The organism is Bacillus sp. ISL-75 (assembly GCF_018613095.1).
Genome location: NZ_JAGGQX010000078.1, coordinates 1 through 48,468, shown reverse-complemented (window position 1 = coordinate 48,468; position 48,468 = coordinate 1). Strand labels below are relative to the sequence as shown.

The window sequence follows — 48,468 nt, the reverse complement described above, 5'->3', positions numbered from 1 at the left end:
GGCGACCTTTCTACCCGGAGGGTGGAGTACAATCTACCGCAAGGTAGAAAGGCTCGCTTCTACTCGACTAGTGGAAGAACAGGAGGAAAATATAATTTTTTAATGTCGTAATTTAAAACTATTGAGCACATTTTAGAGTGGTCTATTCGGCAATAATTAAAGAAAACTTTACGACTTTTTAATCTAAACTAAAAAAATAAAGGCTAGAATTATCGTAAGTAACCGGATGTTATACCTGAAAAAAATAAATTAAGGAAAGACAAATATTATTCATAATGGAAGGATGATATTTATGTATATTTCCTATAAAAACTTTCAAGGCGGAATTAATAATTTGGTGGTAGTAGAAAGCAATGGAGTGGTTACAACAAGTATAAAAGATACGGAAACAGCTATAAGAACCCATAAAAGAAAATTAAAACGATTAAAGGCTAAACAAAAGTGAACAAAACGAACATAATGTGCAATAGAAGAAATGGAGCTTGTTCAACTCGGGTGCATTAGTTTACTAAATAAGTAAGAAATTCATCTTAGCAAAGGTGGTTTTTTTACTTTGGGGAAATTTAGTTTAAGGATTAAAACAAAAAGGTAATTTAAGATTGGTATAAGGAGTCGGCCTTTTTTAGTTTTTATATTTCGACATTTTTCTGCATTATAAGAAGTGTAACAAAATACATAAGAGATTAGAATCATAAAAAGTTTGTTGATTTTATTGACTTTGCCAGTCATTACCGTTGCTAGTGAGTATATTAATTTTTGTTAAGTTGAGAATTTGTCAAATCTTGACCTTTTTTTTAGCTTTAATCACTTTCATTTTATTTGTAAAATAAAAAAAAGTTAAACAACATTTATAGGGATAACTAAATGAAATTGGATTTATTAGAGAAGTGGAATGAACAAAAAGTGAGAATTATTAGAATTATATAAAGGAGATAGAACAAAATGTACAAGTATACAATCTATGTAACACATAAAGGTAAAGTTTATCAAACCAACGTAATAGCTACCAAAAACCAAACAGAACATGAAGTTTATCGTATAGCAAAAGAACAAGTTCTGAAACAATGGGCAAATTAAATACGGATCCTGGGATTAAAAGGATTTCGAATGGAACTTCCACTTGAAGAATAGATTTTGGATAGCTTCCTTTACTTGAATATCCCGCTGCCAATAGCGGCTTTGGAGGATTTTATGAAGATATTAATTATATATAAATTATAATAAGAGGAGATGGTGGGTTTATGAAGAATACTAATAACCTTACTATAGAGGAGTTGGAAAGACGTATCGCTCATTTTGAGGATCGTCTTACGGATTTTATTATTACCGAGGAACAAAGAGAGTTAATCAAAGAAAGGTTAAGGGAACTAAAGAACGCTAAAGAGCGCAAGGCTTCCTAAACTTTTTAAATAAAATAATACATATAAATTAAAGAGCATTATCTTTTTAAGATAGATGCTCTTTTTTGTAACCGCATTTTATTAACCTAGTCTATACCTCTCTGAAAGGTGCAAAATAAATCCTAAAGTGACAACCTTGTCCAAAAGTAATTTCCAAAAGTGTCATAACTTAAGATTTATAGATAAATTTCAAGTTATCTGAAATTTCGCACCAGAACCTTAAATTTATAGTTTTCCTAACAATCGACATAATCCCTCGTAATGTGTTATACAATTCACGATTGACAAACAAAATGTGACATACTATTATAATATCAACAAATAAAAATCGCTTACATTTTAAGAGGTTAAAATTGTCTATCTTATAAAATTCAAACAAAGGGGTTTTTCTAATGGGAACTATCATTTGCCAAATTTGCAATAACACAATTGATCATTTTGAGAATGAGAAAGTATCAACTTTGTACGGACAATGCACTTGCTGTGATAAAAAACAAAAGAAGGCTTCTAAATAATTCAAGATAAATCAATACTATAAAAACCGTTCTCAAATGTTGAGAACGGTTTTTATAGTTAATAAATCATCAATATATGGTGTTTTTTCTCAGGATAATAACCAAATATGTAACTAAAAAAGAAACAAAACCCCTTTTTCTTCAGATAACTTTTTGAAAAAGGGGTCTGTCTACACTCTGAACCCATCAGATTTATCTGATGGGCTTTTAATTGCTGAGAATAAGTATTATGCAACTAGAAATATTCATTATCTTAAACAACTTCTTTTTTTCATTCCGATCATAGACCTTTTCTGGAGTAATAAATGTTTAAAATCGCCAATCGTGTTCCATTAAAGGGCCATATTCTTGAATAAGAGAAGGAATTATTAGAAAGTGAAACGAAGCTTTAAGTTGTTCAATTAACGGGCAGGATTGTGGAGGAGCAAATTTGCATAAATTCTTCATTTCAGGAGGGGTAGCAAGTGGAAGAAGTGTCTTGGGTAGGCTTTTTGGATATTATCGGTTTAACCAACGATTTCAACTTGTTTTGTATTTTTCCGTATGATTATGTAGTTCTTATTATAAATTAAACCTAAAGTATTATTAAAGGGAATGTGAAAGCGCTTAATATTTAAATTTCTGGTTTATAGTTAACCGGTGAAAAGTAAGTGAAGAAGATAAGGGTTCATACTACTTTTTTTACTATCCTGTTACTTTATTTTTTAGGAGTCTATGAAGGTGGCGAATTTCTAAAAGATGATTACTCTAGTATTACATGAAATTGGAAAATCGTAAAATGGCAGCGACTGCTCTCTTAACATTTGTTGCACTTGATGAACATAAACGCCCAACGCGTGTTCTATAAGTCATTCCATAAACAGAAGAAGAGAAAAAACTACATGAAACCGCACCAAAGCGAGCAAAAATACGTAAAGAAAGGAAAGGAAAACGATTCGGATGCATTTAAATTTTAACAGATTATGACACGTATAAAATCCCGATCGTCCATTAGGAGGGAGAATATTGAAAAAGAAAAGGATCGTTTCATTAGTATGTCTTACAGTTTTAATAAGCTTTATCGTTCATTTTTTGAAAGAAGATGAGAAGCTTAAAGTGGTAGTTGTTGCGAAAAGTTTAGACTTAGAGTATTGGAGAATTTTTGAATCAGGAGCTAAAAAAGCGTTTAATGATTTTGACATAGATGGTCAAGTGATAGCACCTGATTCCATCTATCCCATTAGAAATGAAGCTAATACATTGAAAAAAGTTTTAAGACAACATCCGGATGCACTGATCGTTACTCCCATGCACCCCTCCGTTACCATTCCAGTATTGATGGAATATAAGAAAAATAACATTCCCGTATTATTTGCTGGTAGAGACGCTGACTGGAAAGACAAAGTCACTTATATAGGAACGGATCACTTTAAATTGGGCATAATGGCAGGAGAGCTGCTAGGATCCATGCTGCAGTCAGGGGATCAAGTAGCAATTATTCATGGAACTTTAAAAGATCATGCTGAGGTGGAGCGGTTAAAGGGAGCGAAGGAGGTCTTAGGAAAAGCCGGAATCGAGATTGCCACAGAACAGTTAGGAGAAGATCGATTTGGAAAGACAATACCTGTAATAGAAAATATTTTGCAGAATCATCCAGATATCCAAGGGGTACTTGCTACTGACGATTTAATTGCCCTAAATGTATTAAAAACAGCAGAAAAAGAAGGCTTAATAATTCCTATAGTTGGAACGGATGGCATTACAGAAATGTTGGAAGCTGTAGATGCAGGAAAACTGAGCGCTACAGTGACGCAGAATCCTTATGATATGGGGTATTTAAGCGTAAAACAAGCAATAAAAGCAGTTAAGGGGGAACATGTCCCAAAAAGGATTGATAGCGGGGTTGATATTTTAACCCAAGATAACGCAAAAGACAGATTAGCGTTTATAAACAATAGATTATATAGCAGAGTTGAGAAATTCAAACATTTTTTATATGAACTATTATGATCGTAGCAAACTGTTTTTCTAAACAAAAAGCAGTTTATTTTTTTGCGTCAAGAATTACCACTATACAGAAAAAAACGAAGATATTCCACGTTATACAGATAAGCAATAACAAAAAAAGAAGTTGTAGTTAAAGATATCATTTTCCGTTCCTACACAAAAAGGGATTTATTATTATTCTTTGAGCCGAAAACCTTTAAGACCTTGGGCTCCTCGCCCAAACCAGCCAACGGGAGCCCGTTGGATCGCATTATACGCTCGGACCCTATTAATCTCCTTCTTTGTTCTCTTAATTGTAATCGTTTGCTCATAAGGGCAGTCAAGGGTGCTACGCAAACTTTGTGAAGTTTTTTAAGAAGTACGCTTAAAAAACTTCACAAACTTCAAGCCCGTTGACAGCCCTTTTTGCAAAGATTCGGAGAGGTCAAACAAAAAAGGAGTGATAGAGAATGAAAACAAGTTTTGATGGATTGAAGATTGCAAAATCAACCACAGGGTTTTATGTAGGTAGATTTTTTCAAGAAGACGAAGTCTTCACACAATTTGTCCGTTTAACCGATGATTTCAGCAGCAAACAAGAAGCCATCGAGTGGATCGAAATCAATAGCCTGATGGGGTATTAATCCCTTAATAAACTGAGGTAGAATTAATTGGTTCTTGTAATCCAAGATGCACATTAAAATGTTTGTATAATGATCTTCCTCTTGCCCCTGATATTGGAATAGATTCATTTCTTCCTTTCTCAACCTCCTAATCTAATATTCCTAGTTCTATAGTTTGATATTTATTTCCTATTTCCTTTAGAATATTTATTATAATTAATGAATAGTGGGTTGGATGGCATGCGTGGCCGTTATTGTATTCGGCGTAGGTTGGGCCATTACCAGGGACAGATGTAGAAATGTATTGATGATTGATCTTTTTAAGTATGGAATCAAAGGGATCGTTGAGAAGGTCAATGAAACTTAACAGTTTGTAGGCGTTAGCCTTACAGACCGTAGTTATCGGTCCTTTTTATGCCGAAGCGACACGTACGGAATGACAGAAAGAAGAAGACCTATGCCAATCCCTTTTATTATCGAGTCTGGGAGATAAATAAACAATGCATCGGATTAGAGAGCTAAAGAAGCAATGAAACGTTTGACCATAACCCTATTGAAAAAGCAGAGGAAATTTTTAAAGGATATATCCAAAGCAGCCAAGCGCTTTTTCAAAAAAGCCTTGGCTGTTTGTCATTCTACAACACCACGTGTCGTAACGGTTGATGAAAATCCAGCGTATCCTTTAGCCATTGAACAGTTAAAAGAGGAAAAGCTGATGCCTGAAGGCGTCAAAATGAAGTCAAATTCATACATAAGTTGTTTGGAATCGCATCATAAACTGTCATTGAACAGGTCATTTAGTTCTATGTCTCTATCAAATGATTTTTGCACCAGAACCATCTTTTTGACTATCTTCAATCTAAAACCTCACACCTAGTAAACTCAAAAATAATTATATAACAGTTGTTGACTTTTAAAATCTGTTATAATACAATCAATCTAACAAATATATCCACTATATCAGGAGGTCATGAAAATGTTAACTTTAGAATTCTACCGTAACTTACCGGAAAAAGAATGTCGTGAATGTGGAGACACCATTGAGGAGCAACACGAATCTTATTTAGATGAGTGTGAAAGATGCATCGGAAATCATGAAGCCTAAGGTAACGAATATGATTAATCGTGCTAGATGATTGCCCTGTTCCTTTTTCACAACTATAGGTCAGATAGCAGGGGGGCTATCACGGTATACAGCGTAGGTGGGGCTCATACCAAGAACAGGGCATGAAGATAGTGCAAAAACTAGCTTCCTATGAATAATCTTTCAAAAAGTCACAGGTACAGAACGAAAGGAGAACAAGTAAAATGGGAATGTATGAACAAGCCTATAGCAGGTATATGGAGAAATGTGAGGAATTTGGAATTAAGGCCATTGATTTTATTGAGTTTATTCGGAACTTAACGACAGAACAAATTCAAATTATAGTAAGTAACTAATCAGACTGGAACATAGAATCCTCTTATTAGTTTAGTCTATTAACTAACGCCTACATTCCGTAGGTTCCTGTTCCATTTACGGCAGGCTGCCGTACCAAACGAGTCGAAAATCTTAAAGTCCTTGGGCTTCTCGCCCAAACCTATCCAACGGTAGCCCGTTGGATCGCATTATACGGCCCCTATTAATCTCCTTCTTTGTTCTATTTATTGTAATCGTTTGCTCATAAGGGCGGTCAAGGGTGCTACGCTAGCGCTTCGCAAAGTTTGTGAACTTTTTTAAGAAGGTCGCTTAAAAAACTTCACAAACTTGAAGCCCGTTGCGCTAAGCCATTTCCTAACTATTAATTAAAGATAAAAAATTGTTGGATTATTGTAAATATTCGGTTAAATCGACAAACATTTTACAATCACTTATTTATAATGGGGGAAGGTGATTCTAGTTTGTCCAAAAAGGTTTTTCTACATTTTTTATAGGGGGAGATGTAAACATGGATTTTTATGAAAAGTTACCTACTGATTTTTTAATTGCTTTTTATGATGAAATAATAAAAAACATTGAAAAAGGATTATTAACGAAAAATATGTATTATGAATTAGGTTTACTGATTTCAGTTGCAAGTCATAGAGGTATTACATTAGAGCAACCATGCGACTTTGAACAGATAGTCGCTCAAAAGGCTCTGGATAATTTTATTCAATTTACGCAAAATGTAACGTAATAAGGGATGTTTTTAACCATCTTGTGAACTTTTACTATGTAACCATCAAAAGAAAATCAAAAAAAAATTCCCGTATTCATTTGTGAAAATACAGGACTTTAATCAAACCTCTGAATGTTGTTGATTTTTACTTTTTTGATACATCGTGATGAGCTCGTCTAATTTCCGACTGCAACAAAGGGTGTCATCGCTATTTAATCCAGTTTTTCCCGCAATTAGGATCAAAATCTTTCTCATCTGATTGATCCGGTCTTCTAGTTCCTCAATCTCGATAAACATCATACATTCCCCTGATTCTCTTTAACTGTTTTTAATTCGATAAATTGGTTTTCCTCGCCATTATTATTATGCGAAAAATTTTAATTAATTGGAATACATCTGACAAAACCCCCTAAAACATTACAAAAAATTTTGTAGATAAAAGAACTTAGGGCGAAAAGAAAGGAACAAGAGGCCTTTCTCTCAGTCGTACTTGTCGCTTTTTTCGGTTTCCTCCTTCATTCCGGAGTAAATCAACAGTTGAGGAATTTTGTGAACAGGAGAAGGAACGATTGAAAATGAATTAAGATAGGAGTTGTTAATGGCAATGTAGCTTAGGAGGTTGATCCAAGCTATTTTTTACTTAAGGGGATAAAAAATTTTTTGTCCTTAAAATTATTGAATAAAAATACATATTATTGTATATTTATAAATAATTATTGCAAAAGGAGATACAGAATGGATATTTACCATGCAGTGACAAGTGATGTTAAAGATATTTATGATTTAATCCAAATTTATGCTGAAAAAGGAATCGTATTGCCTCGTACGTATTTATCACTCTATCAACATTTACAATGTTTGTATGTTATGAAAGAGGATAATAATATACTAGGGGTTGCAGGATTACATGTTTTAGGACAGGACCTGGCAGAGATACGATCTTTGGTTGTTTCTCCCGATTATGCTGGAAAAGGTATTGGTCGCACATTAGTTAATCGTATTATAAGTGATGCACCGAAACTTGGAATTAGCCGTGTAATGTCTTTCACATACGAAACAGAGTTTTTCAAAAAATGTGGTTTTAAGATCGTAGCAAAGGAGACTCTGCCTGAAAAAGTGTGGGTGGATTGTATGAATTGTCCTAAGTTGGATTGCTGTGATGAAGTCGCAATGATTAAGTATGTTGGGTAAGGTCAGATAGGTTGCATACAGTGATATTAAACTTGGCAGTTTACAAGAGAAATAGGAATGGCGCCATTATGTGGTGCCATTTTCTTCGTTGTTTAGGAAATGATAAATTCTAGATTTGTAATTACAATACGACGTGCGAGAAAAGACCCAAGTAAATAATTGGTTTTGCCAGAGAAGATAAAGGGAGGATTTTGCCCATTTAAATTAACAGTAAATATATAACTATAAGAAAAATTTCTGAAAATTCAATTTAAACTTGAAAATGTAAGCGCTTTCTATTATAATAAATAGTGGGTTGGATGGCATGCGTGGCCGTCAGCGTATCTGGCGTAGGTGGGGCCGATACTAGGGACAGATTAGATTGTCCTTATAATAAAATACTTAATTGTTCGTTAAATATGTGGAAAATGGGTGAATGAGAATGATAAGTAAAACTTCATATCAATAATACGTACTGGATCGATTAAATCGATATCCAGTTTTTTATTGGGAATTAATACTTCGATATTTAGAAACGACTTTTACGACACTTTTCATTCTTCTAAAATTTTAAGATATGAAATGGGCAACGCTTGAAATGATTACCCTCTCATTGTGGATCATAATTGTTATGTTTGCACTCAACCATATAACAGCCCTTCTCAGCTTAAGTGTATGTACTCAACATTTTACTGGAAGGGCTAAATATTTTAACTAGCGGAAACACTGAAAACTGTTCACCGTTACATTCATTGTATTTCTTCCATTTTTTCGTTTTGTTCCATTTGATTTAATGTACTCCTTGTGTATCTATTGGAGAAAAATAACACTATGATGAAAAAAATCAAGCATCCACCCATCATAACCAACAAGAAATATTGCAACCATGAAACGAGAACTGAAAACTCCATTCAAATCCCCCTCGTATAATGACTTGTCTTCTATATATTTCTATGAATGTGAAAAAATCCCTTCTATTAAAGGGCAATAATATAAAGGTTTGACCTTTTTATGGTAAGTATTTATTTGCCCATTACATTGGTTAAGGAAAAGAAATCAAGATTGATGGTGGATCCCAGTTCAGCCTGAATTTGAATTTTTTTCTTTAGAGGATCAATTTTTGTTACAAATCCAACGCGTGAAGTAAAAAAGCCGTTTGTCCATATGGTAATTTCTAATAGTTTTTTGGTGGCCATGCATTCAAATAATAGCCGTTCCATCTCTTCAATTTTTGTTTCATCGAGATGTGGTCTAGGAGTTTTATGATCATCCTCCCAAAGATCCTTCAACATTTTTATGGTTTCAGGAACGAAAAAGCCATTCCATTTCTTCATACCACGATCTTTATGATCTTTATTCATTAAAAATTCCCCTCTCAAAATATTATAGGAACATTTGTTCTAGTTATTCAAGGAGTATGTTACAAAATTTTAGATATTCCTTAATCCTCCTACAGATTTTTGCCAGTCATGCAGCCTTAAGGATGCGATTTTTCTTCAGAAATAAGGACTTTATAATCTTAAGGTTTAAAGCATACAAAACGACTTTGGGCGGCAGCACTACCGACTGATCAGAAAGGAAAGAGCATGCAAATCCAACTGCACATTTGGTTTATAAGTTGAACAAGGAAACTTTATTCATTGCTGAATAATGCACCATTTCCTCATTATTATACAAAAAGGGAATAAAGGTATTATGAGGAACTTTCATATCCCTGTTTGGCCATGGAAGGTAGCTCTATCTGCTAAAACAGCGGAACTTAAAATAATATTTGGTGAAATTTGGAAAGGGATTTATTGTTATATAGCGAATATATTAAATTGGAAAAAAATGATAGTTTTTAAACTAAAACTATCATTTTTTTACTCATAGAGTTGGAGGAACAGGAATGGGTAAAAAAATAATGTACATGCTTTTATTATTGGTATGTATCATGGGGGTAACAAACGGTATTGCAAATGCAGCACCAACAAAGGGCCATATCCCTGCAGTTGTAAAGGGGTCGATTAAGGAGAGTGGCAAACCCTTAAAAAACACCCTGGTTACCATACGTGAAAAGGGTAAATTAAATTGGATTCAAACCATGACGGACGGTAAAGGATCATTTCAAACAAAGCTATCAGATGGTACATACACGGTAAAAGGTGTTAAAGGCAAAAACACTACTTGGTATAGTACAAATCAAAGCTTTGTCGTAAGTAAAGGTAAAATCAAAGGATTAAAAGAAGACGAAATTAATCTTTCAGACAAGAAAAAAGAGAAGAAGCCTTTAAATCAATCTAGTAATTTTAATGGTGTGTTAAAGGAAGGAAGCAATGGTTTAAAGGCCGATTTAATTATTTATGGGGAACACGATGAGGAAATTTATACAGTATCATCTATAGGTAATGGAAGCTTTTCTGCTTCATTACCAGATGGTCATTACTTTCTGTTTGGGATAGAAGTAGATAATGGTTTTTATCGGTATGAGCTGGGATTCACTGTCGAAGATGGTAAGGTGTTAGTGGATGGTAAACAACAAACAAACCTATCTATAGACATCCCTGTAGATACAATTATGGGGAAAGTTGGGGATACTTCAAAGCCATTATCAGAGGCGGGCGTAGTGTTAGAAAAATATCTTTCTGATAAGGAATACGACACGGAATTTATTCAATATGTCGTAACGAACAATCAAGGTAAATTTTCTTTAAGAGCATTAGCTGATGGTACCTATACCATTAGTGTTTACCACGAAACCTATTCTTCATGGAATAACGTAACATTTGAAGTGGTAGAGGGAACTGTTTATGTTGCTGGAAGAAAGGCTTCTTTACTTGAAATAACCGTTCCAGATATTAACGTAACAGGTGTCCTCTCTGAAGGAAGGAAGCCAATTACGGATGCATATGTAAATTTTGAAGGAGAAACATCAGACGGAGTGTATTATGGGTACGGGACACCAGTTGACTCAAAAGGTAGCTTCCAATATAGATTACATGACGGCAGTTATACAGTAACTTATATAAATGAACAAAACCGCGGCACGAGGGTGAACATTCCATTTGAGGTACGTGGTGGAAAACTTATTCAAAATGGAAAAGTAACGTCAAGTTTAGACATTGATTTGCCACCTGTTACCTTTAATGGGAAGCTTCTTGATTCAGGGGCTGCATTGCAGGGCGTAATTTACATTGAAACACTGTCAAAAGACGGAAGCTACGAGTGGTATGATGCGATAACGGATGAAAACGGAATCTTCTCGTTACGCTTAAAGGATGGGAGCTATCAAGTTAGGGGTGGTTACCTGTTTGAAGAAGGACAGGACGTTTCGTTGTCTACCAAATTTGACATCATAAATGGCAAACTGTTTATCGCTGGCCAAGAGCAATCTATTCTAGAGTTGCAGGTCCCTCCAGTTAGTGTCCATGGATTGGTTAAAGATGGAGAAATGGCTGTATCGAATGGCTTCATTTTGGTTAGTTCAGCTGATGAAAGTTTTTATGGCGGGAAGAGCCTTAACCAGGATGGTACCTTTACAATGCGTTTAGCAGATGGTGACTATACAGTAAGAGAAATTTATTTAGAGGATGGAACAAATGCCTTCATTGATCTTTCTTTTTCTATTATGGATGGAAAGACATATGTAAATGATCAATTAAAGGATGTGCTAGAGATTTCGGTCCCACCTATCACCTTGACGGGAACTCTAACAGAAAAAGGAAATCCGATAATGGGTGATCTTTACATCATGGAGATGAACGATGCTGATAACCCTGTGCAATCGTGGGGATGGGCCAATGAGGAAGGCAGATTCCAATTCCGCCTGCCAGATGGCGATTACAAGGTCTATGAGGTGTATCTTTATGATGGCACAGCTTTCAGGCCTGGAACTGAATTTAGCATCGTAACAGGCCAATTATATGTAAATGGTGAGCTTACAGAGCAGCTTGACATTGCTGCAGCTCCTATAACCGTATCAGGTACTGTGTATAATGGAGAAAAACCAGTAACGGATGGTTATGTAGAAATCAGTTCTAAAGATGGCAACTGGAGTGGTTCAAATTGGATTCAAAATGGCCGTTATCAATTCCGGCTTCCGGATGGGGAATACCAACTTTCATCCGTAGAAGATTTCCAACATGGTCATTTAACTTTAATAAACCATTTACGATTACGGATGGGAAACTCTTTGTGGATGGAAAGGAAGTAAGTTCTTTAGACATTAATCTGCAAGATGGCTTGCAATAAACCTTATTAAACTTTTGGGGGAATCCTGTTGAGGTTCCCCCTTTTTTGTTTAATTTTAGAAAAAATTAGCCCTCCTAAGGGTTTATACGTGAGAAAATCGTATTAAGCTGAGGGAGGAGTTGCTAAATGAGAAGGGACATTACTGTTGCCATCCCGATGTTGGCAGTGCATGATGCTAAAAATGCAATAGAATTTTACAAGAATGTATTTCGTGCTGACGAGGAAACTAGAATGGTCAATAGCGATGGGAAAAAATTGAGCATTGTGAAGTGAAAGTTGGAAATGCATAATATGCCATTATTCGATTTCATAGGTAAATTTTAAATTGGAGGTCAATATTAAGGATTATCAATTAGAAAATAAGTCAATTTAAATAAGTCAATATAAATAAGCCCATTATCTCTATAAAAAGAAATAATGGGCTTATTCATTTACATATAAAAGATTTTCTTAAGCGGCAGGGATGCTTTTCTTTTGTCTTAATTGAAGAACAAAAAATAAGAAAGTACCAGCATTAAAGACAAATCCAAACACGGCTAACATTAGTGCATGGCTCCATACATCATGCAGATCATTTCCAATCGAGATAAGGTCACGAAATCCTTTTATCGCGTACGTCATTGGAAGGAATGCATGTATGTGTTGGTAAAATGGAGGTGCTAAAGCTATTGGGAATGTGCCAGAGCTGCCGCCAATTTGCAGTAAGAGTAGAATGAATCCAAGCATCTGTCCGATTTTTCCGAAAATGGTACAGAGTATTTGCACCAAAGATAGGAAAGTTAGACTGGTCAATATTGTAAATAGATATAAGCCCCATACATGTTTAACTTCTAGGCCCATGCCTTGGATAAGTATAGTTACTGCTAGAATGGATTGAACTAACCCAACCATAATCACTACACTGTGCTTACTGAGAAACCAAGAAGCCCCAGATGATGGTTTTAACGGTGTTGCCTTAAGTTGATAGGTAGAAGAGAAAAATAATGCACTAGCCATCAAGCCTATAGCCAAAATATAAGGAATTAATCCAGCTCCATAATCATTTACCTCGCTGATTTTGTGAGATTCCAACTTTGTTGGATTAGAAAACATGTCAAAATTTTTATCATTCAATTTCAGTTCATTCGCTTTTGTAGCACCGGATTGTAATGAAGAAAGTAATTGACCCGTTCCGTTAGATAGTTGGGAAGCTCCCTTATATATTGATACGGAACCATCTGCAAGTTTTTGAGAGTCTTCACTTAACTGATTTGCACTTGAGTTCAGTTTTTCCATCCCTTTTGCAAATGGATTACTTGCCTTTTCGATTTTTAAAATACTGTCGGAAACAGCGCTGGTTCCATTCTTTAATTTGTTAGCACCACTATGTCCTTCGGCTAACATTTTGTTAAATGTCCCTAGATTTGAACTGAAGGTATGTTGCCCTTCTGCCAATTTTTTAGCACCTTCATACATCGATAGTTGTCCTTTTACAAACTGATCAAGTTGACTCTGCACTTGCTGTGAACCTTGTGAAACGGTTAACAGCATAGACTCGAATTCAGTGATTCCTTGTTCTAAATCAACCGGCGCTCCTGTGGTGGAAGGAGACATGAAATGATCCAAATTCGAAAGCAACTGTTGTTTCTCTTGCTCTGAAAGACTTTTGCTTGTATTGATAAGCTCTTTTTGTTCTTTAATTAGTTGGTTCTGGCCCTGAATAATTTGTTGTAAGGAGTTCAGTTGGCTAATTATTTCAGGCTTTTTTACATTTACATCCTCTAACGCGATCAAAAGTGGGTCAATTTTTTCTTGAATCCCAATTGTACCCTGGTATGCCTGCTGTAAGTTTCTTTTAAGATCGTTAGCTCCTTGTTCTAATTCTTTAGAACCTTTAGAAAGAATTTCGCCATTTTTGTTAAGGACTCCCAAGCCATTTTCTAAATTACCCATCCCACTATTAAGTGTTTGAACCCCGTTAGACAGTTGGCCAATTTCCGTTTGAAATTGTTGTGTTCCATTGTATATCCTTTGTGTGCCGTCTTTAAATAAGACGGTGCCGACAGCTAAACTCTGCAAATAGTCTTGTAGGGTTTCGGAAGCATTTGTAATTTTGTTGGCAGCCTGGTCAATTTTATTCGCTCCGTCAGTTGCTTTTTGTAAATTATCACCTACTTGATTTAAACTATTAAATAATGTGATTGCATATTGTTTTGTGATAGAATTTGATATCTTCTCATTGATTTTACTCATTCCAGAGGTTGCTATCTTTGATGCAGTATAGTTTTTCCCTGGATTTGTGTAATATCTCAACCCCATTTTACTAGGATGTTCGTCTAACAAGGATGATCCATTTTTAGAGAAATCATTTGGAATTTCGACTACCATGTAAAAATCTTCATTTTTTAATCCTTTAAACGCTTCTTTACTATTGGTAAATTTCCATTTAAACGAGTGATTCTGTTTCAAATCATGAACCAAGTCTTTTCCCAACTGCAAATTCTGCCCAGCAAATGTTGATCCCAGATCTTTATTTACTACTGCAATTGGAAGGTCCCCAGTTTTAGAATAGGGATTTCTAAAAGCGGATAGAAAAATGCTGCTATAGAGCAACGGTATAAAAAGAATGGCTATCAATGTTAATCCAGTTTTGCGATGGCTGAAAATATTTCTCCACTCGCCCCTTATCATATTCAACTATTTTATCCCCCATTGTTTCCGGGTACCGATTTATTTTGTAGGACCCTTATTTCATAGGCTAATTTTACTATAAGATGTCCTTGGGTGTTAGATACTTCATTTTTCCATTTTGAATACTTTTTATATTGACCCAATTCAGCTTCTGGAAACGATTATCCCACATTGTTTAAAATCTTGGCTAAAAACATACCGAACGTACTCTGGGCGGCAGCACTACGGACTGATCAGAAAGGAAAAAGCACCCTTTCTTTCATTCCGTACGTGTCGCTTCGGCATTAAATGGCCCGATAACCACGGACTGTACGGCTCGCGCCTACATTCCGTAGGTTCCTGTTCCATTTACAGCTTACGCCGCCATACCAAACGAGCCGAAAATCGGAAAATCAAAAGATTAAAAGAATAAAAGAAAATAGGAGAGCAGCCGAAACGGCTGCTTTTATTATTGATTTTTCCATTTTGCCTTCCGAATCGTAAAACAACGCAAGCCTTCTAACCTTTCAGCCGGTAGGAACCCGAACCTTTCCGGCTGGCTACGAAGGCTAGTCAATCGGTCAAGGGGCAAAAAACTTTTTGTGCGAAGAGCACCCTTGACCCATTGCCTATGCGTGTTTTTCGTTCTACTTGCAAAAGGGGAAAAATCATCCTCCTATGGGGAACTCACTCGCTTCGCAAGTCAAAAGGAAAAAGAAAATCTTAAAACCAAACTCCAAAAATCTAAAACTATAGAAAGTCAAAGGAGGAAAAACCAAATGGCAAAAAGCGTGTATGAAATCATTACAGAAAAAATCATCGAAAAATTAGAAAAGGGTGTTGTACCGTGGCGCCAGCCGTGGACCAACTCCAATGCGGTTAACTGGAAAACACAAAAACCATACCGGGGAATCAATATTTTCCTAGTGGAGCCGGGGATTATGCATCCAAAAAACAGATTTTAGAAGCAGGTGGATGAATTAAAAAAAAGGAATTAAAAAATTCTCATATCATTGTCTATTGGCTTTGGAAAGAGAAGGAGGACGAAGAATCAAAGGAGAAAAAGACTTTTGCCAAACCTTTCTATTACCGTGTTTGGGAGATTAATAAACAGTGTACCGGCTTAGAAAGTAAAAGAAGCATTGAAACCTTTGATCATGATCCCATTGAAAAGGAGGAGGAAATTTTTAAAGGATATATCAACGCACCGGATAACAACTAAGTAAATAAAATTCTGAATATTATGTTATAATACTACTAAAATAAATAGTTCTTCTTAGTTGTTTGAATAATTACATAATGAACGTTCAGTTAGTCGCAAAGGAAGTAGAGGATTCTATAGATTCGTATTTAAACGCTAAAAATTAAAAGGTGCCTGTCACTTGTCGAATGCTACAAATTTCGAGTGGGACAGGCACTTTTTCAGGAGCGCAGACTAAGGGGTTGAGTAAATATGAGTTTTAACCAAATGCACATAAAAGATGCTTTTGAATCACCTAAAGAAACAGTTTTGAATGAATTTTATGAACGAATTATTTCAATACCTATTGAAGCAAGAACAAATTTGAAAAATGAACTCATTAATGTAATTGGCGTTGAACGAACAAGGGGCGTGTTTATTCGCTACGGCTGGCATTGTGGAGTGAGTGATGCGGAAAAAGCCATGTCGTTGCAATGGGACGATGAGTTAGATTTGGTATATGCAGGTCCTAAATTTCACAAGTTGCATGGTTACTTAGATAAAGTGGAAATTTTGGAAATGAGTTTTGATGAGCAGAAGAAATGCAATTTTATAGAAGTCCTTTGGATTAATACGTTTGAGGCATCTCAATATTTAAAAGCCAATGGCCTCAGTGAAGGGCCTGTTTGTCACACCTTGTGTGGATATGCAAGCGGTTACCTGTCAAAAGTGTTGCAACAGCCTATCCTTGTTAAGGAAGTAGAATGTCGAGCGATGGGCCACGAGCAATGCAAATGTATTTGTATGCCTATTGAAAAATGGGGAGATGAAATTACGAGTGACCTGAGTTACTATCAAGCGAATAGCATGATCAAGGAACTCGATGAAATAACAGCGAAATTAAAAATGGAGCGGGACCATTTAAGTAAAGCGAGCGATATACACCGGCAATTAATTGAGGAACTACTGTCGAACCAAGGGTTACAAAAAGTGGTTGATATTTTATTTGAAACGACTGGTTTAACCGTCTTTATTGAAGATGAATATAATCAAATCATTGTAAAATCAGGAAATCTTCCAAATCCACTTACTTTAAATACATTTAGAGATTCCAACACTACATTTGTAAGTTATTCAGAAAAGCTTTCATTGTTACGCACCCCAATTTTTTATGGACAGCAAATGAAAGGCTATTGTTCTTTTGTTTATACAGGAGAGACTCAGCCGAATGAGCTTGATTATATGATTATTGAAAAGGCTGCCATAACGTCTTCGCTTATATTATTGAATGAAAGTATAAAAGTTACTACGGAGCAAACGATTAAACGGAGCTTTTTAAATGATATCTTGGAAGGTCGATTAGCAAAGGAAGAAATGTATAAAATCGCCTATTATTTAGATTTCAATCCTTCCTCGACCTATTGGATGATTACGATAGAACGATTTGTAAAGGAGTCAAAAATCGAACATGAAATAGCGTTTAATGAAGAATTGATTCGTCATATTCATATGTTTTTGAAAGAGCGCACGATCAATTCAATCGTTTCACAAAAACTCAACAAAATTATTATTTTAATGGAGTACCCTCCTTTTGAAAGTTTGCATATATCACAGTCTACGTTTATTGATCAATTGTTAAAGCATTGTTCACGGCGCTTCCCAAAATATAGGATCTCTGTTGGTGTTAGCTCTGTCATCCAGGAGTTTTCACAAACTGTCACGCTATACAAGGAAACATTAGCGGCATTACGTGCAACAAACAATCGAAAAAATGTATATTACTTCGAAGATCTTGGAATTGAAAGCGTTTTATTCCAAATACAGGATGATGTGTTGATTGAGCGCTTTGTGAATCAACATATTGGTAGGTTGTTAGAAGTAGATAGTAATGAATTTGAGTTAATAAAAACGTTATTTGCATATATAGATAATGGAAGCAGTATTAACGATACTGCGAAGGAATTATCCATGTCGATTAGCGGATTACGCTATCGATTGGCCAAAATTAGTGAGATTTTAAACCATGATCTTAATGATACACAATATGCCTTCACACTTTATTTAGCAATCAATATTTTAAAAGCAAAAGGAAAAATTGAGTTTTAAAATATAAGGCCTTGCCCATTCACTTGTTGATGGACAAGGCTTTTTTAGTTAAATATGAAAAAAGGTTTGTTTGGATCATCATTTTACAATAACTATCTAGCTAACTCTCTTTCTTTTGTAACGGTTACTTATCATGATTTACGCAATCCAATTAAATATATAAAGAAAATATTTAATAGGAAACGTTTTAAAAACAATCTAAATTCAGTATCTATCGTAGGTATATTTAAAATATTCTAAATATTATAATTCAAATTAGTAGCAGATGCTTGATAGGATTTGAAAACGTTTACTTAAGAGGAGGAAGGTATATGGCAGTTAATCTTTTAGAAGTTAAAAAGACTCCCAACAAAGAAGAACTTCTTAAGAGGGCAAAGGAGGTCGGATTATTAGCTGAAAAATACGCTTTAAAGGCAGATCAAGATTCAAAGCTTCCAGATGAAGTGATTGAAAAAATTAAGGAAGCTGGTTTTCATAAGCTTATGCGACCGAAAGCTTATGGTGGTCAATATTTGGATTACTTTACGTTTGGTGAAATAATCCGCACAATCGCCAATTATAGTGTCGCTGCTGCCTGGTTAAGTTACTTCTTTGTTATTCATGAAACCTGGGTTGCGTTTTTACCAAAAGAAAGCCGTGATGAATTATACAATCATGGTGGATTAATGGCAGACGTATTTGCCCCTGTCGGGAAAGTAACAGATGATGGAGAAGGCTATCGCCTTTCAGGCCAATGGAACTTCTGCAGTGGCGTGCTTTGGAGTGATTGGATTGGTTTAGGCGCAATTGCCAAGTTAAAGGATGGCACAGAGCCGGAATATTGCATGTTTATTTTGAATAAGGAGGAAGCGGAAATCGTCCATAACTGGGATGCAATGGGCTTGCGTGGCTCAGGAAGTAACGCGGTAAAAGTTGACAACGTTTACATACCGCCGAATCGAATTTTCCATGCAACCCGTGTCATTAACGGTGCAGGTCCAGTAGATGGTAATTTTGAGCCTGACTATCAAATTTTCAATGTACCATATATCCCATGGTTCTTAATGGGCTTCCAATTTATTCAGATTGGCGGCGTTGAACGATTGATTGATATTTTCCAAGAAAAAACAGAAAATCGGATTCGTATTTTTAACAATAATGCAAATGAAAAAGAAGCAGCTAGCAGCCAGCGCGTACTGGCTGAATTAAAACTACAATTAAGTGCTTTAAAAGGCTTAGCAAAGGAATATTGTGAGAAGTTAACGTATTACGAGCAAAATGGCATTACAACATTGGATGAAGAAGAACGTGAAAAATTGTTCGGGATTCGTGGGCATATATCAAAAACGACTTCTGAGATGGCGCTCCGTATTTTACTAACTTTAGGTGGAAACTCCGTATTTAAAGGGCAACCGACCGAATTGTTTGTGCGTGACATTATGACAGCGGCTTCTCATCCGACGCACCATTACGAAGATTCAATGGCTTCATATGGCAAGTCAATCTTTGGCTTTAAAGGAAACCCAATTTGGTAAATAAAACTTTGGAGGGAATGTGAAATGATGAAAGAACCTATTTTTGATGTGGCACATCTGGCACATATTGAAATTTATAGTCCTAAAGTAGAAGAGTCTGTTTGGTTTTTTAAAGAAATTTTAGGGATGGAAGAATCGCACCGCCAAGGTGATTCTGTTTATATGCGTGCTTACGAGGATTTTTATCATCATACATTGATCATTACGAAAAATGATGAAGCGGGTCTTGGGCATGTGGCATGGCGTGCCACTTCACCAAAAGCTCTAGAGCGTCGGGTACGAGAAATTGAAGCGACAGGTTATGGAATGGGGTGGATTGAAGGCGATGTCGGTCATGGACCAGCCTATCAATTTACCACACCAGATGGACATAAAATGGAAATTCTTTGGGAGGTTGAATATTTCAAAGCGAATGAGGAACAAGCTACACCACTCTTAAACCGTCCACAAAGGCGTCCACGTCGCGGTGTGCCAGTACGTCGCTTAGACCATGTGAATGTCCTAGCGAGCGAAACAAATAAAAATGTTGAGTTCTTAGAAAATGCACTAGGATTTAAAGTGCGCGAACGTATTCTAAATGATGATAATAAAGATGTAGCAGCATGGTTAAGTTCAAACTCATTAGTGCACGAAGTTGCCATCATGGGAGACGCGTTAGCTGAAAAAGGAAGATTACATCATATTTGCTATTGGTACGGCTATCCCCAACATTTAATGGATGTAAGTGAATTATTGGTGGAGCATGGGTTTAAAATTGAAGCAGGTCCTGGCAAGCACGGTGTCTCTCAGGCTTACTTCCTATATGTAATCGAACCTGGGGGCAATCGTGTTGAATTATTCGGTGACACAGGTTATCAAATTTTTGACCCAGACTGGAAAACGGTTGAATGGAAAGGGAAAGATTTAGAGCATGCAATTATTTGGTACGGCTCTAATTTACCACAAGAGTTCTTTGAATATGGAACGCCAGTGAAGCAAAAGGCAGTTGCACCATTAAAATAAATGCTGGTGAATAATTAATGGTGAGCTTCTCCATTGTACAAGCTCACCATGTATGGAATGTAAAAGCGAGAGGAAGCTTTCAATAGTTTCCTCTATCTTTATTAATAGATGGAAGGAGCAATGCGTTATGACGATTATCTCAAAATATATGGATGTGAATGGGATTAACACACACTATCATGAGGAAGGGAGAGGAGCAGAAAAAATTATATTAATTCATGGGTCAGGGCCAGGTGTATCTGCCTTCGCAAACTGGCGCTTAATTATCCCACGCTTAAGTGAATCCTATCATGTATTGGCACCAGATATTATAGGTTTTGGTAAAACCGATAAACTCCCCAATCATCAATATACCGTTGAATTGTGGGTACAACATTTAATTAGCTTTATTGAATCTGTGTCGGATGAGCCTGTTCATTTAGTCGGCAACTCAATGGGCGGCGCATTAGCACTCCATGTTGCCTACCAAAGACCCGACCTTGTGAAAAAATTAATTTTAATGGGTAGTGTTGGCATAAAGCACCAAATTTCAGAAGGGTTAGAACGTGTTTGGGGGTATGAGCCAAGTTTGGAGTCAATGCGAGAATTAATTGAATTATTCTCGTACGACGAAAAAGCAGCGAAAAATGAAGAATTAGTCCGTCTTCGCTATGAAGCTAGTATTGAACCTGAGGTGAAAGATGCATTTTCGGCAATGTTCCCAGAGCCTCGCCAACAAAAACTGGACGAATTGGCGTTAATCGATGAACAAATTCAAAGCATTAAAGTACAAACACTATTATTCCATGGCTTGAATGACCAGGTTATCCCCATTGCAGACACAAGCTATCGACTTATTGAATTGCTTCCGCATGCAGAACTACATGTATTTAATGAGTGCGGGCATTGGACACAAATCGAAAAAACCGAGCCGTTCGTGGAGAATATTTTAAGATTTATTAAATGATGAATTTAATAAAGATGAGCCCTACGTGTAATGGAGGATTTCGAAAAGTAAGTGGGTAATTTCATATTTCCTACTATTATATAAGTAATCTTGGGAGGTTTATAGAGATGGATGATCGTCAATTTCGAACGGCCATGGGAAAATTCGCTACAGGGGTAACCGTGATTACGACAGAACTGGATGGGGATGTACATGGTATGACGGCAAATGCCTTCATGTCTGTATCCCTTGATCCAAAGCTTGTTGTCATTTCAATTGGAGAAAGGGCAAAAATTTTAAATAAAATTAAAGAAAGCCAGATCTTTACGGTGAATCTTTTGGCTGCGGATCAACAAGAGCTATCGATGATCTTTGCGGGACAAATCAAGGAACCTCGTGAAGTTATTTTTGATCGTCTAGATGGCAAACCAGTGTTAGCAGGCGCGATCGCGCAGGTGGCTTGCGAAGTATCCGCGGAGCATATTGAAGGAGATCACACTTTGTTTATTGGAAAAGTAACTGATATTCATCTTGAAGAGAAGGAACCGCTTGTGTTCTTTAACGGAAAATATCGTGCATTGGCAGAAGTATAAGCTGACTTCATTATTGGAACATGAAAGGAGACTGTATGGAAACGATCTATTTAAGTAAGGAAAATTTAGCTGCTTATCAGGAAATGGCAAGCTCAAATGTTATGGCACTTGGATGTTTTGACGGTCTCCATCATGGGCATGTAAAAGTGATTCAAACTGCATTGCAGGAAGCAAAGGAAAGTCAAGTCTCACTGTCAGTAATGAGTTTCTTTCCTCACCCGAAAACGGTCATCCGGGGAAAGGCATGTTTTCACTATTTAATGCCGCAGTCCGAAAAAGAAAAGAAGCTTAGTGAACTAGGTGTTGATACTTTTTACCTTGTGGAGTTCGATAAAGACTTTGCAGGGTTGTCACCTCAAACATTTGTTAAGGAATACCTAATCAATCTGGGTGTTATTCATGCAGTTGCAGGATATGACTTTTCGTATGGCAGCCTTGGTGCAGGGAATATGGATACATTGAAACAAGATTCCGGAGGTCGGATGGATGTAACTACGGTCGACAAGGTGGAGTACAAAGGGGAAAAAATCAGTTCGACTCGTATCAGACAACAACTGTTAGATGGGAATGTCGAGGAGCTGCCCTATCTTATCGGGCACTCTTACGAATTAAAATGCGAAGGCGCTGGATCAGTTTTAACTCCCTATTCGCACTATACACTCCCTGCGCCTGGGAGCTATGATGTGACATTGAAGAATAAGTGCAAATCTTTGCAGACCGAAGTGATGGTAAACGAGAAAAACGTAACACTTACTAATATAGATCAGATTCCATCATGGCTCGAAGGAAACTTGACCATCGTCTGGAACCGGCGGATGAAGGCTGAAAAGGTTCAAACGGGGAAAAAGGATCATACTTTTTGTCGTCCCTTATTTGTATAGATGAAAAATAAACCCATTATTAATAGAAAGAAGGGTTAAAAGTGGCTCAAATTGTAGAAGCCTATAAGCATTTACTTCAAGCTGAAAAAAACAAAAAGTCTGTTGCCCCACTTACGGATTTGTATCCTGATATCACTATTCAAGATGCTTACCAAGTTCAAATGAAAAGTATTGATCAGAAGGTTAAGGATGGCCAAAAAATCGTTGGGAAAAAGATCGGGTTAACTTCGTTTGCGATGCAGGAGCTATTAGGAGTTGATCAGCCCGATTACGGTCATTTATTGGATGGTATGGATATTCCGAATGGTGGCAGCATTCCAATCGAAACGCTTTTTAACCCTAAGGTAGAGGGCGAGCTTGCTTTTGTGTTGAAAAAAGATTTGAAAGGGCCAGATGTTACAGTGGAAGACGTCCTAGAAGCAACAGAATATATTGTTCCTTCTATTGAGATTGTTGACAGCCGTATTACTGATTGGAAAATTAAATTAGAAGATACGGTTGCGGATAATGCTTCTTGTGGATTGTTCACCTTAGGCGGTCAAAGGTTCGATCCAAATGGAATGGATTTAACGAAAATCGAAATGAGTCTTTTTAAAAATGGTGAGTTCATGAATAAAGGGACAGGGGCTGATGTGTTAGGTCACCCAGCAACATGTGTTGCATGGCTGGCAAATAAGCTAGCAGAATACGATGTTACTTTAAAAGCTGGGGAAGTCATTTTATCTGGAGCCTTATCTGCGGCTGTTGTAGCTCAAAAGGGAGATGTCTTTACAGCTGAGTTTAGCCAGTTAGGAAAAGTTGAGGTATCTTTTGGTTAAGTTACGAACGGTTATTTTTACATACCTGCTTAACATAATGCCGGTGTGGCAGAATTGCAAGAATCAAAATCTTCTTCCTCTGGAATTTCGGTTCGACCCAGACAACTGGTATCATATTGTCTCAGAAAAGATTATTTATCAACGTTTCTTACATTTTGTAAGGAATGTTTTTTTATTATCAGCGGATTACTTACTACAGGGTACCGTGATCCAACCTGATCAGGGGTATGTCTGCACCGAGAGATTTAAGGAATGGAACAATATAAGGGAATAATATCCCTAACAGTTGATGAATTCGGCGCATGAAATGGCTGTAAGCCAGGTTCTGTTCCTGCGTGCTCTAGCGATGCCAATCTCGCACAACAGGTGTAATCATATGACTATCAGTCTAGAAGACCGATCCATCCCTTTGGTTCATTATTCCCGCAGGATGGTGCCCCTACCAAAGTTTGGGTTGCTCGCTCGTGGGGTTTACCCGTTCCATTTCTTCTGTTTCCAGAAGAATTCGTCACTGTGGCACTTTCAGGTTACTCTCAGCATATCCTTGAGGACTTAGCATGATTTCTCCGCCGTCAGCAGATACGAAGTCTGCTGCCCACCTTTGCAGATGGCACGAACACTCCGGGCATCGCAGCACCGGGCGAGCCTGGACTTTCCTCAACTCATGTAAACATAAGCCGCGATTACTCACCATTTCATGTTTGTTTGCTCATCGACTACGATAAGAAATATATCATAAAAGAAATGAAATGGTCATTAGGATGCTAGCTCCAGTGATGGAATATTTAGGGATTTTATTAAATGCAAGTAACTTTTTATTTATTAAGCAATTTAGATATTAAAACACTTCCTCAATGCCTAAGGATTAGAAAAGTGTCATTTCGCTTTTAGTACAAGGACTTCTTCAATAAGATTCTGATCAAAGCCTAATACCCTTCAAACCAAAACTTTACAATTGACAAAATGAACTGTATCGATTAAATTTACAGTATAGCAACTGTAAATATTTTTATTACATTTAAATATTCTGCCAAAACACACGAAGGAGAGTGTAAAAGTATGGTGATTGTGTATACGACACCGAGTTGTGGTTCTTGCCGAAAAGCGAAAGCTTGGCTTGAAGAACATCAAATTGAGTATATAGAAAGAAACATCTTATCTCAGCCCCTTACAGTCGATGAGATTAAATCGATTCTTCGCTTGACAGAAGAGGGTACTAGCGAGATTATTTCAACGAATTCGAAGGCGTTCCAAGAATTAAACGTAAATATTGAATCTCTTCCGCTTAATGAATTGTATAAATTAATTATAGAGCATCCCAAAATGGTGCGCCGGCCAATTATCCTGGACGAAAAAAGATTACAGGTTGGATATAACGAGGACGAAATTCGTAGTTTTCTGCCCCGTAGGATACGAAATTATTTGTACACCGAATTGCAAAAAGAGGCCAATTAATATGAAATAATAAGGGCAAAATGCTTAGTCTTTACAGTTAAAATTAAAACCTTAATATATTTAATTAATATTTGTTTTTTAAAAGGAGGAATAACTGATGTTTGAAGTTTTCGTGACAGTAAATTATAAAAATCGGAATTACCATACCAATGTCATAGCGGAAAAAGATATGACATGGGAAAAAATTAAACGAATCGCAGAAGAGCAAGTAAAAAAACAATGGGATATTTAAATAAAACGGCTATCCACGGAATTACAGATTAATAATGCTGGCATATCCTAGGATTAAACGCAAAAAAATTAAGAAGGTGAAAAAAACTATGTTCTCCAATAATAATACGATTTTAAAAACAGGTGATTGGATTAAGGCAGAATCACCGGAGGGCGAATTAATCATTGGTTATATTGAATCACTGTCAAGTATAGAAGGAATAGTGAAGGTAACGGTTGTTACAAGTGACAATATTCAAACGTTTGGCAAAACAATACCTATTTTAAGTAAACGGGTGAAAAAACTGCCTGTTTCTAATGTTACCAACAAGACACAAATTGAATTCCTCCTAGACTTGGCATTATCAACAGGGGATAAGGAATGGTTTTTGGCGCTTTCTGCGGAATTAAACGCGATGAAGCAGCTAGTTAATGAAGTACATTAAAACTACACATTGAATTCCGTTTGGGTTGAATTTTGATAAAAGGAATATCCAATGTTTATTGGAAAGGGTTAGTCCAAATAGTTGAACACAAAGGTGCATTAATCTAGAAACGGAGTAATGCACCTTTTACATAAGCATTTGCTTAAAGGGTTACATATCTTCATGAAAAACGAATCCACGTAATCTCCTAATTTGTCAGATTAAATTTCGGGACAAACAAGTAACAAAAAGGATAAACGTATTTTAGCAGCACATGCATTTAACTGACTTTCGGCCGTTATTTCCTCTTTTTCATCGATGCTGATCGACAAGAATTTGATTCCCGTCTGGATCTTCAATGATAAAATGTGCTGGTCCCTCTGTTGTTTCAGTTGCTTTAGTCAGCATTTTTATTCCTTCAACCTTAAGTTGCTTTTGAATGTCTCGAATGTCCGTAAACGATTCAAGATTTTCAGCATTTTCATTCCATCCTGGATTAAAGGTCAGAATGTTCTTTTCAAACATTCCTTGGAATAGCCCAATGATGCAATTTTCATTCTTCATAATAAGCCAATTTTGACTAATTTCACCACCAAAAGCCTGAAAACCCAGTTTTTCGTAGAATAACTTGGATTGATGAATGTCCTTTACGTTTAAACTTACAGAAAAAGCACCTAGTTTCATATTTTCTCCTCCATTTATTAATGTGTAAATTAACTTTATTTATTTTTAATATAAATGAGTGCTTTGAAATTCACAACATTTACCATATTATTAAAGTAGAAGTGGTTTATTTCAAGTGCCAAACAAAAATAAACTTTTTTAAAAGTTAAAAATTTAGTTACGAGATGGGAGAGAGTATGGTGAATACATTCAAAGAGAGAAGAAAAGCCAGAAGAGGCAAGAGAAAAGAAGAAGGAAAGGAATCCATATGGTGGGGATTCCTTGATATCTTTTTGGATTTAGCAGAATTAATCGGACCAAGTCTTATTCGGTCTATTCGGTCAGCCATTAAATTCCTGGAACATCATTAATATGATTATTTAAGGGATTGTATTGGATGTGTGAAAATTGATACCTTAGTTCTTTATTTATATGTTTAGTTTTTATATTACTGAGAATCGAAGTAAAAAAATAAAGATTTAGTTCTTCAATAATGAAAGGAGAAAATATGGACAATTTCAATAATGTACCACTAGAAAATGATTTCCCCAATATTGGTAAACCTGCTACAAGAGCTCTTATCAATGCTGGCTACTATAAACTTGATCAATTGACAAAGGTGACAGAGTCAGAAATATTGAAGTTACATGGTGTTGGACCGAAAGCGGTGAGAATACTGAATGAAGCACTTAAAGGAAAACAATTATCTTTTGCTGGAAAGTAAACAAGCTCTGAACTCTGTTTCCTAAAGAGTCCAGAGCTTGTTTATAGTTTGAAATGCCCATCCAGAGAAAGCATTCCTTCCCTATAACTTTGTAGAAGCACTGTTTAAAGTGATGAAACAAACCGATTACATTTATATTCCCTCTCAGTCCAATCAACAAACCATGAAAAAGGTATATGATGATTGGAAAAGTTTCTTCGAAGCCTCAAAGAAATATAAATCCCAGCCTACTAGCTTTTCAGGAAAACCAAAGATTCCTAAGTATAAACCAAAGAATGGACCTACGACTGTTTATTTAACCAATCAAAGTCCACAGGAACCGTCACCATGGCCCTTTGTTATCTTGCTATTACATTCTAAACACCTTATTTTTTTCTATTTTTGAGGCTATAGTGTAAGTTATCAAGAAGGCTAAATAGGAGGCGATAAAAATGGTCCAAGATATAAAAACACGTGTAAAAAGTTTAAATTGGGATTCAATTCAAAACGAATTAGATGAGCAAGGGTTTGCAAAGCTTCTAGCAATTTTAACAAAAGAGGAATGCGACTTCTTCATGAAACTTTATAGTGAGGAAGAGTCATACAGAACGACAATCAATATGACGAGATATCGCTTTGGGAATGGGGAGTATAAATATTTTTCCTATCCATTACCTGAGATCATCCAAAGTTTAAGAGAGTCCTTTTATCCAGAGTTGGCCAAAACAGCAAATCGATGGTTGGGTTATTTAAAGAAACCAGAACAGTTTCCAGATCATCTTCAAGAATTTTTGAGAACATGAAGAATATGAACAAACTAGACCGACACCCCTAATTTTAAAGTATGAAACAGGCGGGTTTAATTGCTTGCACCAAGATTTATATGGAGATGTATTTTTCCCATTTCAAGTAGTATTTGTATTAAATCAACGAGATAAAGACTATACGGGTGGAGAGTCCTTATTAGTGGAACAAATTCCTCGTGCTCAGAGCAGGGGGCATGTGATTACTTTAGAACAAGGCAGTGCTCTAATCTTTCCTAGTAACCATAGACCTGCTCTAGGTAAATAAGGGTATTACAAAAATACGGTTCGTCACGGAGTAAGTACGGTTACTTCTGGAGAACGATACGGTCTTGGAATCATTTTTCATGATTCAAAATAAATATTAAATTTTAATATCTTGCTATTTCATTCCTAGAATTGTAAATTCTTAATTTATAGGGGGTATATTGTAAGGAGAGGTGAGATAAATGACGGATCGAATCAATAATGAATTACAAGAGAGTGAAGAACATGGAATTTTGACTGACGTGGACATGATGACAAATGAAAAGTGGCAAGCAATTATAGACAATGATGCTTCGTACAATAATCAATTTTTCTATGCTGTAAAGACCACAGGAATCTTCTGTAAACCATCTTGCAAATCTCGCATTCCAAAAAAAGAAAATGTACTTATTTTTTTAAACGCAGAACAAGCTCTCCGTTCAAATTTTCGCCCTTGTAAACGTTGCAAGCCTACTAATGAGAGATTGCCTGATAGTGAGTGGGTGGCACTTATCACTGAATACATTGATAAAAATTTCATAGAAAAATTAACTCTAGAAACAATAGCAAATATTGCTCACGGGAGTCCCTATCATTTGCATCGAACGTTTAAAAAAATTAAAGGCATCACACCAGTTGAATATATCCAACAGGTGAGATTAAACGCTGCTAAAGAGTATTTGATTCACACAAATAAAGCGATTGCGGATCTCGCCATATGTGTAGGTATGCCTAACGCGTCCTATTTTATTACTTTATTTAAAAAGAAAACCGGACATACACCAGCACAATTTCGTCAAATGAGTAAAATGGAGGAAATGTAAAAGGGAATCAAAGAAGAAACCAACTCTTTAAGAATGGATCATTAACCGACTATCGTGGCGGATTAGAAATGAAGACATTGCTTTTGGATCTGGAAAGACAGTCTTATCCAGCAATGAGTGATTATTGCAGTACAATGAATGGAAAGGAGGTTCCCTCATGAAAAGTGAATTGTTCTATAAAAACCCGAAAACCATTCTTAATAAAGGTACAGGCTTTCTTTCTAGATATACTCATTCACTAAATCCTTATTGAGAAAAGTTTCAACTTTAAAATGAACGAGATATGCAATAAAGAATGGACATAAATATTACAGCAGTGGGATTTTACATCTAAAGACCCACTACTTTTAACATTCTTTTGAGTATAAACTAGAGGATGTATCATACGAAAAAAACAACCATCAAAAATGACGGTTGTAAATGGGATGATGTATGTTTTAAAAGAAAACGAGCCTAAGCATGGGGCTTATCCATTGACATACCATCATATTATGTAAACTATTCATTAATTTGGCTCTACATGAACATGAACATCATATACGCCATAATCTTTCATCATGACTTTTTCAACATAAGTAGCTATATCATGGGCTTCTTTAATACCCAGCGTAGAATTAACAAGAATAACAACATCTATAACTTCATTATTCCCATAGTTTCTTCCTTTAATTTCTTTTACTCCTTTAACGCCATCCAATTCTTTGATGACATCGTTATAAAGATGGATTTTATCTTCATCGAAACCGTCCGAAAGTTCGAGTGATGCTTCTCGAAAGATGTCCCAAGCAGTTTTACATATTAACAGTCCCACAACAATAGCAGTTACACTATCTAGCCAAGGCATATTTAATTGTGAACCGAAAATACCTATTGCTGTTCCTATACTTACCCAAGCATCCGAAATGTTATCTTTTGCAGCTGCCATTACAGATTTGCTATTAATAGTAAGAGCTAAATTCTTGTTGTAACGATATACAAAATACATAACGAACGCTGAAAAAACACCAACATATGCAGCCATAATATCTGGTGACTCTTTCGTTCCTTGAAACAAAGAGGTACTCGCTTCAATTAACACTTGAAGACCCACCGCTAACATAATAAATGAAGCGACCATTGACGCAATCGTTTCGCTCTTCCAATGTCCGTAGCGATGGTTTTTATCAGGTGGTCTTTGCGAAATCTTAAGTCCAATGAGTACAGCAATAGATGCGATGATATCGGTTGTATTATTTAGACCATCTGCTTGCAAAGCATCGGAATCACTTACATATCCAATAACTAGTTTTAAGATTGAAAGACATATATATGCAATAATACTAATAATCGCTCCACGTTCACCTAATTTAAGGTCATTATACTTGTCCTGTTCCATTCTAGTTCCTCCACTCAAAGTACTTGACTATGATAACAGGTAAAATACGGGTGGGTCTAGAGCAATCTTTTTGCATTGTTTTATATAAATAAGGGACATGCAAATAAGTTGTACAAGGGAAAAGTCTTTACTAAATTACTAAAGGTTAGAGTACTAGATCTTACTATTTCTTTCTGGGATGTGTAGCCTATCTCTTATTTAATGTATAGTAGAGTAGAACATATAAATGCAGAACGTATAGTAACGGCTTTTTATATAGAAGTGGGGGATATTTATGAGAAGAATAATTTTGTCAACAGAGAGTGGTGCGGATTTACCAGAAGAATTAGCTGATAAACATAATGTCCAGGTGGTCCCGATGCACGTGATTATAGATGGGCAGGATTACTTAGATGGTTCGTTACCTGTAACGGATATTTATGACTATTATGAGCGGACAAAAAAAATACCCTCTACAACTTCGACAAATTCCCATGAATATTTTGAGTTTTTCAAGAAGATAAAAATTGATTTTCCTGACTGCGTTATCATACATATTGGTTATACGTCAAAGGCATCCTCTTCCTTTCAAAATGCAATCATCGCAACGGAAGATTTGGATGATATTTTTCTAATTGACGCATTGAACGTAACAGGTGGATTAACTGCGATTGTGATGTATGCAGTTACCTTATTAGAGAATGAACCTTCAATTGACCCTGCCCAATTAGTAGAGAAGATTGAATCAAAAGTTCCTAAATCAAGACTGGCTTTCGTTCCCGGAAGTTTAGAATTTTTAAGGGCAGGAGGACGAGTCAGTAATCTAGCTTATCTCGGTGGAGCTTTGTTAAAAATCAAGCCGCGTATTGAACTAATTGATGGAAATCTTGTTTCAACAAAAAAATATCGTGGGAAAATGGATGTTGTTTCCGAGAAACTCATGCGAGATTATTTGGGTCAATACGACATTGATAAAGAACAACTTTATCTTCTTTACTCTGTCGGACTTAATGAAAAGATCAAGCAGGGGATGGATGATATCGCAAAAGAAACAGGTTTCAAAAATGTAAAATGGATACAAGCAGGCGCAATGATATCTACACATGCTGGACCTGGTGGTATCGGAATTGCAGGCTTAGAAGTATAGTGCGGTCAAATCCAGTACTATTATGGGATTAAACGCCTTTACAAAAAAAGGGTTAAAAATAACCAAAAATGCAAAAAACGCCTTCAAAAATCAAATTTGAAGGCGTTTTTTGACGTTTACGTTCAAAAAATGCCCTTAAATTTGAAAATTGGAGATTCGCTTTACCCCGCCAATCTCGATATCGTAGAAGTGCTGAAGGCGCGGCTGTTACATAAGGCCCTCGCAAAGGACAAGGTGATAAAAAGGTGTCATAAAATATTCACATTCTAATGAAAAACATGTTAGTCAGTCTCGAAAGCTGTATATATATTTAGATTATTAAATTTAGTACATGCGAAATTTTATAATAAAATATTCAAGTCGATGTCGCCCTCAATTAAATTAATCTTGTGAGAGGAGATTTCTATAGATTTTAATAATATTAAATATTGGAAGTTTTCATTTGGATCTTTTAAGTCAGTTTCCAAATAGTTTTTAATGTTATCTAAACGATATAGTAGACCACTTTTAGAAATGTTTAAAATACGCATTGTTGTTTCGATTTTTAAATTATTATTTAAATAGACATAAAGTGTTTGTAGTAATTCCTTGCTCTTTTGCTCCTTTAAGGTAAAGATGGGAGCGAATTTATGCTTTGATATTTGTATGATGTGATCACTATTTGATTCATTTAAAAAAATTGAAAGGATACTAATGTTCTGAAAGGCAGCGATTGAATTCTTTGAATCGGAAAAAAGTGCAAGTGATGCCTCATGATAATGTGAATTTGCTTCGTTTATAGAATGACCAATATTGCTATAACCAATTTGTAGAGGATGATTTGGAAATTGTATGCTAACAATTTGATAGAGATGTTTTAAGATTAAGCCGACTTCTTCTTCATTATTTAGACGATGGAAAATGATTTTGATAGTTTCCAATTCTTTATTGGTAATTAATATACGGTATTTTGAGAGTTGCTTTCGAATGTAGTGTTCGATTTCTTGTTGAATAGGAGAAATGTTCTTGTTCCATTTTAAGATTGCAATCGTGTACTTTTCATTGACATCAATGTTAAAAAAGCGCGATTTGGATAGAATCTCATTATAATTTGAGTGCTTTTTATTGATTAAATTATGTGTAAAGCGATTTTCGTCCATTTCACTTGAATTTGTCTTAATCTGATTTGCCAGTAAGAGGATTGAAACTACATTTGTAAATTTGGTAAGGATTAAATAATCATTTGATGTAAATAGATTTTTTTGAACGCTTATGATTGATAAATAAGCGACAACCTTGTTTTGGATAACGATTGTATTACATAGTTGCGTGTGGTGGTCAAGTGTCATTACTTTTTTGTTAAAAGCGAGCTGCTGTCGTTGCTCAAAGTAATTGGCACCTAATTGTTGACGCTGCTGCTGATCATAATTATACATATCTTGTTGGATAAGATTTGTCTTATTTTTATCAAGACCAATAGAATGTGCAACATTATAAAAGATATCTTCGATAACAAATTTGCGACCAAAAGCAAGGAATGCTTGTTGGAGAACCGCCTCAATAGAGGACCACAAATATCATTACGTGGCCTAGGAGAAATTGTACGCACAATTGCGTACCATAATATCTCTGCTGCGTGGGTAGGTTATTTCTTCCCATTACACAACTCTTTACCATCACACCTTCCACAAGAAGGTAGAGATGAAATGATAAAATCAGGCGGTTTAATCGTTGATGTTTTCGCACCTGTTGGACAAGTAACTGTTGTAGATGGCGGAATTCGGTTAACTGGTACTTATAACTATACAAGCGGTGTTGCGTTTGCAGAGTGGATTGGTTTAGGGGCATTTGCTCAATTACCTGAAGGGGATCGTCCTGAATTTATCATGGGATTCATGCGTAAAGATGAAGTCCAAGTAAATGAAAACTGGGATACATTTGGTTTACGTGGTTCAGGTAGTAACCAGGTAGTTGCATCGGATGTATTTATTCCAAGAAGGCGCGTTTTAAGACTTGAAGTTGCGAATGATACACGTCGCCCACCTAGGGGTTCTAATTATGATCTAGACTATCCATTTTATCATGTGCCATTCTTTTCAGCATTTTATCTGGGATTCCCGAATATGGCACTAGGTGGAGCCAAACGTTTAATCGATGAATATAAGCAGAGAACAGAAGCCCGAGTCCGTCTACATGGGGAGAACGAAAAAGATTCTCCACGTAGTCAACGAATTCTAGCTCAGCTTATGCTGCAATATAAAAAAGCGAATGGATTAATGGAACACTATTACGATTTATTAGCGACGTATGAAACAGAAGGCCCTTATGAAAAAGGTGAGTTTTCTGCAGTCCGTGCGGAAATCATCAAAATTTGTCAGGATATCGCTACGACAGTAATGGTATCACTAGGCGGGGCATCTCTAACAAAGAATAACACGATTGAAGTATTTGTACGTGACATTATTGCAGTTGCCACACATGTTACTTCTTTATATGAGGATGCTGTTTATACGTACGGTCGTAATTTATATGGCTATCAAGGTATTGGTTGGGGATAATAGGCGTTACTTATTTCAACGTTTCTTACATTTTGTAAGGAACGTTTTTTTATTTATTAGCTCTTATCTTGCGAAATTATGATAGGTGTAATGATAAGAAAAGGCCCGATGGGATACTTCACCGAGCATTTTTATTGGAAATAATCCCTTTTTTAAAATGGTTTGGGGTCACACCTGCAAATTTTTTAAAAACCTTTATAAAATAACTTTGATCATGGAAGTTTAAAAGAGATGAAATCTCCGTAAAAGAGTGTTTGGTATAGGACAGTAAAGTTTTTGCCTCATCCACTTTAGCTTGTTGTACAAATTCTATTATTGAAATGCCTACTTCTTTTTTAAATAGATGAGATAGATATTGTGGATTCATTTCAACTAAATCAGCCAAATCGGAAAGGCTAAAATTTTCATAAAGATGGGTATAGATATAATTTTGACAAATATTAATAGGTTTAGAATATTTATGTTTCTTTCCTTTTTCAACTCGTTCGGTAAACTCAAGTAGTGCATATTCAAAAAATTGCAAGACGGCGGTATAATCGTTCAGTTCCTCAAGCTTTTGGATAAATAGATCACTTAGAGTGTAGGAAACATCAGGCATAAGTCCACCATCAATAGCTGATCTTGTAGCAAGTGTGATGCCTGCAATGGTTAAATTTTTTACACTTCTCAACTGACTTGTCTTAGAAAGAACCCCCATTTTCCCTTCTTTCGGTGATTCCTGTAAAAGCTGAATAAGTTCAAACTTTTTCCCTTCTTTCACACACTCGAACATTCTTTTTTCATAAAGGGGGTCAACATACGTCATTATTTCTTGGCGCCGTTCTGATACATGAACGTCCGGCTGTTCGATTTCCATTCTCTTCCTTCCAAGCAACTTATTTTCTTGTAGGATATTAACCACATCCAATTCTTGTTGGTAAATCATATAAAAAAGAATCGTACTTAAATGAATAAAATCCAAGTGGCTATAGACAGGAAGGGAATGGTAATAATGAATCAATTCTTCTGTATTTACGCGAAGCTGAAAGTCGTTTACAATCCCTTTAATTGATTCCTTTGGTACATTGGAATAAAAGACAGGTCCAACTATGATTTTTCCATGAAATTCTTCTCCCAATCGGATGTTAATAGAGAAAAAGTTTCCAAGGTAAGCGGTAGTACTAAATACTGGGAAATCAAGTGTATGACCTTCCGAAAATAGTTGGTTTAATATAGTTTCTTTTGAAAAATCGAAGAGGTTATGTTGAAAATGGATGGAGTGTTCTAAAATCATTTCTCCATTTTTCCCCAATAGAAAGACCGGTAGTTTAAACATGTCAAATACTAGCCTACTAATATACTCTAAATTCATCGCTAACCCCCATTTATAAAAAGTCTTCTAATAATTTTACTTTTTTTCTCTCGATTTTACCATTAATACAAAAAAATAAACAATATAATGATGTTAAGTAATCGGTTACAAGATCACTAGAATAGGGGAGAAACGATGAGAAGAGATATGAGGCAAATGATTTCTCAAATGACTTTAGAAGAAAAAGCAAGTCTATGTTCAGGATTAGATTTTTGGTCAACAAAAGGGATTGAAAGATTAGGGATTCCGTCCATTATGGTAACGGATGGTCCACATGGGCTCCGCAAACAACAGCAAAGTGCAGATCATTTAGGGATTTATGATAGTGTTCCCGCGACCTGCTTCCCATCTGCTGTAGGATTAGCAAGTACATGGAATAAGAAGTTAATACACGATGTAGGTGTTGCATTAGGCGAAGAATGCCAGGCTGAAGATGTCGCAGTCCTACTTGGACCGGGGGCAAATATTAAACGATCTCCACTTTGTGGTCGAAATTTTGAATATTTTTCTGAAGACCCGTACCTATCTTCAGAAATGGCAGCCAGTCATATCAACGGCGTACAAAGTCAAGGGGTTGGGACCTCATTAAAACATTTCGCTGTAAACAATCAAGAGCACCGAAGAATGTCAACGGATGCCATTGTTGATGAAAGAACATTACGGGAAATCTATCTGGCTAGTTTTGAAGACGCTGTCAAGAAAGCACAACCATGGACAGTAATGTCAGCTTATAACAAAGTAAATGGTGAATACGCATCAGAAAATGAATACTTGTTAGCTGATATTTTAAAAGAGGAATGGGGATTTGAAGGCTTTGTAGTTTCAGACTGGGGAGCAGTTAATGAACGTGAAAATGCTCTTTCCGCTGGATTAGAGCTCGAAATGCCAGCAAGTAATGGAATCGGCGAACAGAAAATTATCGCTGCAGTAAGAAATGGAAAGCTATCCGAAGAAAAGTTGGATAGGGCCGTTGAAAGATTTTTAAACATTATTTTTAAAGCAGTTGACCATAAAAAGGAAAACGCTGTCTATGACAAAGATGCTCATCATCGTCTTGCTAGAGAAGTGGCAAGAGAAAGTATGGTTCTATTAAAAAATGAAGACAGGATCCTCCCATTGAAAAAAGAAGGCACCATTGCTGTCATCGGTGGATTTGCAAACACACCAAGATATCAGGGCGGCGGAAGCTCTCATATAAACCCTACAAAGCTAGATAATATTTTAGAAGAAATTGAAAACGCTTCAGGTAAAAATACAAATCTGTTGTTTGCACAGGGGTATCACCTTGATCGTGATGCTGTAGATGAAGAGCTACTTAGTGAAGCGAAAGAAGTGGCAGCTGGAGCTGATACCGTAATCCTTTTTGTGGGTCTTCCTGATCGTTATGAATCGGAGGGTTATGATCGTGAGCATTTACGGATGCCGGATAACCATGTTCAATTAATCGAGTCGATTTCAGAAGTGAATAGCAATATTGTTGTGGTATTAAGCAATGGTGCCCCTATTGAAATGCCATGGATTACCAAGGTAAAAGGATTGTTAGAAGGATACTTAGGCGGACAAGCAGTTGGCGGAGCAATTGCTGATTTATTATTCGGTGATGCAAATCCAAGTGGAAAATTAGCTGAAACATTTCCAAAACAACTAAGTGATAATCCATCGTACCTTAACTTCCCTGGAGAAGGAGATCGAGTAGAGTACAAGGAAGGAATTTTCGTAGGGTATCGTTACTACGATAAGAAAAACTTAGAGCCGTTATTCCCATTTGGTTACGGTTTAAGCTATACGAGCTTTGAATATAGTAATCTATCCATTAGTAAAAAGGAAATGAAGGATTCTGATACTGTTACTGTGACTGTAGATGTGAAAAATACTGGTGCAGTAATTGGAAAAGAAATTGTACAACTATATGTAAAAGATGTGACAAGCAGTGTAATCAGACCTGAAAAAGAGCTGAAAGGCTTTGAAAAAGTGGAGTTGCAGCCAGGTGAGGAGAAAACTATAACCTTCCGATTAGATAAACGAGCTTTTGCTTACTACAACGTAGAACTAAAAGACTGGCATGTTGAAACGGGAGACTTCGAAATTTTAATTGGGAAATCATCCAAGGATATTGTCCTTATGGATACCCTTTATGTACATTCCAGTGTTCTGATAAAAAAGCTTGTTCATAGGAATACAACCATTGGAGATTTATTGACCGATCCAATACTCGCGCCAATTGCTCAGCCAATGCTGGCAAAAATGAATGAAGGTAATCCACTTGCGAGTGCTGAGCTCGAGGGGGAAGCATCTGAAATGATGGCAGCCATGATGAAATATTTGCCACTTCGAGCGATGGCTAATTTCAGTCAAGGTGGATTGACGGAAGAAATGCTAACGGAGATTATTCAGCAATTAAACGAACAATTGGTTAAAACCACTGTGTAAACCTCTTTCATTGAAACACTCTTACCTCGGGTTCGGTATCGAATCGAGGTAAGAATAAATAGAAGAAGAGTTTTTGCAATTTTGAAAATCTATTGGAGGTTAAACCGATGAATACTGCCGTTACACCATTTAAGCGCCTTGTACCAGCATTGACCATTTCAAACATTGGACTCTATGTTGCTCTTATTCCCCCGATGATCTTATTACTTACGCTGAAAATTCAAGCCATTGATCCTAAAAACGTAGAAAGTGCATTGGCATACGTTTTATCCATTGGTGCGTTTGTCGCGATGATTGCCAACCCTGTGGCGGGTGCCATTAGTGATAGGACCCGTCTGAAATTTGGTCGTCGCCGTACTTGGATTCTAATAGGAAGCGTATTAGGAGGAGCTTCAATCTTAGGAATTGGTCTTAGTAATGAAGTGTGGCAAGTAATCCTATTCTGGTCATGTGCCCAAGCCTTCTTTAACTTTATGCTAGCTGCAAATAATGCCTTGATTGCCGACCAGATAGAAGTATCACGACGTGGATCTATTTCCGGTATTTTAGGTTCAATTGGCGCAGTGTCAGCCATAATCGGTATTACGTTAGTCAATGCATTAGGTGAATCTCACATGATTAAATGGTACGTTTTAGCGATCATTCCAATGGTTTGCGCCATTATTGCCATTAGTATGATTCGAGATTCAGGATCTACTGGTTCTCGTAAAACCGAAAAAGAAAAGTTTAGTTTATCGATGGTTATTCCTAGTCCTCGAAAATATCCGGTATTTGCCTATGCATGGCTAGCTCGATTTCTTGTCTTATTCGGTCCTTCCATCGGATCTTTCGGTACTTTATTCATGGTAGAACGTTTTCATTTTACCCCAGCAGAGCTTAGAAGCAAAGTAGCGCTTCTTACTACAATCGGTACAATCATAACTTTCCTCTTTAGTATCGTTGGCGGTTTCGTTTCGGACTATTTCAAACGCCAGAAACCATTTGTTATTGGCGCAGGTATACTAATGGGAATGGCTTTGATGATCCAAGGGTTTACCACGAGTTTTACAGTATATTTAATTTTAGCTGTTTGCTCAGCGATTGGTGCAGGTATTTTTTATGCCGTAGATATGGCTCTTCTGACTCGTGTTCTTCCTAATAAAGAAGATGCCGCTAAGGATTTAGGTATCCTAAATATTGCAAACGCTTTACCACAATCCATTGTTCCAGCTATCATGCCATTATTACTTGGTCTTGGAGGGTATCAGACAGCGTTTTCTGTTATCGGTATTTTTGGAATCTTAGGTGCTATTGCCGTCCTGAAAGTTCCAGAGATGCCAAGAGGAACAAAAGCGGATGACGTAAAGGATGAAACTACAGCAGTGATTTAAATGAGATTCTGCCCGCAATGTACAATGTGCGGTAAGATTTTTTATCAACTTGGATAGGAGTTAATTAACATGCTAGGTACCTGGAATACAGTAGTACAAACCCCATTTGCGAAAATGAAATTTGTTTTTGTTGTTGAAAAAGAGGATCAATATACTTTCAGTGTGAAAGAGCCAGCTCAGTTAAACATGCTTTTTCAATCAGTAAAGGTTGAAGGAGAGCAGCTTCATGCGAAAGGAAAGTACATTCTTTTATTAGAAGAAGCAGCAGAAATTACTCTTACCTTTAGAGAAGACTCGTTTAACGGTTCGCTCAATCTTCATTCCTTGGGAAATCTACAAATTCAAGGGGAAAAGGGGGAGGGCACTCATTAGCAGAAGCATTAATGAGCGAGGTAGAAAAATACCGAAAGTCTGAACCAGTCGTTGAACGGACAGACCAAGAAATTCAACAAGTAGTTGATATGCTTGTGAGTAAGATGACCGTTCAAGAAAAAATAGGTCAAATGAGCCAGTGTTTGGCATCTAATTTCTCTTTCGGAGGAGATGTTGAGTCTGAGCCTGCTGAAAAGCTAGTTGCTGAGGGAAAAGCTGGTTCGATTTTAGGCGCATTTGATAGTAATCGAGTTTTTGAGTTGCAAAAAATTGCCGTAGAACAATCACGATTAGGCATTCCTCTGCTATTTAATGCAGATATTATCCATGGTCATCAAACGGTTTTCCCTGTCCCGCTAGCGTGGTCCTGCAGCTGGGATATGGAAGGAATTAAAAGAGCATGTGCCATTGCTGCAAAAGAAGCGTCCGCATCAGGCATTACCTACAATCATGGACCGATGGTGGATGTCACGAGAGATGCTAGATGGGGAAGGGTCGTAGAAGGGGCTGGAGAGGATCCATACTTAGGATCATTAATTACAAAAGCCCAGGTCGAGGGCTTCCAAGGAGAAAGCCTGCTTAGTGAGGAAACGATTATCGCATGTTTAAAACACTTCATTGCCTATGGCGCAGCAGAAGGTGGACGAGATTATAATACAGTGGACATTTCCGAAGGTACATTGAGAAACGTCTATCTTCCACCTTTTAAAGCTGGTTTGGAGGCTGGAGCCGGGTCCGTTATGAACTCATTCAATGTCTTTCAAGGGGTCCCAGTAGCAGGAAGTAAAACTTTATTGAAAAATTTGTTAAGGGACGAACTTGGTTTTAACGGTATTTTGATTTCCGATTATGGAACTGTTGACGAAATTGCCATTCATGGCGCTGCAAGGGATCAGAAAGATGCGGCTAAAATGGCTGTGGATGCCTCTATGGATATTGAAATGGTCACTACTACCTATTCAGAGTATATTCCTGGACTTATTGAAGAAGGAAGACTGAAAGAAAGTCAATTAGACGAAGCCGTAAAAAGGATTCTTACCTATAAATATAAGATAGGGATCATGGACGACCCTTTCCGCTATATTAGACCAGACAAAGAAGAGGAATATCATTTCTGTCAGGAGAATCTCAAAGAAAGCCGGGAACTTGCTAAAAAGTCAATTGTACTTTTAAAGAATAAAGGAGTTCTACCTTTAAATAAAGAAAACGGTAAGATTGCGGTGATCGGACCGTTTGCTAATAGCAAAGATTTATTGGGTCCTTGGCAATTCTCAAGATACGGTGATCAAACGATTACCTTATGGGAAGGGTTAAAAGATAAAGCTCTTAATATGGAGAATCTTTTGTATGCGGAAGGCTGCAAAGTCGATGGTGTAATCGATGGAGGGTTTGAAGAAGCCCTTCTGCAGGCAAAGCAAGCTGATATTGTGGTCCTTGCATTAGGCGAAAACAGCGATATGTCAGGTGAAGCAGCTTCCAGAATGGACCTAGAACTTCCTGAAGTCCAAAGAAGATTAGCGGAGGAAATGGTCAAATTAGGCAAGCCTACGGTCTTAGTATTAACGAATGGGCGCCCATTGGTTCTAGACTGGTTTGAAAGAAACATGGATGCTATCGTTGAAACGTGGTTCTTAGGGTCCGAGGCCGGGCATGCCATTGCCAATGTACTATTCGGGGATTATAATCCTTCCGGAAAACTAACCATGAGCTTCCCGTACAAATCGGGTCAGGTGCCTGTTTATTACAATCACTTTAAGACGGGCAGACCATTAACAAACAAAAATCAACATGAGAAATTTATATCCAAGTATCTTGATGGTCCGAATGAACCGCTATATTCTTTCGGTTACGGTTTAAGCTATACAGACTTTTCATATTCTGAAATCGAACTGGATAAGAATCAAATGACAAGAATGGAGGAGATTAAAGCCAGTGTTACAGTGACCAATACGGGTAACAGGCCTGGTGAGGAAGTGGTACAGTTTTATATTCAGGACTTATATGGGAGTGTGGTGCGTCCTGTAAAGGAGCTCAAAGGATTTAAAAAGATTTTTTTGAATCCTTGTGAATCGGAGAGAGTAACCTTTACGATTAAGGAAGAGGATTTGAAATACTATACCTCAGACATGAACTTTAAATCTGAGGAAGGGGAATTCAAAGTTTATATAGGTACTAACTCGAAAGAATTGGAAGAGGCAGCTTTTGAATTAGTGTGATAATATAAGGGAATCAGCCTTTTCAATGGGGAGGACTTTTGGAATTAAAACATCAAAAGTCCTCCATTATAATGTTAATTGAAAATGGGGGAATTAGTTACATAACATATTTATTTACATTAAGATGCTTAAAAGGCTTTATATTTTTGGCAAGTATTCGTCTTATTTTAATATAATGGCAAGTTTTGTCGTAATTTTTTGGTTCACAAACGGGTAACTAATTAGTATACTGATTTGATCATCTGAAACAAGGTAAGGGAGATTCAAATGATAAAACAGCGTAACATTATTTTATACATTGGTACTTCAATTGATGGCTATATTGCAAATGATGATGGTACATTAGAATGGTTAGAATCAACAGAAGTAGAAGGAGATTCTGGCTACAATTCACTCCTTGAAAGAATTGACACTGTTGTTATGGGAAAAGGAACTTATGATATCATTCGTGGATTTGATATGGACTATCCTTATAGTGATTATAAAAATTATGTATTTTCTAAATCTGTTAGTGGATCAGATGAATACGCTTCATTTATTGATGAAGAGGTCAAATCTTTCATTAATAATATAAAACAAAAGCCTGGTAAAGATATATGGTTAATTGGTGGAGGAAATTTAGCTCGTGAATTTTTTAAAGAAAATTTAATTGATGAATTCCAATTAGCCATTGCACCGATTATTTTAGGGAAAGGAATATCCCTCTATACCGGAGATGATATTACTCTAAAATACACATTAACGAAAGTAGAAAAATTAGGTCAACTTGCTATGCTTCATTATATAAAAAAATAATTTTCATCATCTTTCCCTTTTTTAGTAGGGGAAGATTTTTACCTTTTCACCCACATTTTTTACTGAAACTCGTTCGAAAATTAATAGATGTTTATATAACTAACGGAGTGCGATTCTTCTAGAAGGAGGTCGCCTTTTTTATTATTCAGCAAGAAAGATTGTGAAATATTGTACTTAACCTATCGGGGGTGCTTTAATTAAATAGCAGCCAACATAGACTCTAGGACATTCATTTTAGAACCACTGAATTAACCCCTCTCGAGTGAGAAAGGCTTTTGTTTTTTTACAAACAATTTACAAAGATTTTTTAGGGTTTTATTCATTTTTGACTAATTCTAAACGTAAGAAAAATAAAAGGAAGGAAGTGGAGAGAATGAAACGTCAAAGGACTTTTTTTATTATTAAAGATCTGATTTTTGAAATCCAGAAACCAGAAATTACACTAAAGCAAATCAGAGTAGCACAGGTTAAAATTGAAAATGAGGAATATAAAGAACTGAGAAAAAAATTCGATGAAGATGTTTTTCATATAGAAAAAAAACCGGAAGGATGGTTTATAACACAGAAAGAGTAAGCCCCACTCTATTTTGAGAAGGGCTTGTTTAAAAATAAAAGATAAGTTCTTTCGTTAACGGGTGCAAGAGTCTAAGATCCAGCTGCCAATATTGGTGGCTTTTTATTTTTGAATTAACGGTAAATTTAGTTGAAGTGGAAAATTAGTAAATAGCCTTTCTTTTATATTCTATTAAACACCACAAATGAATTTTTGTTATTACCGAGTCTCTAAATACTTTCTACATATTTGGTATGGATTTTACAGATAATAACAAAAAAATTAAAGGAATGAGAAAAATGATGGATTTTTTAGAGGATCTACCATCCTTACCGTATTTATTAAAGGCATTGGTAATTTTTTCTGCTGCTGTTATTCTTCTGCGTATCGCAGGAAAGAAATCGCTTGCAGAAACAACAGTCTCGGAAGCTGTTTTGAGGATTTCTATCGGTGCAGTGCTAATCCAACCTTTAGCCTTAAGAAAGGAATGGGAAGCAATATACGCTGGAACTTTGCTTATTATAGGAGTTGTATTATTAGCAAAAATACAACTATGGTTTCCAAAATCTAGGAAATTTATTAATGGAGTACCTTCAATACTAATTAAAGATGGAAAGATGAAGCTAGAAGAGCTAAAAAAAGCAAGATTATCAACAGATGAGTTAGAAAGTGCACTTCGCCTAAAAAAAATAGGAAATGTTGAAGATATAGAATTAGCAATATTAGAGTCGAATGGTAAAATATCGACTGTCCTAAAGCCAAATAAAACACCTGCAACCAAAGAAGATATCAAAAAAATTTTGGATATCTTAGCTGAGAATGGTATTCGTTCTTCTTCACAAAACCAGTCTGAAGGAAAAACGCCACCATTATTTAAAGAAGCTTATTCCGAAGGAGAGTTAGTGGACAATAAAACTCAGTTGCATTAAATTGCAGACTTTTTTCTTATTACAATACATACATAACGTAGCTCGTTTACTAACTAGTTCTTATATCGAAGATCCAGCAGCTGCCATCGATGCAGCTTTTTTAATATTGATTAACCTGTGCGATGCTTTAAAATAAGACATCGTTCATTTTTGATTCAATTTATCAAAACAGATTGTGAAGTATTGTACTTAAACTACCAGAAGTGCTTCCCGTAAGGGAGCGACAGTTTGTGGTGTACCGTGGTCGTTGGAGTCAGACTAACGGATGGGATCTGGCACCATAGTTTATCGACCTTCCTCTCCCAGCCTTAGGAACAGTATCGACGGATTCTATATATTTTCATTCTTTGTGGCGAAGCGCCGATTTTTGAGCTTCATGGATGGCTAACGGGAACATAACTTGAAGATCCAACTGCTGTCATAGGCGGTTTTTCTTATCGTTAGCAGGTTAGTGTAACAAGAGGTAAGGTCTTTACCTTAATTTTCATAGACATTTCGATTCACACACTGATAGAATAATCAGAAGTATATTAGAGGTGGAATGAGAATTGAGAAAAAGATTAGGATGCTTACACGCCCATTATTCGAATATAGAATATATAGAAAATGCACTTTCCCCATTTGACATTGAATTAATACATTTTGTTGACCCAGCATTAATGTATCTAGTTACATCTGATGAAAATTTCCAAGAATTAGATGCTCAAAAAAAAGTTAAAGAGCAAATAGAATGGATTGACCAATGTAAAGTTGATGCTATCCTTATTACTTGCACAAACTATATTGCAATTTTACAGGAAGACCAACTCTCAATATCAGTACCAATTATAAAAATTGATGAACCTTACTTTGATTACATCTGCAATATACAGCAACCTCAGACAATTCTATTTACAAATCCTGCAACTGTTAAAGGTACAGTGGAACGTCTTAAACATTATGCTAAAAACCATCAAATACCTTTAGATTTAGAGGTTATTGTTATTAACAATACTTTTGAATTGATAATGCAAGGACTAAAACAAGAATACAATCAAGAAATTTCCAAGTTCTTAAATCAAATCATTAAAGATGAAAAGAAAGTTATCTCCGTTGCTCAATTATCTATGGTCGATGCATCCAAGCAAGTTGAATATAAGACATCTAAGACTATTATTAATCCCTTGGATACATTAGTATCTTCCATCGTTAATCAATTAGAATTAGAGAAGAAGAATAAATGATAAAACTGATGTGTCCTTATTCAACTAAAGGGTGCTGGAGTAATATTACTATGCTGCTGTTGCGTCTATTTTTCTTTATAAAGCTAACGAAGTTGGTTTTTAATATAAATTAAGGAGGGAGACTGCTATAGGAAAGATACCTGCTAAAACTTTAAAGAAGATAGAAGAGGACATTAAAAATGATGATTTAGGAAAAGCGAGAGATAGACTTCACGGATTAATTTCCACTTACCCTAATGAATTAGAGCTTCGTAGAAAATTGGGAGATATTTATTTTTTATTAAAATATCCATCAATGGCCGGTCGATATTGGTATCTAGAAGAGAATAAGACCCCCGAAATGGTAAAAGCGTGTGCCACGTTCGAAAAATCTGAGGGGAATGATCCATCTAGAATATCAACAGCTTTAAAATTTAAAGGAAATCCTGAAATAATACAAAAATTGCAATTAAATCAGGGGTACTCTCCTTTTAAGGATAAAGTTAAAGAAAAATTAGTGGAAGAACCTACTGAAACATTAGGTGATAAGTTATTAACCATTGGATGTATCTCTATTTTAATATTAACTTTTTCCTTTACATTAATTGGTATTATCACTATTTTTAGATGGATATTTTAACATAGGTCCAAATTCATTAGAAGTTGTTCTTAAACTAACGGTCAGGTAAGTTTAAAAAGGGTTGAAACCATTTTAATAGGAAAACGTATTAATATTAACTTTTTAAAGGGATATGGTTTAAATGAATGCACTCACGATTGGACTATTATTTTTTATCTCAGGCGTAGCTTTCTTCTTTTATGTCCTTTTTAAATATACTGAGAGGGAACATCAAAAGGAACTTGAAAAATGGAGATGGTTCCGTGAGGATAAGTGGAAATGGATTTAGGATGCGGAGCTTGCACTTTTCACAAAGATAGCAGAAAAATCATTTATCATAGCGAAAATTATTTTGCTAATTACGGCTCTTATCCCCGTTGCAATTGGTGCCTTTGCTCTGTGGGTTTACTTCGCTGGGTAAAACATCTTTTTGAACAAACGGGTGCTTAAGTTTCACAACAAATGGACTGTTTCGGCAGTCCTTTTTCATTTATCGTTATTTAACTAAAGGACAGTTTTGTTGAATAACATATGTAGGAGTAAAGGATATAAAGGAAATGATATAGAACTTAATAAACAAGGTGTTGTGTTTTTAGACATTTTATTTATAGCCAAACGTATCATTTGAGAAATGCAAGGGATTTTAAAGGAGGAATATTAGGTGGATATGAAATATCCAATTGGAAAATTTCAATTTGATGGTGAGATTACTAACACTGTAACAATGGATTGGATAAATGAGATTGAAGATTTACCTAGATTATTACGAGATGTTGTAAGAGACTTGGATAATGAACAGCTTGATACATCTTATCGTTCAGGAGGGTGGAATGTTCGTCAAGTAGTACATCACCTTGCGGATAGTCATATGAATGCCTATATCCGCTTTAAATTGGCTATTACGGAAGTAAAACCTGTAATCAAGCCTTATAACGAAGGGGAATGGGCGGAACTTCCTGATTATAAATTGCCAATTGATATTTCACTATCGCTGCTCGAAGCATTGCACGTACGCTGGACCAAACTTTTACGTAGTCTAAGTCCTGCTGATATGGAAAAAACATTTATGCATCCAGATTCAGGCGAAGTTTCAGTAGGTAAAAATATAGGCATCTACGCTTGGCATGGTCAACATCATCTTGCACATATTACTTCTTTATGTAATCGTAAGGGCTGGAAAAATACTTCTACTTAATATACAGAACAGTTCGAATGTACACGTTAAGACCCTTGTGCTCATTTATTAACCATTAAGTAAAGAAATTTGAGATCATATGTGGTCATAATATCACATTATCATTTGATAATAATAATAGGTTAGAGGTTTCATTAAAAAAGGAAGAGTGTAATGGACAAGAGGCAGCGATGCAAAGGGTCGAAAACCAAATTGAAGTTTGGTAATACGGTGAGTTGAACTAAAGGGAGCAAAAATCGAAACATCTAGGTCGCTGGCAAGGTAATGGTGTCTTTCATATTGCTCTAAAGTAAGTGGTTTAGTGGGAGTTAAATACCAGAATGTTGTGTTATGTCACATTTGACTTGAAAATCCCCTCTTGCCATTTGTAGAAACCATAAATAATAACAGCTAGAGTAACGAAAAGAATAAAACGTTCTCAAGGAGTAATATTAACCAGCTTGTAAATCCCTAATATATCTTGAAAAAAATAGTGAATTGGGAAAATAGCAAACATAAAATCCAAAATGATGTTAGTCACAAAATATTTCCAAAAGCTTTTATAAGTAAAATAAAAAATCCATAAAGTTATGACCGGAAAAGCTCCAAAGATACCAGGTACAAATAAGGGTTTCAACCAAGGTATAATTGTCTCGTTAATTATCCAATGCTTTTGATTATTTGCTAAAACGTTATAAATGATCATTAAAAAGGTGGCGAAAATAGATGAGGGCATAAAACGCTTTATTTCTTCTTTATTTAATAAAAATAATGTAAACCACGGAAGAATAAGTATAGTCCATAGAAGGGGCAAAATCTTAGCCCCTTCTAGCTTTGTTGTTTAAATTAACTACTTCACCTTTAGATTGATTTTTTGATGCTGTCCTTAGGCTTTTTAAAGATAAGGTAATGATAATTCCACTAAAAATACTGCTTAGGATTGCACTTGCAATCCCCATAAAAATAAGCCAAAACAACTTATTATCTATCGATTTACGATACAAATAGTTCACCCCAAGTTTGATACTTTATGGTGGTATTATTTGTATTTTTATTAAAAGTATGTGGACAATGAATTGTTACGCATTACGAAGATAATCTGCAATAGAAGAATAATGCTTAATAAATTAACCTGCTTTACTTCAATAAGGAGTAGAGCTTTTTTTCTGTTGTTCCACTAACGATGCAGGTTCAATAAGAAGTTTTAAAAAACAGCCTGCATCAATGTTTACTTGGTAATCAATGATACAGGCTTTATCTATCGGAATTTAATTGTCCTTATATATTTAACTTTAGGGTCCTTCTTTTTAAAATTTAAATTCTATACCGTTTTCTATATAGATTGTGTTTTGTAATCCCCCTCTGTTAGGATAGATGT

At 36.1% G+C, this 48,468-nt stretch carries 47 protein-coding genes, 1 other RNA gene and 5 pseudogenes; 44 read left to right on the top strand and 9 right to left on the bottom strand.

All coding sequences use genetic code 11. From position 1 onward, the window contains the following. Positions 1 to 292 precede the first annotated feature (292 nt). The 11 genes and pseudogenes from J7E63_RS27140 to J7E63_RS27100 all read left to right on the top strand — a co-directional run bounded on the left by J7E63_RS27140 (position 293) and on the right by J7E63_RS27100 (position 6,662). Positions 293 to 445, top strand: a complete 153-nt coding sequence (locus J7E63_RS27140) for a hypothetical protein (protein ID WP_168243671.1) — start codon at positions 293 to 295, stop codon at positions 443 to 445. A gap of 497 nt (positions 446 to 942) precedes the next feature. Further along, the gene (locus J7E63_RS27135) at positions 943 to 1,077 is read left to right on the top strand and encodes a BA3454 family stress response protein (RefSeq protein ID WP_088090830.1); all 135 of its coding nucleotides are present in this window, start codon (positions 943 to 945) and stop codon (positions 1,075 to 1,077) included. 164 nt (positions 1,078 to 1,241) lie between these two features. Then, entirely contained in the window at positions 1,242 to 1,400 is a 159-nt protein-coding gene (locus J7E63_RS27130; RefSeq protein WP_168243672.1) for a hypothetical protein, read from the top strand. A gap of 392 nt (positions 1,401 to 1,792) precedes the next feature. After that, positions 1,793 to 1,915 (top strand): GapA-binding peptide SR1P, encoded by a 123-nt coding sequence (locus J7E63_RS27125; RefSeq protein WP_081825451.1) that lies wholly within the window; start codon positions 1,793 to 1,795, stop codon positions 1,913 to 1,915. Between the two features lie 769 nt (positions 1,916 to 2,684). Then, positions 2,685 to 2,864 (top strand): annotated as a pseudogene (locus J7E63_RS30665) (acyl-CoA thioesterase); the annotation flags it as partial. Between the two features lie 56 nt (positions 2,865 to 2,920). Next, positions 2,921 to 3,904, top strand: a complete 984-nt coding sequence (locus J7E63_RS27120) for a sugar ABC transporter substrate-binding protein (protein ID WP_215018187.1) — start codon at positions 2,921 to 2,923, stop codon at positions 3,902 to 3,904. A 446-nt stretch (positions 3,905 to 4,350) separates the two neighbouring features. Further along, the gene (locus J7E63_RS27115; RefSeq protein WP_215018184.1) at positions 4,351 to 4,524 is read left to right on the top strand and encodes a hypothetical protein; all 174 of its coding nucleotides are present in this window, start codon (positions 4,351 to 4,353) and stop codon (positions 4,522 to 4,524) included. Positions 4,525 to 5,092: 568 nt separating this feature from the next. Further along, positions 5,093 to 5,237, top strand: a pseudogene (locus tag J7E63_RS30660) (IS6 family transposase); the annotation flags it as partial. 242 nt (positions 5,238 to 5,479) lie between these two features. After that, positions 5,480 to 5,608 (top strand): protein YhfH, encoded by a 129-nt coding sequence (gene yhfH / locus J7E63_RS27105; protein WP_215018181.1) that lies wholly within the window; start codon positions 5,480 to 5,482, stop codon positions 5,606 to 5,608. A 203-nt stretch (positions 5,609 to 5,811) separates the two neighbouring features. After that, positions 5,812 to 5,943: a hypothetical protein gene (locus J7E63_RS30260; protein ID WP_256942621.1), complete on the top strand. Its 132-nt coding sequence runs from the start codon at positions 5,812 to 5,814 to the stop codon at positions 5,941 to 5,943. A 488-nt stretch (positions 5,944 to 6,431) separates the two neighbouring features. Further along, positions 6,432 to 6,662: a hypothetical protein gene (locus J7E63_RS27100; RefSeq protein WP_215018179.1), complete on the top strand. Its 231-nt coding sequence runs from the start codon at positions 6,432 to 6,434 to the stop codon at positions 6,660 to 6,662. A 102-nt stretch (positions 6,663 to 6,764) separates the two neighbouring features. On the opposite strand, the gene J7E63_RS27095 is transcribed toward J7E63_RS27100, so the two are convergent. Beyond that, entirely contained in the window at positions 6,765 to 6,944 is a 180-nt protein-coding gene (locus J7E63_RS27095; RefSeq protein WP_088090822.1) for an aspartyl-phosphate phosphatase Spo0E family protein, read from the bottom strand. A gap of 435 nt (positions 6,945 to 7,379) precedes the next feature. Between J7E63_RS27095 and J7E63_RS27090 the strand changes: the two genes are divergently transcribed. Beyond that, positions 7,380 to 7,835: an N-acetyltransferase gene (locus tag J7E63_RS27090; RefSeq protein ID WP_214733265.1), complete on the top strand. Its 456-nt coding sequence runs from the start codon at positions 7,380 to 7,382 to the stop codon at positions 7,833 to 7,835. Positions 7,836 to 8,836: 1,001 nt separating this feature from the next. Here J7E63_RS27090 and J7E63_RS27085 read toward each other — a convergent pair. Beyond that, positions 8,837 to 9,175: a YolD-like family protein gene (locus J7E63_RS27085; RefSeq protein WP_215018177.1), complete on the bottom strand. Its 339-nt coding sequence runs from the start codon at positions 9,173 to 9,175 to the stop codon at positions 8,837 to 8,839. 527 nt (positions 9,176 to 9,702) lie between these two features. Between J7E63_RS27085 and J7E63_RS27080 the strand changes: the two genes are divergently transcribed. Next, a complete protein-coding gene (locus J7E63_RS27080; protein WP_215018175.1) occupies positions 9,703 to 12,006 on the top strand; it encodes a carboxypeptidase-like regulatory domain-containing protein in 2,304 nt (767 codons plus the stop codon). A gap of 164 nt (positions 12,007 to 12,170) precedes the next feature. Beyond that, the gene (locus J7E63_RS27075; protein WP_214718506.1) at positions 12,171 to 12,317 is read left to right on the top strand and encodes a VOC family protein; all 147 of its coding nucleotides are present in this window, start codon (positions 12,171 to 12,173) and stop codon (positions 12,315 to 12,317) included. A gap of 177 nt (positions 12,318 to 12,494) precedes the next feature. Here the strand turns inward: J7E63_RS27075 and J7E63_RS27070 are convergent, their stop codons facing one another. Beyond that, positions 12,495 to 14,714 carry a YhgE/Pip family protein gene (locus tag J7E63_RS27070; RefSeq protein ID WP_251033805.1) on the bottom strand — a complete coding sequence of 740 codons (2,220 nt, stop codon included), beginning with the start codon at positions 14,712 to 14,714 and terminating at the stop codon, positions 12,495 to 12,497. Positions 14,715 to 15,472: 758 nt separating this feature from the next. Here J7E63_RS27070 and J7E63_RS29945 point away from each other — a divergent pair. The 8 genes from J7E63_RS29945 to J7E63_RS27030 all read left to right on the top strand — a co-directional run bounded on the left by J7E63_RS29945 (position 15,473) and on the right by J7E63_RS27030 (position 23,712). Continuing rightward, entirely contained in the window at positions 15,473 to 15,658 is a 186-nt protein-coding gene (locus J7E63_RS29945) for an ArdC-like ssDNA-binding domain-containing protein (RefSeq protein WP_251033804.1), read from the top strand. 488 nt (positions 15,659 to 16,146) lie between these two features. Next, the gene (locus J7E63_RS27060; protein ID WP_215018171.1) at positions 16,147 to 17,979 is read left to right on the top strand and encodes a XylR N-terminal domain-containing protein; all 1,833 of its coding nucleotides are present in this window, start codon (positions 16,147 to 16,149) and stop codon (positions 17,977 to 17,979) included. Positions 17,980 to 18,290: 311 nt separating this feature from the next. Then, positions 18,291 to 19,493, top strand: coding sequence for an acyl-CoA dehydrogenase family protein (locus J7E63_RS27055; RefSeq protein ID WP_215018168.1), 1,203 nt, complete (start codon positions 18,291 to 18,293; stop codon positions 19,491 to 19,493). A 24-nt stretch (positions 19,494 to 19,517) separates the two neighbouring features. After that, complete coding sequence (locus tag J7E63_RS27050) at positions 19,518 to 20,495, top strand: catechol 2,3-dioxygenase (RefSeq protein ID WP_215018166.1); 978 nt, start codon at positions 19,518 to 19,520, stop codon at positions 20,493 to 20,495. Positions 20,496 to 20,622: 127 nt separating this feature from the next. Beyond that, the gene (locus J7E63_RS27045; protein WP_215018163.1) at positions 20,623 to 21,441 is read left to right on the top strand and encodes an alpha/beta fold hydrolase; all 819 of its coding nucleotides are present in this window, start codon (positions 20,623 to 20,625) and stop codon (positions 21,439 to 21,441) included. Between the two features lie 107 nt (positions 21,442 to 21,548). Further along, positions 21,549 to 22,013, top strand: a complete 465-nt coding sequence (locus J7E63_RS27040; protein WP_215018161.1) for a flavin reductase family protein — start codon at positions 21,549 to 21,551, stop codon at positions 22,011 to 22,013. 35 nt (positions 22,014 to 22,048) lie between these two features. Next, positions 22,049 to 22,894, top strand: a complete 846-nt coding sequence (locus J7E63_RS27035; protein ID WP_215018159.1) for an FAD synthetase family protein — start codon at positions 22,049 to 22,051, stop codon at positions 22,892 to 22,894. A gap of 41 nt (positions 22,895 to 22,935) precedes the next feature. Continuing rightward, a complete protein-coding gene (locus tag J7E63_RS27030; RefSeq protein WP_215018158.1) occupies positions 22,936 to 23,712 on the top strand; it encodes a 2-keto-4-pentenoate hydratase in 777 nt (258 codons plus the stop codon). A 309-nt stretch (positions 23,713 to 24,021) separates the two neighbouring features. On the opposite strand, the gene rnpB is transcribed toward J7E63_RS27030, so the two are convergent. Further along, positions 24,022 to 24,407, bottom strand: an RNA gene (rnpB, locus tag J7E63_RS27025) — RNase P RNA component class B. A 364-nt stretch (positions 24,408 to 24,771) separates the two neighbouring features. On the opposite strand from rnpB, the gene spxA reads away from it, so the two are divergent. The 3 genes from spxA to J7E63_RS27010 all read left to right on the top strand — a co-directional run bounded on the left by spxA (position 24,772) and on the right by J7E63_RS27010 (position 25,823). Further along, entirely contained in the window at positions 24,772 to 25,167 is a 396-nt protein-coding gene (spxA, locus tag J7E63_RS27020) for a transcriptional regulator SpxA (RefSeq protein WP_215018155.1), read from the top strand. A gap of 97 nt (positions 25,168 to 25,264) precedes the next feature. Next, the gene (locus J7E63_RS27015; protein WP_215007335.1) at positions 25,265 to 25,399 is read left to right on the top strand and encodes a BA3454 family stress response protein; all 135 of its coding nucleotides are present in this window, start codon (positions 25,265 to 25,267) and stop codon (positions 25,397 to 25,399) included. An 88-nt stretch (positions 25,400 to 25,487) separates the two neighbouring features. Continuing rightward, positions 25,488 to 25,823, top strand: a complete 336-nt coding sequence (locus J7E63_RS27010; RefSeq protein WP_215018153.1) for an IDEAL domain-containing protein — start codon at positions 25,488 to 25,490, stop codon at positions 25,821 to 25,823. Between the two features lie 291 nt (positions 25,824 to 26,114). On the opposite strand, the gene J7E63_RS27005 is transcribed toward J7E63_RS27010, so the two are convergent. After that, complete coding sequence (locus tag J7E63_RS27005) at positions 26,115 to 26,486, bottom strand: VOC family protein (RefSeq protein WP_215018151.1); 372 nt, start codon at positions 26,484 to 26,486, stop codon at positions 26,115 to 26,117. 176 nt (positions 26,487 to 26,662) lie between these two features. Between J7E63_RS27005 and J7E63_RS27000 the strand changes: the two genes are divergently transcribed. The 6 genes and pseudogenes from J7E63_RS27000 to J7E63_RS26980 form a co-directional block, all read left to right on the top strand. Beyond that, positions 26,663 to 26,836 carry a hypothetical protein gene (locus J7E63_RS27000; protein ID WP_215018149.1) on the top strand — a complete coding sequence of 58 codons (174 nt, stop codon included), beginning with the start codon at positions 26,663 to 26,665 and terminating at the stop codon, positions 26,834 to 26,836. 137 nt (positions 26,837 to 26,973) lie between these two features. After that, positions 26,974 to 27,189 carry a helix-hairpin-helix domain-containing protein gene (locus tag J7E63_RS26995; RefSeq protein WP_215007345.1) on the top strand — a complete coding sequence of 72 codons (216 nt, stop codon included), beginning with the start codon at positions 26,974 to 26,976 and terminating at the stop codon, positions 27,187 to 27,189. A 431-nt stretch (positions 27,190 to 27,620) separates the two neighbouring features. After that, positions 27,621 to 28,332: pseudogene (locus J7E63_RS26990) on the top strand (2OG-Fe(II) oxygenase). Positions 28,333 to 28,420: 88 nt separating this feature from the next. Further along, entirely contained in the window at positions 28,421 to 29,041 is a 621-nt protein-coding gene (locus tag J7E63_RS26985; RefSeq protein WP_215018147.1) for a bifunctional transcriptional activator/DNA repair enzyme AdaA, read from the top strand. A gap of 29 nt (positions 29,042 to 29,070) precedes the next feature. Continuing rightward, positions 29,071 to 29,202, top strand: a pseudogene (locus tag J7E63_RS29940) (hypothetical protein); the annotation flags it as partial. After that, positions 29,199 to 29,291 (top strand): annotated as a pseudogene (locus J7E63_RS26980) (radical SAM protein); the annotation flags it as partial. The pseudogenes J7E63_RS29940 and J7E63_RS26980, both read left to right, overlap by 4 nt. A 255-nt stretch (positions 29,292 to 29,546) precedes the next feature. Here the strand turns inward: J7E63_RS26980 and J7E63_RS26975 are convergent. Beyond that, positions 29,547 to 30,416 (bottom strand): cation diffusion facilitator family transporter, encoded by an 870-nt coding sequence (locus J7E63_RS26975; RefSeq protein ID WP_215018145.1) that lies wholly within the window; start codon positions 30,414 to 30,416, stop codon positions 29,547 to 29,549. Between the two features lie 274 nt (positions 30,417 to 30,690). On the opposite strand from J7E63_RS26975, the gene J7E63_RS26970 reads away from it, so the two are divergent. Further along, positions 30,691 to 31,542, top strand: coding sequence for a DegV family protein (locus tag J7E63_RS26970; RefSeq protein ID WP_215018143.1), 852 nt, complete (start codon positions 30,691 to 30,693; stop codon positions 31,540 to 31,542). Positions 31,543 to 31,883: 341 nt separating this feature from the next. Here the strand turns inward: J7E63_RS26970 and J7E63_RS26965 are convergent, their stop codons facing one another. Then, the gene (locus J7E63_RS26965; RefSeq protein ID WP_215018141.1) at positions 31,884 to 33,095 is read right to left on the bottom strand and encodes a PucR family transcriptional regulator; all 1,212 of its coding nucleotides are present in this window, start codon (positions 33,093 to 33,095) and stop codon (positions 31,884 to 31,886) included. 132 nt (positions 33,096 to 33,227) lie between these two features. Here J7E63_RS26965 and J7E63_RS26960 point away from each other — a divergent pair, with 132 nt between their 5' ends. Further along, complete coding sequence (locus tag J7E63_RS26960) at positions 33,228 to 34,079, top strand: acyl-CoA dehydrogenase family protein (protein WP_215018139.1); 852 nt, start codon at positions 33,228 to 33,230, stop codon at positions 34,077 to 34,079. Between the two features lie 118 nt (positions 34,080 to 34,197). Here the strand turns inward: J7E63_RS26960 and J7E63_RS26955 are convergent, their stop codons facing one another. After that, on the bottom strand, positions 34,198 to 35,430 hold the full coding sequence (locus J7E63_RS26955) for a helix-turn-helix domain-containing protein (RefSeq protein WP_215018137.1): 1,233 nt from the start codon (positions 35,428 to 35,430) through the stop codon (positions 34,198 to 34,200). Positions 35,431 to 35,565: 135 nt separating this feature from the next. On the opposite strand from J7E63_RS26955, the gene J7E63_RS26950 reads away from it, so the two are divergent. The 11 genes from J7E63_RS26950 (at position 35,566) to J7E63_RS26900 (ending at position 47,111) form a co-directional block, all read left to right on the top strand. After that, entirely contained in the window at positions 35,566 to 37,860 is a 2,295-nt protein-coding gene (locus J7E63_RS26950) for a glycoside hydrolase family 3 C-terminal domain-containing protein (RefSeq protein ID WP_215018134.1), read from the top strand. Between the two features lie 107 nt (positions 37,861 to 37,967). Next, positions 37,968 to 39,230 carry an MFS transporter gene (locus tag J7E63_RS26945; protein WP_215018133.1) on the top strand — a complete coding sequence of 421 codons (1,263 nt, stop codon included), beginning with the start codon at positions 37,968 to 37,970 and terminating at the stop codon, positions 39,228 to 39,230. Positions 39,231 to 39,299: 69 nt separating this feature from the next. Further along, a complete protein-coding gene (locus J7E63_RS26940; RefSeq protein WP_215018131.1) occupies positions 39,300 to 39,602 on the top strand; it encodes a hypothetical protein in 303 nt (100 codons plus the stop codon). An 11-nt stretch (positions 39,603 to 39,613) separates the two neighbouring features. Further along, positions 39,614 to 41,818: a beta-glucosidase BglX gene (gene bglX, locus J7E63_RS26935; protein ID WP_215018129.1), complete on the top strand. Its 2,205-nt coding sequence runs from the start codon at positions 39,614 to 39,616 to the stop codon at positions 41,816 to 41,818. A 267-nt stretch (positions 41,819 to 42,085) separates the two neighbouring features. Beyond that, positions 42,086 to 42,613 carry a dihydrofolate reductase family protein gene (locus tag J7E63_RS26930; RefSeq protein WP_215018128.1) on the top strand — a complete coding sequence of 176 codons (528 nt, stop codon included), beginning with the start codon at positions 42,086 to 42,088 and terminating at the stop codon, positions 42,611 to 42,613. Between the two features lie 325 nt (positions 42,614 to 42,938). Then, the gene (locus J7E63_RS26925) at positions 42,939 to 43,187 is read left to right on the top strand and encodes a hypothetical protein (RefSeq protein WP_215018126.1); all 249 of its coding nucleotides are present in this window, start codon (positions 42,939 to 42,941) and stop codon (positions 43,185 to 43,187) included. A 278-nt stretch (positions 43,188 to 43,465) separates the two neighbouring features. Further along, entirely contained in the window at positions 43,466 to 44,095 is a 630-nt protein-coding gene (locus J7E63_RS29935) for a DUF421 domain-containing protein (RefSeq protein ID WP_251033803.1), read from the top strand. A 548-nt stretch (positions 44,096 to 44,643) separates the two neighbouring features. Continuing rightward, positions 44,644 to 45,318, top strand: a complete 675-nt coding sequence (locus tag J7E63_RS26915; RefSeq protein WP_215018125.1) for a hypothetical protein — start codon at positions 44,644 to 44,646, stop codon at positions 45,316 to 45,318. A gap of 127 nt (positions 45,319 to 45,445) precedes the next feature. Then, a complete protein-coding gene (locus J7E63_RS26910; RefSeq protein WP_215018191.1) occupies positions 45,446 to 45,937 on the top strand; it encodes a DUF6584 family protein in 492 nt (163 codons plus the stop codon). 121 nt (positions 45,938 to 46,058) lie between these two features. Continuing rightward, the gene (locus J7E63_RS26905) at positions 46,059 to 46,205 is read left to right on the top strand and encodes a hypothetical protein (RefSeq protein ID WP_215018123.1); all 147 of its coding nucleotides are present in this window, start codon (positions 46,059 to 46,061) and stop codon (positions 46,203 to 46,205) included. Positions 46,206 to 46,577: 372 nt separating this feature from the next. After that, positions 46,578 to 47,111: a YfiT family bacillithiol transferase gene (locus J7E63_RS26900; protein ID WP_308162031.1), complete on the top strand. Its 534-nt coding sequence runs from the start codon at positions 46,578 to 46,580 to the stop codon at positions 47,109 to 47,111. A gap of 797 nt (positions 47,112 to 47,908) precedes the next feature. Here the strand turns inward: J7E63_RS26900 and J7E63_RS26895 are convergent. Beyond that, positions 47,909 to 48,094, bottom strand: a complete 186-nt coding sequence (locus J7E63_RS26895; RefSeq protein ID WP_215018121.1) for a hypothetical protein — start codon at positions 48,092 to 48,094, stop codon at positions 47,909 to 47,911. Between the last annotated feature and the right edge of the window lie 374 nt (positions 48,095 to 48,468).

Excerpts from the sequence above, each read along its gene's own strand:
- J7E63_RS26975 (WP_215018145.1), bottom strand. The coding sequence starts at position 30,416 with ATGGAACAGGACAAGTATAATGACCTTAAATTAGGTGAACGTGGAGCG.
- J7E63_RS27115 (WP_215018184.1), top strand. The coding sequence starts at position 4,351 with ATGAAAACAAGTTTTGATGGATTGAAGATTGCAAAATCAACCACAGGG.
- J7E63_RS27125 (WP_081825451.1), top strand. The coding sequence starts at position 1,793 with ATGGGAACTATCATTTGCCAAATTTGCAATAACACAATTGATCATTTT.
- J7E63_RS26970 (WP_215018143.1), top strand. The coding sequence starts at position 30,691 with ATGAGAAGAATAATTTTGTCAACAGAGAGTGGTGCGGATTTACCAGAA.
- J7E63_RS27055 (WP_215018168.1), top strand. The coding sequence starts at position 18,291 with ATGGCAGTTAATCTTTTAGAAGTTAAAAAGACTCCCAACAAAGAAGAA.
- J7E63_RS27135 (WP_088090830.1), top strand. The coding sequence starts at position 943 with ATGTACAAGTATACAATCTATGTAACACATAAAGGTAAAGTTTATCAA.
- J7E63_RS26995 (WP_215007345.1), top strand. The coding sequence starts at position 26,974 with ATGGACAATTTCAATAATGTACCACTAGAAAATGATTTCCCCAATATT.
- J7E63_RS27015 (WP_215007335.1), top strand. The coding sequence starts at position 25,265 with ATGTTTGAAGTTTTCGTGACAGTAAATTATAAAAATCGGAATTACCAT.
- J7E63_RS27060 (WP_215018171.1), top strand. The coding sequence starts at position 16,147 with ATGAGTTTTAACCAAATGCACATAAAAGATGCTTTTGAATCACCTAAA.
- J7E63_RS27010 (WP_215018153.1), top strand. The coding sequence starts at position 25,488 with ATGTTCTCCAATAATAATACGATTTTAAAAACAGGTGATTGGATTAAG.
- J7E63_RS26905 (WP_215018123.1), top strand. The coding sequence starts at position 46,059 with ATGAATGCACTCACGATTGGACTATTATTTTTTATCTCAGGCGTAGCT.
- J7E63_RS27080 (WP_215018175.1), top strand. The coding sequence starts at position 9,703 with ATGGGTAAAAAAATAATGTACATGCTTTTATTATTGGTATGTATCATG.
- J7E63_RS27045 (WP_215018163.1), top strand. The coding sequence starts at position 20,623 with ATGACGATTATCTCAAAATATATGGATGTGAATGGGATTAACACACAC.
- J7E63_RS27070 (WP_251033805.1), bottom strand. The coding sequence starts at position 14,714 with ATGATAAGGGGCGAGTGGAGAAATATTTTCAGCCATCGCAAAACTGGA.
- J7E63_RS26945 (WP_215018133.1), top strand. The coding sequence starts at position 37,968 with ATGAATACTGCCGTTACACCATTTAAGCGCCTTGTACCAGCATTGACC.
- J7E63_RS26985 (WP_215018147.1), top strand. The coding sequence starts at position 28,421 with ATGACGGATCGAATCAATAATGAATTACAAGAGAGTGAAGAACATGGA.
- J7E63_RS27005 (WP_215018151.1), bottom strand. The coding sequence starts at position 26,486 with ATGAAACTAGGTGCTTTTTCTGTAAGTTTAAACGTAAAGGACATTCAT.
- J7E63_RS27130 (WP_168243672.1), top strand. The coding sequence starts at position 1,242 with ATGAAGAATACTAATAACCTTACTATAGAGGAGTTGGAAAGACGTATC.
- yhfH (WP_215018181.1), top strand. The coding sequence starts at position 5,480 with ATGTTAACTTTAGAATTCTACCGTAACTTACCGGAAAAAGAATGTCGT.
- J7E63_RS29945 (WP_251033804.1), top strand. The coding sequence starts at position 15,473 with ATGGCAAAAAGCGTGTATGAAATCATTACAGAAAAAATCATCGAAAAA.
- J7E63_RS27035 (WP_215018159.1), top strand. The coding sequence starts at position 22,049 with ATGGAAACGATCTATTTAAGTAAGGAAAATTTAGCTGCTTATCAGGAA.
- J7E63_RS26940 (WP_215018131.1), top strand. The coding sequence starts at position 39,300 with ATGCTAGGTACCTGGAATACAGTAGTACAAACCCCATTTGCGAAAATG.
- J7E63_RS29935 (WP_251033803.1), top strand. The coding sequence starts at position 43,466 with ATGATGGATTTTTTAGAGGATCTACCATCCTTACCGTATTTATTAAAG.
- J7E63_RS27050 (WP_215018166.1), top strand. The coding sequence starts at position 19,518 with ATGATGAAAGAACCTATTTTTGATGTGGCACATCTGGCACATATTGAA.
- J7E63_RS27000 (WP_215018149.1), top strand. The coding sequence starts at position 26,663 with ATGGTGAATACATTCAAAGAGAGAAGAAAAGCCAGAAGAGGCAAGAGA.
- J7E63_RS26960 (WP_215018139.1), top strand. The coding sequence starts at position 33,228 with ATGATAAAATCAGGCGGTTTAATCGTTGATGTTTTCGCACCTGTTGGA.
- J7E63_RS26955 (WP_215018137.1), bottom strand. The coding sequence starts at position 35,430 with ATGAATTTAGAGTATATTAGTAGGCTAGTATTTGACATGTTTAAACTA.
- J7E63_RS26930 (WP_215018128.1), top strand. The coding sequence starts at position 42,086 with ATGATAAAACAGCGTAACATTATTTTATACATTGGTACTTCAATTGAT.
- J7E63_RS27090 (WP_214733265.1), top strand. The coding sequence starts at position 7,380 with ATGGATATTTACCATGCAGTGACAAGTGATGTTAAAGATATTTATGAT.
- J7E63_RS26950 (WP_215018134.1), top strand. The coding sequence starts at position 35,566 with ATGAGAAGAGATATGAGGCAAATGATTTCTCAAATGACTTTAGAAGAA.
- J7E63_RS27095 (WP_088090822.1), bottom strand. The coding sequence starts at position 6,944 with ATGATGTTTATCGAGATTGAGGAACTAGAAGACCGGATCAATCAGATG.
- J7E63_RS27085 (WP_215018177.1), bottom strand. The coding sequence starts at position 9,175 with ATGAATAAAGATCATAAAGATCGTGGTATGAAGAAATGGAATGGCTTT.
- J7E63_RS30260 (WP_256942621.1), top strand. The coding sequence starts at position 5,812 with ATGGGAATGTATGAACAAGCCTATAGCAGGTATATGGAGAAATGTGAG.
- spxA (WP_215018155.1), top strand. The coding sequence starts at position 24,772 with ATGGTGATTGTGTATACGACACCGAGTTGTGGTTCTTGCCGAAAAGCG.
- J7E63_RS27100 (WP_215018179.1), top strand. The coding sequence starts at position 6,432 with ATGGATTTTTATGAAAAGTTACCTACTGATTTTTTAATTGCTTTTTAT.
- bglX (WP_215018129.1), top strand. The coding sequence starts at position 39,614 with ATGAGCGAGGTAGAAAAATACCGAAAGTCTGAACCAGTCGTTGAACGG.
- J7E63_RS27075 (WP_214718506.1), top strand. The coding sequence starts at position 12,171 with ATGAGAAGGGACATTACTGTTGCCATCCCGATGTTGGCAGTGCATGAT.
- J7E63_RS27140 (WP_168243671.1), top strand. The coding sequence starts at position 293 with ATGTATATTTCCTATAAAAACTTTCAAGGCGGAATTAATAATTTGGTG.
- J7E63_RS27040 (WP_215018161.1), top strand. The coding sequence starts at position 21,549 with ATGGATGATCGTCAATTTCGAACGGCCATGGGAAAATTCGCTACAGGG.